Origin of the sequence: Acetobacterium sp. UBA5834 (genome assembly GCF_002435675.1) — a bacterium.
GTDB lineage: Bacteria > Bacillota > Clostridia > Eubacteriales > Eubacteriaceae > Acetobacterium > Acetobacterium wieringae.
Map to the genome: position 1 here is coordinate 1 of NZ_DJGY01000017.1, position 57,671 is coordinate 57,671.

Annotated in this window: 46 protein-coding genes and 1 pseudogene (1 of these 47 running past the window's edge); 40 read left to right on the forward strand and 7 right to left on the reverse strand. The window is 44.6% G+C overall.

What is annotated here, in order from left to right:
* Positions 1-31 precede the first annotated feature (31 nt).
* Positions 32-2,485 carry an HD domain-containing phosphohydrolase gene (locus B3F51_RS03555; RefSeq protein WP_286945513.1) on the reverse strand — a complete coding sequence of 818 codons (2,454 nt, stop codon included), beginning with the start codon at positions 2,483-2,485 and terminating at the stop codon, positions 32-34.
* Positions 2,486-2,703: 218 nt separating this feature from the next.
* Here B3F51_RS03555 and B3F51_RS03560 point away from each other — a divergent pair, with 218 nt between their 5' ends.
* The 6 genes from B3F51_RS03560 to B3F51_RS03585 all read left to right on the forward strand — a co-directional run bounded on the left by B3F51_RS03560 (position 2,704) and on the right by B3F51_RS03585 (position 7,243).
* On the forward strand, positions 2,704-3,138 hold the full coding sequence (locus tag B3F51_RS03560; RefSeq protein ID WP_070370907.1) for a Fur family transcriptional regulator: 435 nt from the start codon (positions 2,704-2,706) through the stop codon (positions 3,136-3,138).
* A complete protein-coding gene (locus B3F51_RS03565; protein WP_286945515.1) occupies positions 3,135-4,133 on the forward strand; it encodes a metal ABC transporter substrate-binding protein in 999 nt (332 codons plus the stop codon). The genes B3F51_RS03560 and B3F51_RS03565 overlap by 4 nt, the downstream gene beginning before the upstream one ends.
* Positions 4,130-4,831: a metal ABC transporter ATP-binding protein gene (locus tag B3F51_RS03570; protein WP_070370909.1), complete on the forward strand. Its 702-nt coding sequence runs from the start codon at positions 4,130-4,132 to the stop codon at positions 4,829-4,831. The genes B3F51_RS03565 and B3F51_RS03570 overlap by 4 nt, the downstream gene beginning before the upstream one ends.
* Positions 4,828-5,649 carry a metal ABC transporter permease gene (locus tag B3F51_RS03575; RefSeq protein WP_286945516.1) on the forward strand — a complete coding sequence of 274 codons (822 nt, stop codon included), beginning with the start codon at positions 4,828-4,830 and terminating at the stop codon, positions 5,647-5,649. The genes B3F51_RS03570 and B3F51_RS03575 overlap by 4 nt, the downstream gene beginning before the upstream one ends.
* A gap of 12 nt (positions 5,650-5,661) precedes the next feature.
* Positions 5,662-6,096 carry a hypothetical protein gene (locus B3F51_RS03580; protein ID WP_286945517.1) on the forward strand — a complete coding sequence of 145 codons (435 nt, stop codon included), beginning with the start codon at positions 5,662-5,664 and terminating at the stop codon, positions 6,094-6,096.
* A gap of 100 nt (positions 6,097-6,196) precedes the next feature.
* Positions 6,197-7,243 carry a DMT family transporter gene (locus B3F51_RS03585; RefSeq protein ID WP_228880391.1) on the forward strand — a complete coding sequence of 349 codons (1,047 nt, stop codon included), beginning with the start codon at positions 6,197-6,199 and terminating at the stop codon, positions 7,241-7,243.
* A gap of 103 nt (positions 7,244-7,346) precedes the next feature.
* Here B3F51_RS03585 and B3F51_RS03590 read toward each other — a convergent pair whose 3' ends face one another.
* A complete protein-coding gene (locus tag B3F51_RS03590) occupies positions 7,347-8,006 on the reverse strand; it encodes a TetR/AcrR family transcriptional regulator (protein ID WP_070370913.1) in 660 nt (219 codons plus the stop codon).
* A 319-nt stretch (positions 8,007-8,325) separates the two neighbouring features.
* Between B3F51_RS03590 and B3F51_RS03595 the strand changes: the two genes are divergently transcribed.
* The 6 genes and pseudogenes from B3F51_RS03595 to B3F51_RS03620 form a co-directional block, all read left to right on the forward strand.
* Positions 8,326-9,123 carry a methyltetrahydrofolate cobalamin methyltransferase gene (locus B3F51_RS03595; RefSeq protein ID WP_070370914.1) on the forward strand — a complete coding sequence of 266 codons (798 nt, stop codon included), beginning with the start codon at positions 8,326-8,328 and terminating at the stop codon, positions 9,121-9,123.
* A gap of 169 nt (positions 9,124-9,292) precedes the next feature.
* Positions 9,293-9,922 carry a corrinoid protein gene (locus tag B3F51_RS03600; protein ID WP_148638161.1) on the forward strand — a complete coding sequence of 210 codons (630 nt, stop codon included), beginning with the start codon at positions 9,293-9,295 and terminating at the stop codon, positions 9,920-9,922.
* A gap of 54 nt (positions 9,923-9,976) precedes the next feature.
* A complete protein-coding gene (locus B3F51_RS03605; RefSeq protein WP_070370916.1) occupies positions 9,977-10,954 on the forward strand; it encodes a uroporphyrinogen decarboxylase family protein in 978 nt (325 codons plus the stop codon).
* Between the two features lie 281 nt (positions 10,955-11,235).
* Positions 11,236-13,392 (forward strand): HelD family protein, encoded by a 2,157-nt coding sequence (locus B3F51_RS03610; RefSeq protein WP_286945519.1) that lies wholly within the window; start codon positions 11,236-11,238, stop codon positions 13,390-13,392.
* Positions 13,393-13,735: 343 nt separating this feature from the next.
* Positions 13,736-14,455, forward strand: a complete 720-nt coding sequence (locus B3F51_RS03615; RefSeq protein ID WP_286945521.1) for a hypothetical protein — start codon at positions 13,736-13,738, stop codon at positions 14,453-14,455.
* Positions 14,361-14,753 (forward strand): annotated as a pseudogene (locus tag B3F51_RS03620) (methyl-accepting chemotaxis protein); the annotation flags it as partial. The gene B3F51_RS03615 and the pseudogene B3F51_RS03620, both read left to right, overlap by 95 nt.
* Positions 14,754-14,838: 85 nt before the next feature.
* Here the strand turns inward: B3F51_RS03620 and B3F51_RS03625 are convergent.
* Positions 14,839-16,005: a Fic family protein gene (locus B3F51_RS03625; protein WP_286945522.1), complete on the reverse strand. Its 1,167-nt coding sequence runs from the start codon at positions 16,003-16,005 to the stop codon at positions 14,839-14,841.
* Between the two features lie 355 nt (positions 16,006-16,360).
* On the opposite strand from B3F51_RS03625, the gene B3F51_RS03630 reads away from it, so the two are divergent.
* The 14 genes from B3F51_RS03630 to B3F51_RS03695 all read left to right on the forward strand — a co-directional run bounded on the left by B3F51_RS03630 (position 16,361) and on the right by B3F51_RS03695 (position 34,020).
* Positions 16,361-19,213 (forward strand): cation-translocating P-type ATPase, encoded by a 2,853-nt coding sequence (locus B3F51_RS03630; protein WP_286945524.1) that lies wholly within the window; start codon positions 16,361-16,363, stop codon positions 19,211-19,213.
* The gene (locus tag B3F51_RS03635) at positions 19,214-19,864 is read left to right on the forward strand and encodes a potassium channel family protein (RefSeq protein ID WP_070370922.1); all 651 of its coding nucleotides are present in this window, start codon (positions 19,214-19,216) and stop codon (positions 19,862-19,864) included.
* 16 nt (positions 19,865-19,880) lie between these two features.
* Positions 19,881-20,549 (forward strand): potassium channel family protein, encoded by a 669-nt coding sequence (locus tag B3F51_RS03640; protein ID WP_070370923.1) that lies wholly within the window; start codon positions 19,881-19,883, stop codon positions 20,547-20,549.
* 141 nt (positions 20,550-20,690) lie between these two features.
* Positions 20,691-21,812, forward strand: coding sequence for an HD-GYP domain-containing protein (locus tag B3F51_RS03645; RefSeq protein ID WP_148638157.1), 1,122 nt, complete (start codon positions 20,691-20,693; stop codon positions 21,810-21,812).
* Between the two features lie 34 nt (positions 21,813-21,846).
* The gene (locus B3F51_RS03650) at positions 21,847-25,134 is read left to right on the forward strand and encodes a response regulator (protein WP_286945527.1); all 3,288 of its coding nucleotides are present in this window, start codon (positions 21,847-21,849) and stop codon (positions 25,132-25,134) included.
* Positions 25,135-25,678: 544 nt separating this feature from the next.
* On the forward strand, positions 25,679-26,473 hold the full coding sequence (speD, locus tag B3F51_RS03655) for an adenosylmethionine decarboxylase (protein ID WP_070370929.1): 795 nt from the start codon (positions 25,679-25,681) through the stop codon (positions 26,471-26,473).
* A gap of 55 nt (positions 26,474-26,528) precedes the next feature.
* Positions 26,529-27,959 carry an aminotransferase class I/II-fold pyridoxal phosphate-dependent enzyme gene (locus B3F51_RS03660; protein WP_349680185.1) on the forward strand — a complete coding sequence of 477 codons (1,431 nt, stop codon included), beginning with the start codon at positions 26,529-26,531 and terminating at the stop codon, positions 27,957-27,959.
* 2 nt (positions 27,960-27,961) lie between these two features.
* The gene (gene speE / locus B3F51_RS03665) at positions 27,962-28,813 is read left to right on the forward strand and encodes a polyamine aminopropyltransferase (RefSeq protein ID WP_070370930.1); all 852 of its coding nucleotides are present in this window, start codon (positions 27,962-27,964) and stop codon (positions 28,811-28,813) included.
* Positions 28,803-29,651 (forward strand): agmatinase, encoded by an 849-nt coding sequence (gene speB / locus B3F51_RS03670; RefSeq protein WP_286945531.1) that lies wholly within the window; start codon positions 28,803-28,805, stop codon positions 29,649-29,651. Before speE ends, speB begins: the two co-directional genes overlap by 11 nt.
* Positions 29,652-29,738: 87 nt before the next feature.
* Positions 29,739-30,938 (forward strand): saccharopine dehydrogenase family protein, encoded by a 1,200-nt coding sequence (locus B3F51_RS03675; protein ID WP_286945533.1) that lies wholly within the window; start codon positions 29,739-29,741, stop codon positions 30,936-30,938.
* An 11-nt stretch (positions 30,939-30,949) separates the two neighbouring features.
* Positions 30,950-32,086 carry a carboxynorspermidine decarboxylase gene (nspC, locus tag B3F51_RS03680; RefSeq protein WP_250934024.1) on the forward strand — a complete coding sequence of 379 codons (1,137 nt, stop codon included), beginning with the start codon at positions 30,950-30,952 and terminating at the stop codon, positions 32,084-32,086.
* 114 nt (positions 32,087-32,200) lie between these two features.
* Complete coding sequence (locus B3F51_RS03685; protein WP_286945535.1) at positions 32,201-32,785, forward strand: class I SAM-dependent methyltransferase; 585 nt, start codon at positions 32,201-32,203, stop codon at positions 32,783-32,785.
* Positions 32,786-32,868: 83 nt separating this feature from the next.
* The gene (locus B3F51_RS03690; protein ID WP_250934022.1) at positions 32,869-33,258 is read left to right on the forward strand and encodes a PaaI family thioesterase; all 390 of its coding nucleotides are present in this window, start codon (positions 32,869-32,871) and stop codon (positions 33,256-33,258) included.
* 51 nt (positions 33,259-33,309) lie between these two features.
* On the forward strand, positions 33,310-34,020 hold the full coding sequence (locus B3F51_RS03695; RefSeq protein ID WP_286807765.1) for a flavodoxin family protein: 711 nt from the start codon (positions 33,310-33,312) through the stop codon (positions 34,018-34,020).
* 2 nt (positions 34,021-34,022) lie between these two features.
* Here B3F51_RS03695 and B3F51_RS03700 read toward each other — a convergent pair whose 3' ends face one another.
* Complete coding sequence (locus B3F51_RS03700) at positions 34,023-35,387, reverse strand: DUF6179 domain-containing protein (RefSeq protein WP_286945536.1); 1,365 nt, start codon at positions 35,385-35,387, stop codon at positions 34,023-34,025.
* Complete coding sequence (locus B3F51_RS03705) at positions 35,377-35,877, reverse strand: DUF6323 family protein (RefSeq protein ID WP_286945538.1); 501 nt, start codon at positions 35,875-35,877, stop codon at positions 35,377-35,379. The genes B3F51_RS03700 and B3F51_RS03705 overlap by 11 nt, the downstream gene beginning before the upstream one ends.
* A 480-nt stretch (positions 35,878-36,357) precedes the next feature.
* Between B3F51_RS03705 and B3F51_RS03710 the strand changes: the two genes are divergently transcribed.
* Entirely contained in the window at positions 36,358-38,241 is a 1,884-nt protein-coding gene (locus B3F51_RS03710; RefSeq protein WP_286806478.1) for a sensor domain-containing diguanylate cyclase/phosphohydrolase, read from the forward strand.
* Between the two features lie 26 nt (positions 38,242-38,267).
* Here the strand turns inward: B3F51_RS03710 and B3F51_RS03715 are convergent, their stop codons facing one another.
* Together B3F51_RS03715 and B3F51_RS03720 are read right to left on the reverse strand one after the other, a co-directional pair.
* Positions 38,268-39,767, reverse strand: coding sequence for a bifunctional diguanylate cyclase/phosphohydrolase (locus B3F51_RS03715; RefSeq protein WP_286945540.1), 1,500 nt, complete (start codon positions 39,765-39,767; stop codon positions 38,268-38,270).
* Positions 39,739-40,914, reverse strand: coding sequence for an iron-containing alcohol dehydrogenase (locus tag B3F51_RS03720; protein WP_148638146.1), 1,176 nt, complete (start codon positions 40,912-40,914; stop codon positions 39,739-39,741). Before B3F51_RS03720 ends, B3F51_RS03715 begins: the two co-directional genes overlap by 29 nt.
* A 225-nt stretch (positions 40,915-41,139) precedes the next feature.
* Between B3F51_RS03720 and B3F51_RS03725 the strand changes: the two genes are divergently transcribed.
* The 13 genes from B3F51_RS03725 to B3F51_RS03785 form a co-directional block, all read left to right on the forward strand.
* On the forward strand, positions 41,140-42,897 hold the full coding sequence (locus B3F51_RS03725; protein WP_349680184.1) for a GGDEF domain-containing protein: 1,758 nt from the start codon (positions 41,140-41,142) through the stop codon (positions 42,895-42,897).
* Positions 42,898-43,055: 158 nt separating this feature from the next.
* Positions 43,056-44,006, forward strand: a complete 951-nt coding sequence (locus tag B3F51_RS03730) for a YbgA family protein (protein WP_286945542.1) — start codon at positions 43,056-43,058, stop codon at positions 44,004-44,006.
* Positions 44,007-44,059: 53 nt separating this feature from the next.
* The gene (locus B3F51_RS03735; protein WP_148638144.1) at positions 44,060-44,359 is read left to right on the forward strand and encodes a cupin domain-containing protein; all 300 of its coding nucleotides are present in this window, start codon (positions 44,060-44,062) and stop codon (positions 44,357-44,359) included.
* Positions 44,360-44,380: 21 nt separating this feature from the next.
* Positions 44,381-45,196, forward strand: a complete 816-nt coding sequence (locus tag B3F51_RS03740; RefSeq protein ID WP_286945545.1) for a transporter substrate-binding domain-containing protein — start codon at positions 44,381-44,383, stop codon at positions 45,194-45,196.
* Between the two features lie 8 nt (positions 45,197-45,204).
* Positions 45,205-45,990 carry an amino acid ABC transporter permease gene (locus B3F51_RS03745; protein WP_148638143.1) on the forward strand — a complete coding sequence of 262 codons (786 nt, stop codon included), beginning with the start codon at positions 45,205-45,207 and terminating at the stop codon, positions 45,988-45,990.
* The gene (locus B3F51_RS03750; protein ID WP_148638142.1) at positions 45,962-46,696 is read left to right on the forward strand and encodes an amino acid ABC transporter ATP-binding protein; all 735 of its coding nucleotides are present in this window, start codon (positions 45,962-45,964) and stop codon (positions 46,694-46,696) included. Before B3F51_RS03745 ends, B3F51_RS03750 begins: the two co-directional genes overlap by 29 nt.
* 70 nt (positions 46,697-46,766) lie before the next feature.
* Positions 46,767-47,441 (forward strand): CDGSH iron-sulfur domain-containing protein, encoded by a 675-nt coding sequence (locus B3F51_RS03755; RefSeq protein WP_250934013.1) that lies wholly within the window; start codon positions 46,767-46,769, stop codon positions 47,439-47,441.
* A gap of 156 nt (positions 47,442-47,597) precedes the next feature.
* Entirely contained in the window at positions 47,598-50,000 is a 2,403-nt protein-coding gene (locus tag B3F51_RS03760) for an HD domain-containing phosphohydrolase (RefSeq protein WP_286945551.1), read from the forward strand.
* Positions 50,001-50,336: 336 nt separating this feature from the next.
* Positions 50,337-51,599, forward strand: coding sequence for a UV DNA damage repair endonuclease UvsE (gene uvsE, locus B3F51_RS03765; RefSeq protein WP_338076090.1), 1,263 nt, complete (start codon positions 50,337-50,339; stop codon positions 51,597-51,599).
* Positions 51,600-51,670: 71 nt separating this feature from the next.
* Positions 51,671-52,672: a sensor domain-containing diguanylate cyclase gene (locus B3F51_RS03770; protein ID WP_286945553.1), complete on the forward strand. Its 1,002-nt coding sequence runs from the start codon at positions 51,671-51,673 to the stop codon at positions 52,670-52,672.
* Between the two features lie 37 nt (positions 52,673-52,709).
* Complete coding sequence (locus tag B3F51_RS03775) at positions 52,710-54,641, forward strand: HD domain-containing protein (protein WP_286945555.1); 1,932 nt, start codon at positions 52,710-52,712, stop codon at positions 54,639-54,641.
* A 48-nt stretch (positions 54,642-54,689) separates the two neighbouring features.
* On the forward strand, positions 54,690-55,523 hold the full coding sequence (locus B3F51_RS03780) for a CheR family methyltransferase (protein ID WP_286945558.1): 834 nt from the start codon (positions 54,690-54,692) through the stop codon (positions 55,521-55,523).
* Between the two features lie 113 nt (positions 55,524-55,636).
* On the forward strand, positions 55,637-57,671 hold the 5' portion of the coding sequence (locus B3F51_RS03785) for a response regulator (protein ID WP_286945559.1). 956 nt of this gene lie beyond the right edge of the window; 2,035 of the gene's 2,991 nt are visible here — the first part of the coding sequence; its start codon is at positions 55,637-55,639; its stop codon lies beyond the right edge, outside the window.

The window sequence follows — 57,671 nt, forward strand, 5'->3', positions numbered from 1 at the left end:
CTTGACAAGCGTGTACATTATAATTGGCTTTTTATGCTTTTGGCCATTCTTTCTTAAGCACTTTTTCGACAAAAGTCCGGGCCAGCTGTTCGTCAAATTGCTGACCGGCGCATTTTTTAATTTCGATGATCGCCTCTTCATCAGTCAAGGCCCGGCAATAAGGCCGCTCGGTGGTCATTGTGCAGTAGGCATCGGCAATGGCAATGATCCGACCCTGTAAGGTTATTTCATTGGCTTTCAGACCTTTGGGATAGCCCTTACCATCCCAGCGCTCATGGTGCTCCAGCACAAATTTGGCAATTTCAGCTAATTCAGTGACGGAACGGAGAATGTGGTAGCCGATTTCAGGGTGGCGCTTGATTTCAGCCCATTCGGCATCGCTGAGTTTTTCAGACTTGTTTAAAATGGCAGCGTCGATGGCAATTTCGCCAATATCATGACGCAATCCAGCCAGGCCGAGCTGATTGAGCGCTTCTGTTTCCAAGCCAAGTTCCCGGCCAATGGCCTGGCAGTAATCACAGACTAATTGGGAATGAATCACTTCCTGGTGGTTGCGTTCGTAAATGGAGTTGACAATTAATTCAATCGTGGCTTTTTTAATACTGGGACTGATGGTCAGCTTATGCTGATACATAGCATCTTCGGCTCGCTTAAAAACATCGGTCAGGTCGTCATGCGGATCGGTTTTAATGGCAAAGCCCATCGAAACAGAGAGGATGATGTTGTCAATTCGCACCTTGCTGATCGCAGCATTAAGTCGCTTGATTATATTTTCGACGCTGGTGCGGTCAGTTTTTGAAAAGAGGATCACAAACTCATCGCCGCCCACCCGTGAGGCAATTTCATCGTGGCGGCATTCACTTTTTAAGATCTGGGCAAATTCTTTTAAAATCTTGTCCCCCATTTGGTGGCCATAGGCATCATTAATCAGCTTGAGCCCGTTGACATCTGCCATAATCAGGGCAATTGGCAGGTTTCGCAGGGTATCCAGACGGAGGAGCTCTTCTTCATAAAAACGACGATTGTAGAGTCCGGTTAACTGATCATGATAGCTTAAATAAAGCACTTTTTCTTCGGCTTTTTTGCGTTTGTCAATATTGCGGCTGACTCCCACCAACTCAATATCACCACTGGCATGGTAGCGGTATTTGGTGGAAACCTCAACCCAGATCAGGCGGCCATCTTTGCAGGGCTGCTGGATTTCAATCAGGTAGGTATTGGGAGCTTTGGGGTTGGCAATAAAGGTTTGGACATTTTTTTTGAGGTTTGCCCGAACCCGCTGTAGGGAATCGGCCGTCATCGAGTCGGCCAGATTTTCGGCCATCGCTTCTTCGGGCGTGAGACCCCGCAACTGAAAAATTGAGGGGCTCATGTAGGTAAATGTGTTATGGGTAAGATTGAAAAGCCAAATAACATCAGAGGCAAATTCAGTCAGGAAACGGTATTTTTCTTCGCTTTTAATCAGGGCCAGTTCAGCTTTCTTCCGTTCAGTGATATCGTTAATAATGCTGATGATGTGAGGGGTGTTGTTCATGATGATAATTTTAGCAGAAACGGAACAGATGCGGATATCATTATTTTTTGTGCGAAAATTCAATTCATAGTCATCGACAGACTGATTGTCGGTGATGGCTTTGAGCAGCTTTTCACGATCGGCGGGCTGTTCGTAAAGATTCAGCTCCAATAAACTTTTGTTTTCAACTTCTTCCCGGGTGAAGCCAGTAAAATTTAAAAAGCCAAGATTGAAATTGACAATTTTGCCGTTGGGCAGACTGGTGATCAGGCTGGCATCAGGACTGAGGTTAAAGATTTGCTCAAACTGTTCCATGGCATTGCGAATATCGGCACTCATCCGTTCATTGTTCATGACAATAAAAGTGAAGGTCACAATGATGTTGACAATAAAGGCTCCGGAAAAAGAAAGAATTTGAAAAATCGTTGGCGTCAGGGCATTACTTATCGGAGCGGAAAACAAAGCAAAAATGGCTCTAAAACCGGAAAAAACACTCATGACAGCATACATCATAAAGAGCAGCGGAATTTGGCGGGGGAAGGGGGGCTTTCGGATATTAAAAAGGGTGGTGGCAATCAGCAGAGCAATCGTAGCAAAGGATAAATAGACAAAAAAGATGCGCAGCGAAATGCTGTTAAATACAAACTCGAAATAGATAAGCAGGACCAGACAAAATCCGAAAACAATGGATGGAAGCCATTTATTTTCCGGCAGATCTAAATAATTCACCAAGCCCAGATACTGAAAAATCAGTGCCAGTAGGAGCAAAGCGTTTCCAATCACAACCGTGACCAGGCCGTTATCGCTACTGCCCTGAAGCATCACAAAAAGAAACCCTAGGGCAAAAAAGGAGCAGCTGGCTCCAAAGTGATCAACGCCGGGATATTTGGACGACAAAAAAAAGATAAAGATTGCCTGAAAGACGCTGGAAATTACTAAAATCAGGGCAATGGTAGCCAGATCGATATTCATAGTTGCCTCTCATCGGATGAAGACGGATAACGTGTAACAACAGATGCCCGCATTTTAAAAAAGGATTATTTATGATTATTATATCCCGATTTGATAAAAAGAAACAGCGATCGTTAAAAAATACTAATATGAAAATGATTTTCAAATTGCTTTGACAGCGGTGGGATTTTGATGTAATATGAAAATGATTTTCAAATTCATTTTAAGCGGGGGAAAAAATGGGAAAACCGTCTTACTACAAAACAAAGCAACAGGATACAATCCTGAAGTATTTGATTTCCAAAAAAAATCAGCACATTACTGTCACTATGATTGCCGAATTTTTAGAAAAGCAGGGCACACCGGTGGGCGTAACAACCATTTATCGACATCTTGACAAGTTGGTGGAACAGGGCGAACTGCAAAAATATATCATCGATGGAGTAACCAGTGCCTGTTTTCAGTATATCGGCGATGAAGCCCATTGCCATGAGCATTTTCATCTGAAGTGCGAAAATTGCGGAACCCTGATTCATCTGGAATGTGGCTACATGAATGATCTCTACACCCATGTGTTGAAACACCACGCCTTTGATATTAATTCATTCAAAACAGTTTTTTATGGTTTATGTAAAGGCTGTTCAGATAAAAAAAACCATACGGAGGCATTATGATGCGAAAAAAGATTGTTGTTTTTATGGTTCTACTGGTTTTGGCAGTGGGTGTAACCGGCTGTGCCCAGAATACAGCGGCAAAAAACGCCGAGAGTGCAGGAAAGATCAGCATTGTCACGACTATTTTTCCCGTCTATGATTTTGCCAGAGCGATTGCCGGGGGTCAGGCTGAGTTGACGATGCTGGTAAAACCAGCTGCTGAAGTTCATTCCTATGATCCTTCACCGGCAGATATAATAAAAATTCAGGAAGCGGATGTATTTATCTACATTGGCGGCGAGAATGATGCCTGGGTCAGCACCATTCTGGAATCCATGGATACCAGCAATAAGAAAATTATTCGGCTGATGGATGCGGTTAAACCGGTTGAAGAGGAAACGGTGGAAGGGATGGAGGCTGAAGAAGAGGAAGTGGTCGCCAAAACGACTCAAAATAAAACCGAACCGGCTGAGGAAGAAATTGAGTATGACGAACATATCTGGACCTCGCCTAAAAATGCCATCTTAATGGTCAATGAAATCGCTGTGGCATTGGCTGAAATTGATCCCCAAAATGCTGCTGTCTATACCCAGAATGCCGCTGACTATACGGCTCAGATTCAGGCCGTGGATGATGAAATTGCCGGGATTGTGGCAGCCGCTCCCAATAAGCTGCTGGTCTTTGGTGATCGCTTTCCGTTTCGGTACTTTGTTGACGAATTCGGGCTTGACTATAAAGCCGCATTTCCGGGCTGTAGCACCGATACCGAGGCCAGTGCGGGCACTTTGGCTTATCTGATGAACACCATCAAAGAGAATAATATTAAGTATGTTTATTATATCGAACTCAGCAATCAAAATATTGCCAAAGCCATCAGCGAACAAACCGGAGCCGGGCTACTGCAACTTCATTCGGTTCATAATGTGACAAAGGACGATTTTGATGCTGGCGCAACCTATGTTTCAATTATGCAGCAAAATGTCGAAAACCTGCGAAAGGGGTTGGCCAACCAATGAAACTAATTTCCTGTGAAGGGGTCACCATCGGATATGATGGACAACGGGCCGTGAACAAGGTCAGCTTTGATCTGGAGCAGGGTGACTATCTTTGTATTGTGGGCGAAAACGGTTCAGGAAAAAGTACCCTGGTCAAAGGTCTGTTGGGACTGATTAAACCTCAGGAGGGCAGCATCACCTTTAACGGCATTGCGCCAAATGAAATCGGCTATCTACCGCAACAGACAGTGATTCAGCGGGACTTTCCAGCCAGCGTTGGCGAGGTGGTGATCTCCGGCTGCCTTAATCGGCGCGGGCTGTTGCCGTTTTATTCCCGGGCAGAAAAAGATCGGGCCGCTGATAAGATGAAGCAGCTTAATATCACTGATATTCAAAAGAAATCCTATCGGGACTTGTCGGGCGGCCAGCAGCAGCGGGTGTTGCTGGCCCGGGCCCTCTGTGCTACCGAAAAACTGCTGTTGCTGGATGAGCCGGTTTCCGGTCTGGATCCGGTGATGACCGCCGATTTGTATCAATTGGTAGCAAGGCTTAATCAAACCCAGGGGATTACGGTCTTGATGGTTTCACATGATCTGGAAAGTGCCATCAAATATGGCAACAAAATTCTGCACATGAAAACCGAAACGGCCTTCTTTGGTTCAACCGCCGATTACCTGAAAACAGAGATGTGTCAGCGGATGATGGGGGCTAAGATATGATTGAATTGCTGACTGAATTACTATCGTACACCTTTGTGGTCAGAGCCCTGATCGTTGGGGTTCTAGTCTCTCTGTGTGCCGCCCTGCTGGGTGTCAGTCTGGTCTTAAAACGCTATTCGATGATCGGAGATGGCTTGTCTCATGTCGGTTTTGGGGCCCTGGCCCTGGCGATGGCGTTAAACCTGTCGCCGCTGGAAGTGGCCATTCCGGTGGTGGCGGTGGCCGCCTTTGTGCTGTTACGGATCAGTGAAAACAGCCGGATCAAAGGCGATGCGGCGATTGCCCTGATTTCCAGCAGTTCGCTGGCCATTGGCGTGATTATCATCTCCTATACATCGGGAATGAACACCGATACCTGCAATTATATGTTTGGAAGTATCCTGGCGATGAGCAAAAGCGATGTTATTCTCAGTGTAGCGGTTTCGATTGTGGTGATCGTGTTGTATGTGTTGTTTTATAACAAAATTTTTGCCGTTACCTTCGATGAGAATTTTACCCGGGCGACCGGTACCAATGCCAGCCGCTACAACACCCTGATAGCTCTGTTAACGGCGATGACCATTGTGGTGGGGATGCGGATGATGGGAGCGCTGCTGATTTCCAGTCTGATAATTTTTCCGGCCCTGACGTCAATGCGCTTGTTTAAAACCTTTAAGCAGGTGGTAATCAGCTCGGCCATTTTATCGGTGATCTGTTTTGTGGCGGGAATTGTCCTGTCCTTTATTTTCTCTTTTCCCACCGGCGCCAGCGTGGTGGTCATTAATCTACTGATGTTTGCTATTTTTTCAGCCATTGGTCTGTTCAAGAAAAAACTTTAGGAGGTTCGGTGATTGAAAAAATATGGATGGCTATTGATGCTGATGATAGTTGCAAGCCTGTTGACCGGGTGCGCTACTGACAAGGCTACTGAAGTGGTTGAGATCAGTGAGCGGATGTTTATTACGCAATGCAACGATGTGTATATCAACACAGATGAATATATGAACAAGACCATTGTTCTGGAAGGGATGTACTACGAGTATACTGATCCGAAAACCAATCAGGTTCACACCTATGTCATTCGCAATGGTCCAGGGTGCTGCGCTAACGATGGGATAGTCGGTTTTGAGATTCTATTTGAAGGCGATAAACCGGTACCAAACGACTGGATTCGGGTGACGGGAAAAGTTGAGAAACTGGATAACAATGAACTTGAAACCATTGTTCTGCGGTTGGATCAGATTGAGATAAAAGCAGAGCGGGGGCAGGAAACCGTTTTGAATTAAGCTTATCTGAGGATTAGAAAATTAATTAGAAGTGGGTAAAATTTTTATGGTAAAATAAGGTAAACAACACTAAAACTCAGAAGCGGAGGTTTGGTCATTTATGAAGAAAAATACTGCAGTGGTGTATGCAATCTTGGCAGCGCTGCTGTTTGGGATGAATGCGCCCTTTTCCAAGCTGCTGCTCAATGAAATTGATCCTTTGTTTCTGGCAGCGCTTTTATATCTAGGGGCTGGGCTGGGAATGACCGTGTTGACTCTGCTAAATAAAACCCGACGGACGGCAACTGCAGAAGCCAGACTTACCAAAAAAGAAATGCCTTCAGTGGTGCTGATGATTTTACTGGATATCGCAGCGCCGATTTTTCTATTACTGGGAATCAATCTGACCAATTCCAGCACCGCTGCTTTGCTAGGCAATTTTGAGATTGTCGCAACCTCAGTGATAGCCATGATTTTCTTTAAAGAAGCCATTGGTAAACGGATGTGGATGGCCATTGGCTTTATTTCACTGGCCAGTATCATCCTGACGATTAGTGATGCGATGACGATTAACTTATCGATTGGGGCTGTTTTTGTAATTCTTGCGTGTATCTGTTGGGGTTTCGAGAATAACTGCACCCGGAATTTATCAATCAAAGATCCGGTTCAGGTGGTTGTCCTTAAAGGCTTTGGATCAGGGCTGGGTGCGCTGTTGATTGCCGCAATCTGGGGCGACCTGTCAGGTTCACTGATTGATATCATTCTGGCCATGGCCTTAGGCTTTGTCGCTTATGGTTTGAGTATTTTTTTCTATGTCAAAGCCCAGCGGGGACTGGGAGCATCCAGAACCAGTGCCTACTATGCGGCGGCTCCGTTTATGGGGGTTCTGATATCCTGGCTGGTACTTAAGGAACCGATCACGGTTTCGTTTTTAATGGCCCTGGCCATCATGCTTCTGGGAACCTGGCTGGCTTTGTCAGAAGATCACGAACATGCCCACACTCATCTTGAAGAGACCCATGATCACAGCCATAACCATGATGATGAACACCATCTTCATGCCGATCATCCGCCGGTTAAGGGTGAGCATTGTCATGAGCATACCCACAATAATACGGTTCACAGTCATTGCCATCTGCCGGATGTGCATCATCGGCATTTGCATTAAAGTTACCGGATAAATGTTATTAAATTGCACAAAAAACTTAGCCGTTCTGCTACTAGCAGCCATGGCTAAGTTTTTTTTATTTGCGGGAGATATAAATAACCAATTAGACAACCCGAAAATAAGGTTTAATCTCAAAAGGGATTAATTGTAAAATGTGTTTGCTTTCAGCAATGATTTCATCAATGCGGTTTTCCTCAATGTGCATTAGCACAAAATGAAGGCTGGTCAGGTAATCCAGGCATTCTTCCAGGGAGCAGTTAAACTCACCGTTGGCATAAGCTAATTTAACCGCTAAGGAGGAAGCCATGGCCGATCGGGCAATCATTGATATTTCATCGGGACAGCGTTTTAGTTTCAAGCCATAGTGGCGGTCGTGGATTTTATAAAGATGAACAGCACTTCGGGAAAAGGTATCGTCATGCTTTTCATCGGCGTGCTCCTTAACAAAGCGCATGACATTAGGGTCACATAGGTGTAGCCGATCATATAAGCGAATTTCCACTGCGGTACTCACCTGTAAATCGGTTTCTCTTTCTCGAAAATATTCCAAATAAAGTTTTAATGCCACATTGTTTTTATGCTCAATCAGAAATTTCTCAGTCACTTCCCGGGCTAAATTCGATTTTGATTTAAAATAATAAGTAATTAAGGGTTTGGTAATTTTGCAGATATCTGCAATTTGATCCAGATAGGTTGCCGTATAGCCTTGCTCATAGAAAAGTTTGGTGGCAGTCTGGAGGATGTTTTCTTTTTGATTTTTCATCGGCGTCTCTCTTTTCTTGATGCGTTTATTGTAGCCTTTAATCATGGGGAGATCAAGGCAAAACTAAGAAGTGAAGAAAAAAACTTTACCGGTAAAATAATGATTGACAATTCGTAAAAATAAGACTATACTGCAATTACTTTACCGGTTAAATTCAAACGGATCAAAAAAGAAATGGTGCAAAATAAAGCAGACAGTGAGCGTGCAGAGGGTAAGCATCATAATAGGGTTGTAAACGTTGATCACCCGGGAAATTTTAAGAACGTGTGAAATCGGTTTCGGATTACGAAAAACCAGCACGTTAAAGAAGGAGTAAAAAATGATTATTATTGGCGAAAAAATTAACGGCGCCATTCCCTCAACCGGGAAGGCAATTGCGGAAAAAGATGCTGAGTTCATCCGGAATCTGGCCATCAAGCAGGCGGAAGCCGGAGCTGATTTTATCGATGTCTGTGCTTCGGTGGATGATGACATCGAACTGGAAACGATGAAATGGTTAATCGACATCGTGCAGGATGCTGTGGATACACCGATTGCGGTGGACAGCCCCAATGTCTATACTTGCATTGAATCGATGAAATACTGCAATAAGCCAGGACTGTTCAACTCAGTATCATTAGAAGGTGACAAAGTCGATGTGGCCTTTAAGGTGTTGGCCGATACCAAGTGGGAATGCGTTGCGCTTTTAAACAGTGACAAGGGTATCCCGAAAACCGCCAAGGATCGGCTGGAAGTGTTCACCGACTTAATGGCAAAATGTAAGGAATATAACATTGACCCTTCTCGCATGCATATTGATCCCTTGATTGAAATGCTGTGTACTTCGGAAGATGGTATTACCATGGTTACTGAAGTCATCCGGGAAATTAAAAAGCAATATCCAACCATTCATGTCACCGGCGCTGTCAGCAATATTTCCTTCAATTTACCAGCCCGTCGGATTGCCAATCAGGCCTTTGCTGTTCTGGCTATGAGTGCTGGCATGGACAGCTTTATTCTCGATCCCCTGAACAAGGACATGATGGGAATGCTCTTTGCCACTGAAGCGATGATGGGCGAAGATGAATATTGCATGGAATATATTGGTGCCTTCCGGGAAGGTATTTTCGTAAAATAAAAACAGCCGTTGACTTGCTCCGGTTTACGCCAAACAATTTCGTAAACCGATAGCAAAGCAATAAGCGGTTATTTAGATAAGTTAACAAAAAATCCGGCACTCACACAGGTTCCGGGTGGTTTAAATAAAAGTAAATAAATTAAATCAAAAATCAAAGGAGAAATTGAAGATGTCAAAAATTGAAGATGTAAAAGTATTGGTCGAAACTGGTAAATCAAAAAAAGTTGCTGCAGCCGTTCAGGAAGCCCTGGATGCTGGTGATAAAGCACAGGATATTCTGGATGCGATGATCGCTTCCATGGGTGTAGTTGGCGATAAATTCTCATCCGGCGAAATCTTTGTTCCGGAAATGTTAATTGCTGCCAAAGCGATGTCTAAAGGTGTAGAAGTATTAAAACCAGTCATGGCCGGCGATGGATCCAGCTCACTGGGGACCTGCATTATGGGAACCGTTGCTGGAGACCTTCACGATATCGGCAAAAACCTGGTTGTGATGATGTTGGAAAGTGCCGGATTTGATATGGTTGATCTGGGCGTTGATGTGCCAGCAGATAAGTTTGTTGAAGCCGTAAAAGAAAATAACAACGTGGTTCTGGTTGCTTGTTCCGGTTTGTTAACAACGACCATGCCTGCTTTAAAAGAGGCAGTCCAAACCATTAAAGCAGCTTATCCGGACATGAAGGTTATCGTTGGTGGTGCGCCAGTTACTCAGGAATACGCGGATGAAATCGGTGCTGATGGTTATGCTCCAGATGCTGGCAGCTCCGCAGCTAAAGCCAAAGAACTAATTGGCGCTTAATTAAAACACACATTTATTTAGGATTTGCTGAATATAGCATATAAAGGAGAAATAATGTTAACAATCAGAGAAAATTTACTGGAAACAATGAAGGGTGGCAACCCGGATCGTTTTGTCAAGCAATACGAATTCATTGATCTGATCATGGAAGTACCACTGGGTCTGGAATTTAACTATGGTCAGACATGGAAGGATCATTGGGGGATTACCTGGCAATGGCCAGAAGGACAATTGGGAATGTTCCCAGTTCACCATGATGGCCTAGCAGTCATTCAGGATATTACCGAATGGAAAAGTGTGGTTAAAAAACCAGCAATTGCCACCTCCGACGAAGCCTGGGCGCCAGCCATTGCCCATGCCAATGCCGTTGACCGTAAAGAAAAATTTGCCACAGCATTCTTTGCACCAGGAATTTTTGAAATGACCCATCATTTAATGGGTATGGAAAATGCCCTGATGGCGCTTTACGAAGAGCCTGAAGCGATGCAGGAACTGATTGACTATCTGACTGAATATGAACTGGAATTTGCTGCCGTCATGATGGAAAAATTAAAGCCAGAAGCAATCCTCCATCATGATGACTGGGGTAGCCAGATTTCATCATTCATCTCACCAGAAATGTTTGAAGAATTCTTTGTACCATCGTACAAAAAAATCTATCAGTTCTATAAAGACAATGGGGTGGAACTGATTATCCACCACAGTGACTCTTACGCAGCTAATTTAGTGCCTTATATGATCGAAGTGGGTATTGATATCTGGCAGGGGGTCATGAACACCAATAATATTCCTGAACTGATTGAAAAATACGGCGAAAAGATCACCTTTATGGGCGGTCTTCATAGCGGTACCGTTGATTATCCCGGCTGGGAAAAAGAAGTGGTTAAAAAACAGGTGGAAGAAACCTGTAAAGCCAACGGCCATAAATATTTCATTCCCTGCCAGACATCCGGTCTGCCAATTGAAAACTTTGAAGGCGTGATTGCTTACATCGATGAATGCATCGATGAAATGAGCAAGGAAGAGTTTTAAATAAGCGTATAAAAACCCCTGGATCGTATTTAGATTGGCGATCCAGGGGTTAATTTTTTCACTCAATGTTGGCTTGGCAAAACCAACAGGCTTGCCACCATCGCTTGGGACTGTGATCGAGAAAAGTCTACGGCACTTTCTCAGTAGACAACTTTTCTTCACTTATATGATAGCATGGAACCCCAAAAACTACAAGACTGTTCTAAATAGCCCAATTATGGTAAACTACCAATCGAAGCTGCTGCATGAGCATTGCCGATTCATGAAAAAGGGGTATTGAGATGAACGAAAAACAAAATGATTGGTCTATTGAAGAAGAAAAACTGGAGGAAACCATGGCAGAGGCCAGACTTCAGTTGGATGATGCGATCAATGCGAATGATAAAAACCGGGAAATGATTCAGGCGGCAAAAAAAGAAATACGTGAAAACACCTCCCATAGTATTGGTAATCTCTGGGGCTCTGATGGCTTTGAAGCACTGGTTGAGCTAAGTCAGGCGATGAATCCGGTGACCGAACGAACGGCCATTTATGAATTTACTGAAGTCAAGATTAAAAAACTCCAAAATATTCTGGAATCACCCTATTTTGCCCGCATTGACTTTTGCTTCAGTGAGGGGGATCATACCGAGCAAATCTATATTGGCCACCATTCGCTTAAAAAAGAAAATGTCTATAAACTGCTTATTCATGATTGGCGGTCACCGGTTGCCAGCGTTTTTTACCGTTTTGCGCCGGGGAATGCCTATTATGATGCACCGGTTGGCCGGATTGAGGGCAAACTGCTGTTAAAACGACAATTTGAAATAAAGGATGGCCAACTGGAGTACTTTTTTGATGCGGATCTGCAGGTTTTTGATGATTTTCTCCGAAAACTGTTATCGCACAATACCTCGCCCAAAATGAAAACCATTGTGGAATCGATCCAGCGGGATCAGGATCTGGTTATTCGGGATATGGAAAATGACCTGTTGATTGTTCAAGGCGTGGCGGGCAGTGGTAAAACGTCGATTGCCCTGCATCGGGCGGCCTATCTGATGTATCAGGGATTGTCAGACCGGCTGGAGGGTCGGGAAATTTTGATCATTTCGCCGCATAAACTCTTTGAGCAGTACATCGCGAATGTGATTCCCGAGCTGGGTGAAGAAAATGTTCGAACGGTTATCTTTGACCAAATTCTCAAAGATCTGATCGACAGAAAATTTGAAACCAAAAATATCTTTCTGGAACGGGTCTTATCAAATGGTTCGCAGAGTGGGTTAAAAAAAGACAGCATGGCCTTTAAAGGCTCAGCCGATTTTATCACAATTCTTGATCGCTTTATCGCCGAAATCCCCGAGCGTTTTATGAACATCCGGGATATAAGCTATAAAGGTGAAACGATTTTTACCCGAACTGAAATAATCAGCCGCCTGCAAATCAATCCGGATACGCCCTTAAAAATCAAACTGGGTTATCTGGAAGAAGCCATTAATGAAAAAGTCTATCAAAAATGGCGCCGTCCCCTTAAAAGTTCGCTGCGCTGTGAAATGATGCGCTTTACCGAAATTGACACATTTTATCTGTATCAACAGCTTTATGAAAGCGAGCGCAACTTTTTTAAACTGGCTACCGGGATTAAGCTGCCGGACGGCATCAATAAAATTCTGGCGGGAACCAAACGCAATCTGGCTCATAAAAACCTGAACTATGATGATGCCTTAGCCTTGGGTTACTTAAGCTTACGGTTATTTGGGGCCAAAGAATACAGCACCATCAAACAGGTGATCATCGATGAAGGCCAGGATTATTATCCCCTTCATTATGAAATTATTAACCGCTTGTTTTTAAAATCCAAGCTCACTATTTTGGGAGATATCAACCAGACTCTGCAAAAAAGTGAAGATCTCAGCTTTTATCAGCAGATCACAAAGCGTTTAAACCGCAAGAAAAATGCCCTGGTGACAATGAACAAAAGTTATCGCTGTACCAGCGAAATTTTGCGTTTCAGCAAGAAATTTATTGATGATGAGATTCCGGTGGAGAGTTTTAACCGTAGTGGCGCAGAACCGGTGTTGCTGGGGGTGCCCAATTTTGTGGAGCTGGTTGACCGGCTTACGGAAGCGATCGATCAGTGCAAACAAGAAGGCTACCAATCAATCGGGCTGATTTTAAAAACCCAGAAAAACACCACCGTGCTTTTTGATGCCTTATCAAAAAAAATGCAAGTCAATCTGATTCGCCATGAAACGGTGGCGGAGATTGAGGAGGTCTCGATCATGCCGGTGTATCTGTCCAAAGGGCTGGAGTTTGATGCGGTGTTTATTTGTGATGTCAACCAGGCCAATTATCAGAGTGAGGCAGACCAGCGGCTGCTTTATATCAGCTGTACCCGGGCCCTGCATCGGTTGTATCTGCTGTGGGAAGGTCAACCGAGCCCCCTGCTTAAAGATCGATAAGCAAAAGAAGACTAAAGCGGTAGATGTGCGGTCATTTTGAGTTGAGCTCGAATAATTTGATAATGTTTTAGCATAAATAAAACGGCTGCTGGCGAGTTGATGAGCTCGACAGCAGCCGTTTTTTTGCTGCTAATATACCTAATCTTAAATCAGTTAATATTTACAAAAAAAATACGGTGAATACGTTTTAAAAGGTAGTTTGATCCCCACACAATTTGTTAATATGCAGATATAAATGAAATCGATAAACATTCATGAGGCCTGTGCCAGGAGTTTACAGCGTCATCATCTCGATTCAAGACAAGAATCAAACGAATGAAATCTAACTAAATGGAGGAAACAAATGGGCGATAGCTACCAGGAAAAAATTAATCGGATCAGAACAACGGTGAATCATCAGGAACCAGACAAGGTGCCAATTTTATCAATGATTGGAACCTACGCAGTACATTACGCCGGAGGAAGCATTCAGGAAATGGCGGATCATCCTGAAAAAGAAATTGAGTACTACAGCAGTATTCACAAAGATCTTTATTCAGATATCATTTTTACAGCCGGCAATGTTTTTGATGCCAAAAGTGCGAAATGCATTGGCAGTGAAAGTCATTTTATTTCGGAAGATGGGGTAACCATTCAGCACAAAGAGATCAGCCCTATGGAGGCGGATGAATATCCGGAATTGATTGCCGATCCGGAAGGCTATATTTTTAACAAAATGCTGCCCAGAAAAGCGAAAAAACTGGCCGGAACAACTGAAGAGAAATATGCCGCCATTAAATCGCTGGTCGATCACTGGAAGGTAAAAGGAATGGTTCAGGGTCAATTGACTGAAAAACTCAAAACCGAATTTCAAATGCCGATTATGGTCGGTGGTTTTGCTTATCCCCCACTTGATTATATCTTTGATTATCTACGGGGGTTTAAAGGACTTTCGTTGGATATGCGCCGTAAGCCCAACGAAGTGGTTGCAGCATGTGAAAGGCTTTGCCGTAGTGGCCGAAGAAGTGCGCACTCTGGCGGCCCGCAGTGCCGAAGCGGCGAAACAGACAACGGGGCTGATTGAAGGCTCCATCACCAACGTCCGGGAAGGCACAAAAATTGCCGACGATACCGCCAGAGCCCTCAATGAGATTGTGGACGGCATTGAAAAAGTCACGGCGATCACTGGCAATATTGCCCATGCCACCAATGAACAGGCCACCGGGATCGCCCAGATCAATACGGGCATCGATCAGGTCGCCCAGGTTGTTTCGCAGAACTCCGCCACCGCCGAGGAAAGTGCGGCAGCTAGTGAGGAATTGTCCGGTCAGGCCGAGCTGCTGAAACAGAGCATTGGGCTGTTTGAGTTGCGAAATCAGTAAGATGATGTGCGGAAAGCTTGCGAAAAAATACCTGTGGGCAGATTGGAAAAAATCATATGTGTCCCAAATGAGCCTTTAGGCTTGCTCATGGTAAACGGTAGCGGTTGCGGTTGCCATATTTTTGGCTTTTTAAGAGCCCCAGAGCGCTGAATTTCAGAACAAAACTGCGGATGGTCGCATAGGCGGCCTTCCGGAAATCTTTTTCCAGCTGTTTGGTTGAAAATTCATCTTGTCCATAGGCAGTCAGCACAAAGCGAAACAGATCGTTTTCCTTTTCCGTGATGCGGCCTTCCGACAATAATTTTTCATAGGTTTCCAGATACCGCCCTTGCACTGGTTCATTAGAGGACAGGTGGGCATAAACATTCTCAATAAAATAGTCAAAAAACGGTGTGATATCGAGTAGTCCACTGATTTTGGCATTCGCCTCGACCAGAGAAAAAGCCCGATAATACTTATTTTTACTGGCTTCAATATGGTTCGAAAAGGGAGTAAACATTGTCGCAGCATACCCGCAGCTAACGAGATACCACAACTGCATCAGTCTGGCCATTCGGCCGTTTCCATCGAAATAAGGGTGTAAATAGGCCAGATAAAAATGGATGACAATGGCTTTGAGCAGATCATTCATGGGATCGCTGTTAATAAATTTGACCAGTTCTGTCATGTATTTCGGCAGCTGCTCGGCAGAAAGGCCTTGATGTTCGATCTTATCGCCAACCAGATAGACAGCGTCATGACGATAGTAAGAGTCGGGCAGCAGTTTATCTTCATCTTCCAGATAATTGCCGATCGCCATCTGATAAAGCTGGTGAATGGACGCTTCGGTAATCCGATTGGTCGGATCGCTGATAAAATCCATGCCTCTCTTCATTCCAAAGAGTTGGCTGTCGGTTTTATTCTGGGGGGCATAGCCGTTTAAAATATGACGGATGCTTTCCCGGGAAGTTTGAATATTTTCTATCATTAGGGATGACTGAATTTCATCGATCATCGCCTGATAACTGTAAGGCTCACCTTCCGGCCGTTTCGCTAGCAGAGTTTTGGGCGTATTGAGACTGATCTGGGTGTGGCTTTCAAGATAGACCAGCGGATTTTGGTTAAAATCCGGAAGGGGAATTTTTTTATAAAAAAACGTCTTTACGATCGAAATAAATTCGGCAACCTGTTCTGGGGAATATTTGTGCTGCATTTTTTTTAAATCGGTCATGCTGCGATCCGTAAGCATTGTAGTAAAAATGGTTGCGTCCATCGGTTAGCCACCTTTCATTGATACAAATTAGTATCAATTAGTATCAATTAGTATCAGTATATGAGATCAGCACAATTTCGTCAAGGTGTTAAGATTAAAAATTTTTCTGGTTATTATTAATTACGATTGTTCATTCTGTTTTATCTTCTCATTTACTTTTTATGGCTTTCACGTCGGTAATCTCATTGCAATATATAACTGATGGGATAGAAAGTACCAAAAATATAATTAGGATAGAGCCAGCATGAAAATGCGAAAAATTGATTGGATAGCCGGAGGCATGGGTATACAAAAATAAAGACCGATTTTTCCCGAGAAAAATTGTCGAATATAATTAAAAAGAGGGTGATTGACGATGCAGCAGACTGATTACGAATCGATGGGAGCGGTTCCAGAAAAACCCATTGAGAGCTTATCCGTTGCGGATGTGTACGTTGCACTAAAAACAAGTGGGCAAGGCTTGAGCTCTGACGAAGCGGCCGCACGACTGGCCCATTATGGTGAGAACAGCATTCAAAAAAAGAAGGGCAAGCCGCTGATCTGGAAATTTCTGGCCAATTTTACGCACCTGATGGCCATTCTTTTATGGATTGGCGGCGTGGTTGCTCTGGTTGCCCAGTTGCCCCAATTGGCCATTGCGATTTGGCTGGTCAATCTGATTAATGGACTGTTCAGCTTCTGGCAGGAGTTTCAGGCAGAAAAAGCGGTGGAAGCGCTGGGTCAACTGTTGCCGACCTATGCCCGGGTAATCCGGGACGGCAAAGAAGTCAAAATTCTGGCGGAGGAGCTGGTTCCCGGGGATCTGATTATTCTGGCTGAGGGTGACCGGATTTCAGCCGACAGTCGTCTGGTGGAGGATAATGACTTTAGAGCCGATCAATCGATTCTGACCGGGGAATCGCATCCGGCCCACAAAACCAGGGATGTTGGACATCGTACCGATCTGGGGCGTGCGGAGCAGCCCAATCTAATTTTTGCCGGAACCAATGCCGCTTCAGGGGTTTGTAAGGCAGTGGTTTTTGCCACTGGAATGACTACCGAGTTCGGAAAAATTGCCGATTTGACCCAGAACATGGTTGAGGTACCCAGTCCGCTACAGATTGAAATGGGACGGATTACCCGACTGGTTTCAGCCATGGCGATCAGTATGGGGGTCATCTTTTTTGTGCTGGCAGTGTTGTTGGCCCATGTCAATGTGACCGAAAGCTTTATTTTTGCCATGGGGATGATTGTCGCCTTTATCCCCGAGGGACTGCTGCCAACCGTGACCTTATCCCTGGCCATGGGCGTCAAACGGATGGCCAAACGCAACGCCCTGATCAAGCGCCTATCGGCTGTTGAAACGCTGGGCTGCACCACAGTGATCTGCACCGATAAAACCGGAACTCTAACCCAGAATGAAATGACGGTCAGCGACTGCTGGATGGTCAATCAGCAGATTAAGGTAACCGGGGTTGGCTATGCCCCGGAAGGTGAAATGCTCTCAGGCGATGTTCCGATTTCGCTGGCCGAAAACAGCGACATGCGCACCTTATTGGTAGCGGCCAGTTTTTGTAATAATTCCCGCTTATTACCGCCATCCCCGGAAATCAATCATTGGAATATTCTGGGGGATCCCACCGAGGCGGCACTGGTGGTGGCCGCCCGGAAGGGGAAAATTGATCTGGATCAGGAACTGAAATTTAGCCCTCGGCTCCGGGAGCTACCCTTTGAATCCCAGCGCAAGCGGATGACGACGATCCACAAGGTTGCTGGAGATCGTTCAGGTCTGGAAAAGATGGCCTATATCAAGGGGGCACCCAAAGAAGTGCTGGATTTGTGCAGCCACTATCTTAACGATGGCGAAGCGGTGGCAATGGATGGGGAGATCCGCAAAAAAATCATGGTAGCCAATGACGACTATGCCCGCAAAGGACTCCGGGTCTTGGCGGTGGCAATGCGAAGGTTAACCATGGACATGGGTTTGCCGGAGCGCCTTAGTGATTATACTCCGGAGCTGATTGAAAATAATATGACTTTTTTAGGCCTGACTGTGATGGCTGATCCACCTCGGGTGGAAGTGGCAGCAGCAGTAAAAAAATGTCATCAGGCCGGGATAAAAATTATTATGATTACCGGGGATTATGGCTTGACGGCCGAAAGCATTGCCCGGCGGATTGGCATTATTCATGGCGCACAGCCCCGGATTGTCACCGGTGTTGAGTTGGATGAAATCAATGACGCCGATCTTAAAAAGGCCTTGTCCGAGGAAATTATTTTTGCCCGGGTGGCCCCAGAACAAAAACTGCGGGTTGTTTCCGCCCTTCAGGAAATGGGCAATGTGGTGGCAGTCACTGGGGATGGGGTCAATGATTCGCCAGCCCTTAAAAAAGCCGACATTGGTATTGCCATGGGGATATCCGGAACCGATGTGGCAAAGGAAGCCGCCGATATGATTCTCACCGACGACAATTTCGCCTCGATTGTCAATGCGGTGGAAGAAGGTCGGGGGGTCTATAATAATATCCGCAAATTTGCGACCTATATTTTAAACAGTAATGTACCGGAGGCGGTACCGTTTATTGTATTTTTATTCGCTAAAGGTCAGATCCCACTGCCACTGACGGTGATGCAGATTCTGGCGGTGGATCTGGGCACGGATATGATTCCGGCGATTGCTCTGGGGGTTGAACTCCCCGAGGAAGGCGTCATGCAGCGGCCACCTCGCTCCCGAAAAGAACATTTGCTCAATCGCCCCCTGTTGATCCGTGCGTTTTTATTCTATGGGATTATGGAAGGTGCCATTGCGATGTCAGCCTTTTTCTTTCTGTATTGGCAAAATGGCTGGCCGGGGGTACCAATGGCAGATTCAGGGGAGATTTACCGGATGGCCACCACCATGACCTTGGGAGCCATTGTGGTAACGCAAATCGGGATTGTCTTTAATTGCCGAACCGAACGGGCTTCGGTCTTTAAGGTGGGGCTGTTCAGTAACCATATGATTTTAATTGGGATTGTTTGTGAACTGACGGTCTTTTCGATTCTGGTCTATACCCCATTTTTGCATGCGATCTTTAATACCGCTCCAATCGGTCTGATTGAGTGGGCATATTTGTTTATGTGGGTACCGATAGTGATTCTGATTGATGAACTTCGCAAAGCATTCCTGAGATATTGGGATCGGCGCCGGTTACAGAAAAAAACAGAAGTTATGAAAGGGGAGAGCTAAATGAAAATCATTATCGTCGGCTGCGGCCGAATCGGTTCCGGTTTAGCCATGAAGTTAAGTCAAGGTGACAATGAGATCATTGTGATCGATCAGGAGCCGCTGACGTTTAAACATCTGAGCACCGGATTCAAAGGAAAAACTATCGCTGGCGTGGGGTTTGATCGGGAGGTGCTGCTTACCGCCGGGATAAAGCGGACGGACTCGCTGGCTGCTGTCACTTCCAACGACGAGGCCAATGCGCTCACCGCCCGAATCGCCAGTCAGATTTTTGGGGTTCCGCGAGTGGTTTCAGCGCTTCATGAACCCCGGAAAGCCGAAATTTATCGGCGTTTGGGACTGCAGGTCTTCGATCCGATGTCCTGGGGCGTCAATCGGGTGGCGGATCTGCTGAGCTTCGCCCCGGTTAATGTGGCGATGAGCATCGGCAATGGAGATGTGGATATAATGGAAATCGAGATCCCGGCCTTGTTGGTCGGACGTCGGGTTGGTGAGCTGACAATTCCTGGCGAAGTCAGCGTGGTTTCAATCAGTCGCGGCAATCGCTCGATTATTCCGGTGATTAGTACGGTGTTTGAAGACCGGGATCTGGTCCATCTGGCAGTGGCTACGGCATCCGGCGAACGGCTAAAATCGCTGTTGGGATTAGGATAGAAAAGAGGAGCCGATCATGAACGTAATAATCGTAGGTGGTGGAAAGGTGGGGGCTTATCTGACTTCACTGTTGCAAGGCGGCGGTCATCAGGTTAAGCTGATCGAAATCAGAACCCATCAATTGGAACGGCTGGCATGTGATCTGCCCAAAGAAGTGCTGATATCAGGAAGTGGCACCGACCCCGAGGTGCTGGAAGCCGCTGGAATCCGTTCGGCGGATGTGCTGGCAGTGGTAACCGGTGCCGATGAGATCAATCTGGTGGCGGCCACTATTGCCCGACTGGAATATCAGGTGCCAAGGATTCTGGCCCGGATCAAAAATCCCAAAAATGCCTGGCTGTTCACTCCGGAAATGGGCGTGGATGTGGCGTTGAACCAGGCTGAGTTGATGGCGACGCTGGTGGCTGAAGAAATGTCAGTGGGGGATATGATGACCTTACTTAAACTCAACCAGGGACAGTTTTCGTTGGTTGAAGAAAAGGTTCATCCGTCATCCCGGGCAGTGGGAAAGATGGTTAGGGAGCTTGGTTTGCCCACCGAATCGGTGTTGGTGGCCATTATCAGAAACGGTCAGTTGCTGATTCCTCATGGGGATACCCGGCTATTGCCTGCTGATGAGGTGTTGGCAATCATTCATGCGGCGGATCTTCAGGATCTGGCCAAAATTTTAGGACCAGACCACTAAAACGGTGACGTCCTTTTGGTAGCACATTGAGGTTGGGTGATTTATTCGGGTGTTGTATCAGGTTTTTTTGATTTATTTTGATCATTGGGGGTACAAACATACAAAAACCGATTGGTTAATGATAAATTTTGAGAGGGAAGTATGAAAAAGGATGAAATCGCAATTGTCGATGATGAACCCATCAATTTAATGATCTTAAAAAAACTACTGAGTCCCTCTTTTTTGATTCGGGCTTATAAATCTGGAGCGGAGTTGCTTGATTCGGTTAAAAAGGGAATTCAGCCAGATTTAATTCTGATGGATATCATTATGCCAGGAATGGACGGCTACGAGACCCTTTCGGAATTACGCAAAGACCCAGATAATCAGGGAATTCCGGTCATTTATATTACTGCCCTGGATAGTCTGATTGACGAAGAAAAGGGGTTTTATTTGGGTGCGGTTGATTACATCACCAAGCCCTTTCGTCCGGGGATTGTGTTAGCCAGAGTCAATGCGCATCTGGAACTCAAACATGCCAGAGATCGGCTTAAAAACCAGAATGAATGGCTGGAGGCCGAGGTTAAGCGACGGATGGTGGAAAATCAGCTGATCCAGGATACGACCTTGAATGTCTTTGCGGAATTGGTTGAAACCCGGGACAATGATACAGCCAATCATGTTATGCGAACCCAGAATTACGTTAGGATTATCGCTGAGCGTTTGCAGAAGCATAAGCGGTTTGAAAATCACTTAAATGCAGAAGTCATCGAACGGATTGTTAAGGCAGCACCCCTCCACGATATTGGCAAGATCGGGATTCCTGACGCCATTTTATTAAAGCCGGGGAAGCTTAACAATGAGGAATATGAGGTGATGAAAAATCACTGTAAAATCGGCGGCAATGCCATTCGACTGGCAATCAATAAAACCCTGTCGGGTAACCAGGCAGAAAACAAAATGGGTGAAGTAACCGCCTTATCCTTTTTGGAAGAGGCTGAAAAAATTATGAATTATCATCATGAACGATGGGATGGCAAAGGTTATCCGGAAGAATTGTATGGTGATGAAATCCCGCTGTCTGCCCGGATTATGGCTTTGGCTGATGTTTTTGATGCCCTTACCACGGTACGGCCATACAAAAAAGCCTGGCGTGTGGATGCGGTGGTTGACTATATTCTGGAACAGAAAGGGTTGCAGTTTGATCCGGATGTGGTAGAAGCTTTTGAAGCCGAAGTTGAGTCTTTTATACAGGTTATGAGCCAGGGACAGCCGAGAGAATAATAGAAGTACGGCGGAACCAGAAGGGGGGAGTCAGATGGCAGATCAAGCAAATACCGGGTTGGATCAACGAGAGAAAATTATTGATCAATTGTATCTCCATACGGAACTGATTAGGGAAATCAGCCAGATGGAGTCAGGGATCAATGGCGATATTGAAGGTTTTTCAGAAGAAATAACGGAACTTTTGGGCAATCGACTGGAAGCGGATCGGGTGTCAATCTGGCAATATAATAATGAAATGACAATGATGGAATGTCTCGATCTTTATGTAAAAAAAGAGCAAACCCACAGCAAAAAAATGACCATGAATCGAGCCGATCAACCCCTGACCTTTGAGTATCTGATTAAAAACAGATACATGATTATTGATAACAAGTCGGTTGAACCCCAGGAGAAGGATTATTGGCAGGCGTATATGAAACCCTTGGGGGGAACGACACTACTGGTTTGCAGTATTTTATGTAATGGAAAGGCGATTGGCTCCATTGGATTTATGTATGTCAATCGAAAACACGAGTGGGGAAGTGATGAAATCACATTCGGCTGTCATATCGCCGATCAAATCGGAACGGCCTTTTTAAACCGGGAGCGAATGGCGATAACCCAAGCATTGCGGAAAAATGAAGCGTTTTTAAATCGGGCTCAGCAGGTTTCAAAAACAGGTCATTGGCATTTTGATATTGAAACAAATTGTCTGACCTGGTCTGATGAAACCTATCGAATTTTTGGTGTCGAAATAGGAACACCACAAACGTTCGAATCATATATGGGGTTTGTTTATCCGGATGATCGCAAAAATATTATTGAGAACTGGACGAAAAAATCGGTGGAGGGTCAACCATTTACTGTGCTTCATCGGATTGTTGCTGGTGATCAAATTCGTTGGGTGGAAGAACGATCGGAATTTGAGCATGATCAGCAGGGAAATCCGGTTGCCAGTTGGGGTACCGTTGCAGATGTGACTGAAAAGATGAACTACCTAAAAGAACTTGAGAATTACCAAAAGCATCTTGAGGAAATGGTTATTTCCAGAACCACTGATTTGGAAAAAGCAAAGCTCGATGCAGAAGCCGCTAACCAGGCCAAAAGCGCATTCTTGTCCAATATGAGCCATGAAATTCGAACCCCCATGAATGCGATCATTGGTCTTTCCCATCTGATCCGACGGGATCCACTGACCATGCGCCAGGAGGAACAGCTTGATAAGCTGACAGAAGCGGCGAATCACTTGCTTCATATCATAAATGATGTGCTGGATCTTTCGAAAATAGAAGCCGGAAAGATGCAGCTGGACGCCCATGATTTTGAACCCACCCGGGAAATTGACCGGGTTTGTAATCTTTTAGCGGATGAAGCGGCAAAAAAAAATCTGAATATACTGGTGGATGTGGATCATATTCCGACGGTTTTACAAGGCGATTCAGTTCGTTTTGGCCAAATACTACTTAATTTAATGAGCAATGCCGTGAAGTTTACCGAAAAAGGAAGCATCAAAATTGTGGCTCGAATCATTAATCAGGATCACAAACAAATTCGCTTGCGCTTTGAGGTTTGTGATACCGGAATCGGGATGTCAAAAAATCAGATCAATAAACTTTTTCAGGATTTTGTCCAGGCAGATGAATCGATGACCCGTCTCTATGGGGGAACTGGCCTGGGACTGGCAATCAGTTCCCGGTTGGTGAACTTTTTAGGTGGTGACATTGGGGTTCATAGTGAACTGGGGTTGGGAAGCCGGTTTTGGTTTGAGTTGCCATTTGAAAAATCAACGGCACTTCCTAAAAATAGAATCAATATCGCGTCTTCAGAAACAATGCGGGTTCTGGTAATTGATGATATGCAGGAGGCCCGGGAGTTGGTGATTAGTATGCTTGCTGATTTTGGAATTCAGTGTGATGCGGTTAATTCGGGAAATGAAGGGCTGGCAGCGGTGAAGAAAGCTGACCAGATGACGGTGCCCTATCGTCTGGTATTGATGGATTTGAAAATGCCGGAGATGGATGGGATTGACACGGCGCTGATGCTGCAATCACTGGAACTGAAGACCCGCCCAGAGGTCTATCTGATCACCGGATATGGCAACCAGATTTCTGCTGAAGAAGCTCGGCGGGCCGGAATCAGCCGGATTCTTGTCAAACCAATGACACCCTCAACGCTCAATGACGCATTAATGGAATTGCTGGATGACAATCTGGATGCTCAAATACCTTCATCCCTCAATGATCTGGAGACGCGTTTAAAGCACTATCAACCCGCACATATCCTGATTGTTGAAGACAACCAGATTAATCAGGAAATTGTCAGGCAGCTTTTTGAGCCCTTTAACTTCAAAATCGAACTGGCTGAAAATGGCCAGGAGGCAATTGATCGGATTACTCAGAAAAAGTTTGATTTAATCCTGATGGATGTTCAGATGCCGGTTATGGATGGTTTGTCGGCAACAACAAAGATCAGAAGTTTGCCGGGTTGGGAAGCGATTCCCATTTTGGCGATGACCGCCAATGCCTTTGAAGAAGACCGGAAAAAATGCATCAAAGCAGGGATGAATGATCACCTGGTCAAACCAGTGGAACCGGAGATTTTATACAAGAGTCTGATCAAGTGGTTACCAGTTCGAAGCGTTCAATCGGAGCATAAAGATAAACCCCGAAGTCATACGGAAAAAGACCTGGTCAGGCAAGCAATTGTGTCGCCGGATATACAAAATCAGTTAAAAATTCTGCGGCAGGTAGATGGATTGAATGTGGAAACCGGATTGCGAATTCTTGGCGGTGATGCCTCCGTTTATTTGCGACTGATCCAACAGTTTGCGCAGAAGTGTCAGGCCGATACCGATTATATTGTAAGTCAGAATGCCGCCGAAAACTACCCGAGTATTTTGCAGACGGTTCACTCAATCAAGGGGGTGGCCGGAAATCTGGGCGCCATCAAAATTCAGGAGCTGGCCGCTGATCTGGAGCAGGCAGTCCGGATTGGATCAGGAAAAGCGCAGTTCGAAAAACAAATTGATAACTTTGTTAATGCGTTAAGCAGTTTTGTCGAGGCTCTGCCAAAAGCAGGTTATGCGCCTGAAAGGATTAAAGAAGGTGTTGATAATAGGGATCAGGTCGATGGGATTCTGAGCCAGTTGGCGGTTTTGCTTGAAAATAACGATACAGAGGCCTATGACTTATTTGAAGAACACAAAGACCAACTGATTCTTACTCTGGGAAATGCTGGCTTTGAACTGGAACGACAGATTCATGAATTTGATTATCGGGAAGCCCTGGAAACATTGCGATCGTCTTCGGCAGTACTTCAGGAATTTTTTAAAAGCCTTTAAAGTGACTAAGGATTATGTTGGAAACCGGTTAAATTTACAAATATTTCTTGATTTTCATAACCTTTTATAGTACAATTCGAAACGAATGATAGAAATAGATTGATGTCTATTTAGTGCGTTCATAAGCAGGATTTATGGATGCAGCAAAGAATTCTTTTGACCATTTCTTGATCGGTTTAACCCGGGAAAAGAAATTGAATGCCATACGGACAGCTAGGTCAAATGCCGATTGGCAACTTTCGTTGCCTTATTGATTGAGCAGCAGCTCAAATTTTATAAGTTGGTTACTTAAAACCGTGTGCAGTTTTGCACATCACACTTGTGAAACAATCAATAAGAGTAGTAAAAGTAAGTTCTTGCTATATAGACTCTAATTTCTACGTTTGGGATCATGGATAGACGGTGCACGTATGCTGCCCGTGTCAATAGCGAATCAGTAGAAATAAACTCAAGTGGATGAACAGCAGATGCTGAAGGATCACTTGAGTTTTTTGTTTTTTAGAAGTAGAGCACAATCACGATAAAATTGGAAACGGGGTGGATTATGGATAATAAATTAAAGTTGAATGGCTTTAACAATCTAACAAAATCGTTAAGTTTTAACATTTATGATGTATGCTATGCCAAGAGTGAACGGGAGCAGCGGGACTATATTGCCTATATTGATGAGCAGTATAACTCGGATCGCTTAACCAACATCTTATATCATGTCACCGAGATGATCGGCGCCCGGGTACTCAATGTGTCCAAGCAGGATTACGATCCTCAGGGGGCCAGTGTCACCTTTTTAATTGCCGAAGAAACATTTTTGCGGGAATACCGGGAAGAAAATATTGAAAAGAATAACTTTCAGGGGGATACGGTGGTGGCTCATCTGGACAAAAGTCATGTGACGGTTCATACTTATCCCGAATATCATCCGGATACTTCCATTGCCACCTTTCGGGTCGACATCGATGTGGCCACCTGCGGCGAAATTACGCCGCTGAGCACCCTGGATTTTCTGATTGGCAGCTTTGACTCGGACATTATAACCATGGATTATCGGGTTCGGGGCTTTACCCGGGATGTCAGTGGCAAAAAACTGTTTATGGATCATAAAATCACCTCGATTCAGGATTATATCGATGACAAAACCCTCAAGGAATATGATGCCATTGATATTAATGTTTATCAATCCAATCTTTTTCATACCAAGATGTTGTTAAAAGAAATTACCCTCCAGAATTATCTGTTCAATACCGATGCCTATGAGCTGCCGCCCCGCACCCGGCTGCAGATCACTGAAAACCTGCGCCGCGAAATGATCGAAATCTTCAGCGGCAGTAATGTCTATTAATGACGTGTATTAATTTGGGAAGGAAAAAAACGTGCCAAAATTAAATCAACAACGAATGCCGATTATGGCGGCACTCAATGAGTTTAAGCGGAATCGGTTGGTGCCCTTTGATGTACCCGGCCATAAACGGGGCAAGGGGAATCCGGAATTAACGGAATTTTTAGGGGAACGATGTATGACCCTGGATGTCAATTCGATGAAGCCGCTGGATAATCTCTGCCATCCAGTTTCGGTGATCAAAGAAGCCGAGGAACTGGCAGCCGATGCCTTTGGCGCTAAGCAAGCCTTTTTTATGGTCAACGGAACGACTTCGGCGGTTCAAACCATGGTATTGTCAGCCTGTAAAAAAGGGGAGAAGATTATCCTGCCCCGCAATGTCCACCGTAGTGTCATTAACGCCATGATCCTGGGCGGTGCCATTCCGGTTTATGTCAATCCTGAAACCAACCATGAAATCGGTATTTCCTTGGGGATGACGCTGTCTGCCGTCACCAAAGCGATTCGGGAAAACCCCGATGCTAAAGCGATTTTAGTCAATAATCCCACTTATTACGGGGTCTGTTCCAACCTGAAAGCGATCGTTGAATTGGCGCACGCTGCGGGGATGCTGGTGCTGGCCGATGAGGCCCATGGCACTCATTTCTATTTTGGCGAAAACATGCCGATCAGTGGGATGGCAGCGGGAGCGGATATGGCCTCAGTCAGTATGCATAAATCCGGCGGCTCGCTGACGCAAAGCTCTTTTTTATTGGTGGGGGCCGGGATGAACCCCGGCTATGTCCGCCAGATTATCAATCTGACCCAGACCACCAGCGGCTCTTATCTGCTACTTTCCAGTCTCGATATTTCCCGCAAAAATCTGGCGGTTAACGGGAAGGAGATCTTTAAAAAAGTGACTGAAATGGCTCAATACGCCCGGGATGAAATCAATCAGATCGGGGACTATTACGCTTATTCCAAAGAACTGATCAACGGCGATACGATTTACGATTTCGATGCCACCAAGCTGTCGATTAATACCTTAAACGTCGGGTTGGCGGGGATTGAAGTTTACAATATTCTCCGGGACGAATACGACATTCAGGTGGAATTTGGGGATGTAGGCAATATTCTGGCCTATATTTCAGTGGGCGACAGCCAACGCAATCTGGAACGGCTGGTCTCGGCGCTGGCCGAAATCCGCCGGATTTATAAAAAAGACAAGGCCGGGATGCTGCAATATGAATACATTAATCCGGCGGTGGCAGTGGCCCCACAAAAAGCCTTTTATGCCGATAAGGAAGCTTTGCCGCTGGAAAAAAGCGGCGGCCGGATTTGCAGCGAATTTGTGATGTGCTATCCGCCGGGGATTCCAATTCTGGCTCCCGGTGAAATGATTACCAAAGAAATTCTTGATTCGATTGAATACGTCAAGGACAAAGGCTGTTTTTTAACTGGCCCCGAAGACATGGAAATCAAAAAACTTAACGTGCTGAAGGAGGATTAAAGATGGAATTATGGTTTTCCGAAAAACATACACCTAGCGTCAAATTTTCCATTCAGGTGGATCGTCAGCTTTACTGCGGACAAAGCGAATTTCAGCGGATCGACATCTTTGATTCCAAAGAATTTGGCCGCTTTTTGACCCTGGATGGTTACATGATGTTAACCGAAAAAGACGAGTTTATCTACCATGAGATGATGGTCCATATTCCTATGGCCGTTCATCCAGCAGCCAAAAAAGTGTTGATTATCGGCGGCGGTGATGGCGGTGCCATCCGCGAGCTGGTGCGCTATCCGCTGGTTGAACAGATTGACCTGGTCGAAATTGATGAGCTGGTGGTGGAAGTCTGTAAAAAGCATCTGCCTCAAACGGCCTGCTGCTTTGCCGATGAGCGGGTCACCGTCCACTATCAGGATGGTCTGAAATTTATTCGCCGTTGCGAAAATGAATACGATCTGATCATTGTTGATTCCACTGACCCCTTTGGCCCCGGCGAGGGCCTGTTTACCAAAGAGTTCTATGGCAATTGCTATAAGGCCTTAAAAGAAGACGGAATCATGGTCAATCAGCATGAAAGTGCCTTTTATCTGGACGATGCCGTGGCCATGCAGCGGGCCCATAAGCGGATTGTCGAGTCCTTCCCGATCAGCCGGGTCTATCAGGCCCATATTCCCACCTATCCTTCGGGACACTGGCTGTTCGGCTTTGCCTCCAAGAAATACCATCCGCTTGAGGATTTAAAGGCGGTGAAGTGGAATGCCATGGGTTTTAAAACCCGCTACTACAATACCCAATTGCATGTTGGCGCCTTTGCGTTGCCAAACTATGTGGAGGAGCTGTTAAAAGATGTTGAATAAAAATATTGAGACCTTTTTAGGCTGTGATAACGAATATGGGGAATCGGACATCGTCGTCTTTGGCGCACCCTTTGATTCCACCACCTCCTTTCGTCCCGGCACCCGCTTTGCCAGCCGCACCATGCGGGGGGAATCCTACGGACTGGAAACCTACAGCCCCTATCAGGATAAGGACCTGGAAGATTATTCCATTTTTGACGGCGGTGATCTGGAACTTTGTTTTGGCGATACCGAAAAAGCCCTGGCAGCGATTGAAAGCTATACCACCCGGGTATTAAGAGATAATAAGCGGCCGGTGATGATCGGCGGCGAGCATCTGGTGACCCTGGGGGCGGTCCGGGCGGTGGCCCGGAAATATCCGGAACTCAAGGTGATCCATTTTGACGCCCATGCCGATTTACGGGATGACTATCTGGGGGCCCCCTTGTCCCATGCCACGGTGCTGCACCGGGTTTGGGATATCATTGGCGATGGCCGAATCTATCAATTCGGAATCCGCTCCGGCGAACGCAGTGAGTTCCAGTGGGGCAAAGATCACGTTACAACCCAGAAATTTAATTTTAAGGGCCTGGCTGAAGTGGTCGAAAAACTCCACGGCCAGCCGGTCTATTTCACCCTCGATCTGGATGTACTAGACCCATCCGTCTTTCCGGGTACCGGTACTCCGGAACCCGGTGGTGTCAGCTTTATGGAGCTACTTGAAGCGATCCGGAAAGTCAGCCAGCTGAATCTGGTCGGCTGTGACATCAACGAACTTTCGCCAGTCTATGACCAGAGCGGCGCTTCCACCGCTGTCGCCTGCAAGGTGCTGCGGGAACTCTTATTGGCGATGGCATAATAGAGTTAGAAATTTTAAAAATAGAGTCGGTACGGTAGTTGAGAGATAACCTAAAGTATTAGAGAAAATATTAAGGAGGAACAAATTATGGGAAAAGCATTAATTATCGGTTGCGGCGGTGTTGCCAGTGTGGCCATTCATAAATGCTGTCAAAACAGCGACGTGTTTACCGAAATCTGCATTGCCAGCCGAACCAAAAGCAAGTGCGATGCCTTAAAAGAGAAACTGGATGGCGGAGCCACCAAAATCACCACCGCCCAGGTTGACGCCGACAATGTTGATGAGCTGATTGCGCTGATTGAAAAGGAAAAGCCGGATGTGGTTTTGAACCTGGCCCTGCCGTATCAGGATCTGACCATTATGGATGCCTGTCTGGCCACGAAAACCCATTATGTTGATACGGCCAATTATGAGCCGGAAGATACTGCTAAATTTGAATACAAATGGCAGTGGGAATATCGGGAACGGTTTGAAAAAGCCGGGATTACCGCCCTGCTGGGCAGTGGCTTTGACCCCGGTGTGACCGGTGTTTTTTCAGCCTATGCGCTGAAGCACCAGTTTGATGAGATCAATTATATCGATATTCTCGATGCCAACGCCGGTGATCACGGCTATCCCTTTGCCACCAACTTCAATCCCGAAATCAATATTCGTGAAGTTACCGCTAACGGTAGCTACTGGGAAGACGGACAGTGGATTGAAACCGAGCCGATGGAAATCAAGCGGGTTTATAATTTCCCGGAAATTGGCCCTAAAGATATGTATCTGCTCCACCACGAAGAATTGGAGTCGCTGGGTCAAAATATCAAGGGGATCAAACGGATTCGCTTCTTTATGACCTTTGGACAAAGCTATCTGACCCACCTGAAATGTCTGGAAAATGTCGGCATGACTTCGATTGAACCGATCGAATATGAGGGCAAGATGATTGTCCCGCTGCAGTTTTTAGCTGCTGTCTTACCAGATCCGTCAACCCTCGGCCCCCGCACCAAAGGAAAAACCAATATCGGTTGCATCTTCCAGGGCAAAAAAGACGGCCAGGATAAAACCTACTACCTCTACAACGTCTGTGATCACGAAGAATGCTACAAAGAAGTCGGTTCCCAGGCGATCTCCTATACCACCGGGGTACCGGCGATGATCGGCGCGATGCTGGTAATGACTGGCCAGTGGCAAAAACCGGGGGTTTACAATATCGAAGAGTTCGATCCCGACCCTTTTATGGATGCCCTGAACAAATGGGGACTGCCCTGGCAGGAAAGTTTTGAACCGGAGCTGGTTGATTAAGTATGGCACAAATGGAATTAACGGACGCTTTCAAGGAACTGCCGACGCCCTGTTATCTGGTTGATGAAAGCCTGCTGATTAAAAACTTAAAAATTCTGGATCGGGTCCAGCAAGCCACCGGGTGTCGGATTCTGCTGGCTCAAAAGGCGTTTTCGATGTTTTCGCTCTACCCCCTGATCGGCCGCTATCTGGCCGGCACCACGGCCAGCGGACTCTTTGAAGCACGGCTGGGCCATCAGGAAATGGGCGGAGAAACCCACGTCTTTGCCACCGCCTATCGTGACGATGAGTTTGACGAAATCGTCGGACTCTGCGACCATATCGTTTTTAACTCCTTTAATCAGTGGCAGAAATACAAGGATCAGGCCTTAAGGGCCGGCCGGGAGTGTGGGATTCGGATCAATCCGGAGTGGTCTACCCAGGATCACGCCATTTATGATCCCTGTTCACCCGGGTCCCGGATGGGGGTCACCCGGGCTCAGTTTAAACCGGAATTGCTGGAAGGTATCAGCGGTTTGCATTTTCACACCCTCTGTGAGCAGAATGCCGACGCTTTGGAGGAAACCCTGAAAGCGGTGGAAGAAAAATTCGGCGAATTTTTACCAGAAATGAAATGGCTCAACTTTGGCGGTGGCCATCACATTACCCGGGCTGATTATGACATTGAAAAACTGATTGCCTGTATCAGGCGGATTCAGGAGAGATACGGGCTGAAGGTCTATCTAGAGCCCGGGGAAGCGGTGGCGCTGAACACCGGCTTTCTGGTGGCGACGGTGCTGGATCTCGTCGAGAATGGCATTCACAACGCCATCCTTGACACCTCTGCGGCTTGTCATATGCCGGATGTGCTGGAAATGCCCTATCGACCCAACATTATCGGGGCCGCCCAACCAGATCAAAAACCATTTACCTATCGGCTGGGCGGACCGACCTGTCTGGCTGGGGATATTATCGGCGATTACAGCTTTGATAAGCCACTTGAAATTGGTGATCGCCTGATCTTCTGTGATATGGCCATTTATTCGATGGTTAAAAACAATACCTTTAACGGCATGAATCTCCCAGCAATCGCTATTTTTACCAGAGAAAAAACCATTCAGATGGTCAAACAATTTGGCTATACTGATTTTAAAAACCGCTTGTCATAAAGAGCAGGCGGTTTTTTTATGGGAAATTTAGTTACTATACCCGGGCATCTTTATGGTATAATGGCTCAAATTAGAATTATTTTATCGAGATGAATGTATGAACAGGAGAAAGAGATGGTACATAAATTTAACCCCGACAATAAAACGAAACTGGATAATGAGTGGCGCCGGGAAAACCTGCCGCCAGTTGAAACCCTAGAAAAATTAGGATTAAAAGCAAGCGACAGTGTGGCGGATATTGGTTGTGGGATTGGTTATTTTACCATTCCGGCCGCTAAGATGATTGCTGATAACATTGCCTATGCCCTGGATACCTCCCCGGAAATGCTGGCAGAGGTTGTTCAGCGTAGCGAGGCAGCGGGTTTGAACAATATAAAAACCGTAAAATCCGAAGAACTGGATCTGCTGATTCCTGATGAAGCGGTCTCTTTTGCACTACTGGTCAATGTGATCCACGAAATTGTTGATAAGAATCAGTTTCTGGAAGAAATTAGCCGGATTTTAAAACCTGGTGGTAAGCTGGCGATTATTGATTGGGAAAAAGCCCAAACCGTAATGGGACCACCGATTGATCACCGCATTGACAAAGATGACGTCATTGCGATGCTGGAAGAAATTGGCTTTTATTGCCAGAAAACCCAGTCTTTCACTGAAAATTTCTATGGCCTGGTGCTGGTGAAGAACAGTGAAGAACAGTGAAGACCAGGTAATTGTAAAATGAACACAATACTCACGGCAGTTATGTAATTACCTAACAGTTAAGACATCAGAAAGGAAAAAAGATGGATAAAGAGAAAATTGTGATCATCGAAAACGACCAGTTTGCCAAACTGGTCGGGCTGGAACTGGTCAAAGTGGAACTGGGCTATGCCGAAGTCAGAATGGCGATTCAGGAAAAGCACCTTAATGGGGTTGGGATTGTCCAGGGCGGTGCCATCTTTACCCTGGCTGATTTTGCCTTTGCGGCGGCAGCCAATGCTAGCGGAAAAGTAACCGTCGGCATTAATGCCAATATTAACTATTTCAAACCGGCCAAAGGGAAAACACTGCTGGCTAAAGCCAGCCAAACATCTTCTGGCCGAAGTCTTTGCAACTATACAGTGGATATTTTTGATGAAGACAATGCGGTGCTGGTTGCCAAATTCACGGCTACCGGCTTTAGCAAAAACTAATACCCGGTTCGAAAATTTGAAGCTAAGCTAAGTTCAGGAAAGGAAAAGAAGATGAAAATAACCGTAATCAATGGCACCATGCGTCATGGCAGCACCTGGAATTGTAAAGAGTTGCTGGTTCAGAATATTTCAAAACAGGTAGTTACTGAGATAACGGAGTTTTATCTGCCCAAAGACATGTCCAATTTTTGCAGCGGTTGTTTTTCCTGCTTCTTAAAGGGGGAAGACACCTGCCCCCACGCCGATCAGATCCGGCCCATTGTTACCGCTTTGGAAGAGGCCGATCTGGTGATTCTGACCTCTTCGGTTTATGGATTGGATGTTAGCGGTCAGTTAAAAGCTTTACTGGATCATCTCTGCTTTATGTGGCTCAGCCACCGACCCAATCCGAAGATGTTTAATAAGGTGGGTATCAGTTTTGCCACCACGGCCGGTGCGGGTCTTTCCCACACCACCAAAACGATGCAGAACAGTCTGAAATTCTGGGGGGTAAAAAAACGGTTTGCCAGTAAGCAGGCAGTGGCCGCCATGAATTGGCGTGAGATATCCGACAAAAAGCGTAGTCAAATTGAAAAAGACATGGCCCAGTTGGCCCAAAAAGCCACCGCAGCGGTGGCTAATATCGAACACAGCGCTGCGCCCCTGTTTCGAAAAATCATGTTTGTGATGATGAAAGATATGATGAAAAAGAACGACTGGAATCCCACCGATCGCAACCACTGGGAAGCCCAGGGCTGGTTAAGTGGGACGAAGCCCTTTTAAATTTAGACGACCTCAATGGTGGTGGTCATACTGAGAATTTTAGCCAACCGCTCCCGGGGCAGTGTCCTAAGATAGGCATCCAGATTTTGCTGCATCCGGATTTCGGAAGCGGAAAAATCAATGGCGTCAATGGCCGGATGGAGGGGATGACGTTTGGTCAGCACCGCCAGCTCAATGTCCTCCAGCAGATCAAAGATCATGGCTGCTTCGGTGGGCTCCAGTTCGCCGGCGATGAGCAGGTCTTCCATATCGGCCAGGGTTTTAATCTGTTCTTTAATGATGGCCAGCTTGTCGTCGAAAAAACGGCAGGACAAAAACTCCATAATCATTTCCCGATAAGCCTTGTCATCCATTTTAATGCCCATATTGTAATGGACAATGGACTTGATATTAGGATTATACCGGGGCACAAAAACCTTATTAAGAGAGTGGGTGGCCAGACCCTGAAAAACAGTGGGGGTGATTTTCGGGAGGCTGGTTAGCAGGTACTTTTTCAGAGACCGATTGGTTAGTTTCAGATCGGTAATAAGTTCCCGGGCCGCTGTTTCCAACTGCGTTTGGAGCTCAGCCTGACTGTGATTTTTTAATTTTTTATCCAGCGCATTGAGATCGGCCGGGCTGAAATCCAGCCGGTCTGGGGGCGCAGTCAATAACTGACAACCCAGGGCATTTTGCAAAACCTGGGCACAGATATTATCGAGGAGATATTTGTAGGACGGATCATAACCGCTCATCACTTCATGGATAGTATCGGCATCAAAATAGGAACAAAATAGATTTTCATAATAGAGGCTTTCCAGATACTTGATGACGAACTCAACCCCGGCCAGATCCGTAACTGGATGGATCAGTTGATAGTCGATGTCACTGGGGATTTCATGGGCATGAAAATTGATTTCATAGCTTTCAAAAAAGGGCTTAAAACCCTGGTCAATGGTGAGATTGTAGGCTTGATTTGCGGTTTTTAGCTTGCTTTTGCAAACCCGGTTATAAAAATAATGGGCCACATTTATTTTTCGCTTCAGTACCGCTAAACCATATTCATAGAGTTTTTCAAGCGGTTCATTTTGGATATGAAAGATGGTGGTGTCTAGATCGGGCAGTGATTTAAGGTAGATGCCGATGGTAAAGAGGTTGGAAGCCATAATGCCCTGAGCGATTTCAACCCGGATCGAGCTGCTTTGGCCCCGGGTAAACCGCTCAGTACTGTCGGCCAGCAGTTTAAGACACTCCAGTTGAATACGTTCGGATTCTTTAGAACTTAGGACACCCTTGACATAGGCCTCCTGGAGCAGTGACTGAAAATAAAATTCGCCACTGAGCTTGTCGCCATCGATCATAGACTGTTTTTTGATCTTATTCTTCATCTTCATCCTCATCTTCCATCAATTTTTCACTATCATAAAGATCGTTATAATCAGGATCAAGTCCCAGCCGGACATTTTTAGCCATTCGTTCCAGTTCCCGATATTTAAGTTGATCCAGAGAACCCTGACAGACCCCATCATAGTATTTTTTCATATAGCCAATCAGATCATCATCGCTCATTAAATCCAGGGTTTCATTCTTGAAATAATAAAAGATTTCAACCAGCTCATTTATGATTTCTGCATAGCGATATTGGGCGATATAGGGGCTGTCGGCAAAGGTCAGAATGACTTTTTCAATAATTCCGCCGCCAAATTCGACCCGGCCAACATTCTTCAGCGAATAGGAGCGGGTTTCAACCAGTTCCAGCGCCTGCTCTTCAGACAAGACCAGTGAATAGTCGGCCGTAATTTTATTACATAGCAACACTTCCGAAACGGCCTGTTTTTCAATCAGAAAATTATCAAACAGCATCAGTTCAAACGACATATGGTTACCTCCCGGGCTTACAAAAAAATAAATTAACTGTTGACAAAGGTGTCGAAATATGATAAGATAAGTTCATAAAATAATAAAATGGGTTATTTTGTTCATTCATTAGATGATACCACGAATGATTGGATAAATCAATAATTATTAATACAAAACAGGTGCTGTTAAAGAAACGGCAGCTGTTTTTTGTCTTTAGTTGTCTGAGGTAGATAAACTAGCGTTTAGGTAACTTGATTTTTATTAATTCTATTGACGATCATTGCCTAAAAATGGCATACTAGAACTAATTGGATTGCGTCAAAAATCGAAAATAATTAAGAAAAACCATTTCTTTAAACAGATCATAATGTAAAACTGATATAATATTTAATTATCGTAAAATATTCTGCGCAAAAGCATACCTTTTCATAAAATTAGAGATAACAGGAAGAGATCGCCAAGGTTAAACGTTAACCTGCTGATTGAAGAAGGAAAAATATGAATATAACAGTATTGAATATTGCAGTTATCCTGATTATTCTTTTTTTATTTGGTCTGGGGCTGTATTTTATTCTTAAAAGAGGCAGAAAAAGAAAAAAAGAACGGGAGATACGTCGGTTTAATGAGCTGGTTCAGACCTTCATCGAGTCTGAGGAGATTCCGGTATCCCTAAAAGATGATCAATTAAACTATATTTTTATCAACCTGGCCATGGAAGATTTTTATGGGATCAACTCCGAAGATATTATTGGTCAGGGTGATTTCGAAATCCTGGAAGAAAAGATGGCGATCAAAGAGCGAGAAACCGATAAAAAGGTTTTAGCGACCAAAACCTTTGTGACCGATGAGATGTTATGGAAGGGTAAGATTTTTAAAACCACCAAATTTCCAGTGGATCTGCTAAACGGCAAGTTTGGGGTTGGGGCCTATATCCGCTCGGCGTCGGAGAAGAATCGGGAAAAATACCTAAAAACATTGATGTCAATCAGTGATGGGGTTATGATTGTTGATCCCCTGGGTAAGATTGAGATGCTTAATAACACGGCGGAGGAAATGACCGGCTGGCCGGTCAGAGAAGCGCTGGGGAAACACTATTCTCTGGTTTTCGTCCTGGAGGACGAAAAACAGGCGGATCTCGTGCCGGATCATATTGCAGAAGCCTTTCGAGATAACGCCATGAAAGAATTCGACACCCATGTGCTGCTGGTTTCCCGGGATGGAAGAAAATATCACCTGGAAGACAGTGTTGCCCCCATCAGTGACGAAGAGGGCCATATTGACGGAGCCATTGTTATCTTTAGAGATGTTACCGAAAAGAAAGAAAAAAGAGCGGCCATTGAGTATAACAGTTTTCATGATGCCCTCACCGGTTTATATAATCGACGCTTTTTTGAAGAAGAACTGATTCGCCTCAATACCGAAAGAAATCTGCCCCTGTCAGTTATTATTGGTGATGTGGACGGGTTAAAACTAACGAATGATATTTTTGGCCATGATGCTGGCGATGAATTGATCAAAAAGGTTTCGGAAATATTTAAAAAGGTCTGTCGGGCCGATGATATTATTGCCCGCTGGGGCGGAGACGAATTTGCCATTTTGCTGCCGCAAACCGAAAAAAAAGATGCCCAAAGGCTTTCGGATCGAATTAAAGATAATTTCAGCAAAGAAAAAATTAAGTCGATCCAGGGAAATGTGTCCCTGGGTGTTGCGACAAAATATGAGCCGGAAGAAAATATTGAAGTCATTATTGCCAGCGCTGAAGACAACATGTATATGAAAAAAACCATAAATCGGGGGAAAAAGAAGGAAGATACTTTTAATAATATTCTCGATAAGCTGTATGGTGAATTGCCAGCCGAAGCTGAGCATGCCCGGAGAACCAGTGAGATTTGCAAAAAAATTGCCCGCAAAATGAATTTGTCTGAAGCTGAGATTAACAAGGTGTCAAAGGCTGCGTATCTTCATGATATTGGAAAAGTGGCCTTGGATAAAGAGATCGCCAGAAAAAATGAATATGTGATTGATGACACCTATAAAGAGATGAAAATGCATCCGGTGGTTGGCTTTCGGATTCTCAATGCCTTTGATCATACCGTCGATTTGGCCAATATTGTTTTGGGACATCATGAACGTTGGGATGGAAGCGGCTATCCCCAAGGACTCATGGGTAAAGAAATACCCAAGCTGGCCCGGATTATTGCAGTTGGTGAACGATTTGACGATATGACAGCAGATACCGACTATCGTCCAGCGATCAGCATTGATGATGCACTGGAAGAAATGAAACGGAATGTGGGGACCCATTACGATCCGGATGTTGTTGCGGCCCTGGAAAAAGTGATTCGTGATGAGCAAACCTATACAACTAAAATAACCCGGTAAGGGCACAAAAAGGCCTCAGTAATAAATTATTGCTGAGGTCTTAAATGTTGTTCAATAACTTTGCAGAAAATTTTTACCATACCGGGATCAAATTGGGAACCGGCACAGGAAACAATTTCATTGATGGCGGTTTCGGGGGAAAGTGCGCCCCGGTAGGGGCGGTCATTGGTCATGGCATCGTAGGAATCGACAATCGATAGAACCCGACATTCAATCGGAATGTCTTCGCCAGCGAGGCCCAGGGGATAGCCGGTGCCATCCCATTTTTCCTGATGTTTCAAAATCAGATGGGAAATATCTTTCAATTCCGAGGATTCATTGGCAATCCGCTCGCCGATGGCGCAATGGGTTTTCATCACCTTCCATTCGTCGGGGGTTAAAGCACTGGGCTTCTTGAGGATGCTGTCGGGAATACCGACCTTGCCGATATCATGGAATTTGGTCAGCAATTGAATTCGATCCATAACATTCTGGGGTAAACGCAGAGCCTGTCCGATGAGGGTGGCCAGGGTATCCATGCGACTGGTATGGCCTTCGGTGACGTAATCTTTAGCTTCCAGGGCTTTCATTAAGGTTTTAACCAGATTGTTACGGGTGCTGGATTCTTTTAGCAGTTTGTTCTGATACATATTATTGTCGGCTTCCTGAAAGAGAAAGTTGGTGTTGACCAAGCCACAAGGGTGATAGGAGTAACCATAGGAAAGCGATATTTTAAAGGTTGCATCCGGCAGTTCATTTAAGCATTTTAAATGGGCATTCATTTTTTCCAGGGCTGATTCGATGGTATCCGACGGCTGATTTTTGACAATTACCCCGAATTCATCACCACCAATTCGGGAAACAATTCCCAATGCTTGAAAACACCGGCCAATAACCTGACTGGCCGAGACAATCACCTGGTCTCCCAGTAAATGTCCCAGCGTGTCATTGACAAATTTGAGGCCATCAATATCCAGTAATAAAATGGTTAAATTCTTGATCTCCCGGTTGTTGAGCTGTTCCAATTCAGCCTCAAAAAAGCGGCGGTTGGCGATATGGGTCAGGGTATCTTTATCCACCAGATCCCGGAGTTTCTTTTCCATGATGACCCGTTCGGTCATATCCCGGATCATAATCAGAACTTCATCAAAGCTGGAAATCTGAACCCGGACTTCAAAATAATGAAGGGAATCTTTAAAGGTCATCGAAAAATAATAATCCGATAAAACCCGGGTTCGCATAACCAGGTCAATCACCTGCTTTAAATCGGCCATCAGAATCGGATTGCGCATGATTTCCAGAAGGGCATACGATCCGGTATTCAACGAAGGATTAAGGGGTGTAATCTGTCCTTCGCCATTGCTGATCAGCAGAATATCGGGGATGGTGGCGATTAAAGCTCGGGTTCGGCTGTTGATTCGTTCCAGATCCAGCAGTTTTGTTTGGAGTTCAGAGTAGTAATTTTTTTTAAAAGAGTTTTCGCCCAGGCCGATTATCGTTTCCCGGGTGATCTCTTTTTTATTTTTGTGATTCCAATACTCGTCCATAAATAGTTCTCACCTCTTCTTTTGTCAAGACTCTGGGATTGGTCACCATGCAGGGATCATTGAGAGCGTTTTCCACCAGATAGTCAAGGGTGCTTTCTTTGAGATTCGGCACCATAATACTGGCAGGAATATTCAGGTTTTTCCGCATCGAAGCGATCCGGGTCGTGATCATTTCAAGCAGTAAATAATCACTGACATTATCCACCAGCAAACCGAGTTGTCTGGCGATATCCCGATAGCGGTCAGGTACGGTTTCAAAATTAATGCGGATAATGTGCTCAAGCAGAATGCTGTTACATTCGCCATGGGGTAAATCCAGCAGACCGCCCATGGAATGGGACATGGCATGGACAGCACCGAGACTGGCATTGGAAAAGGCCAATCCGGCCTGGAGGGAACCCAGCATCAGCTGAAACATCGTTTCAATGCTTCGTGCGGGTGTGACGGATTGTTCGACGGCTTGATTAATCAGACCGATGGATTCCAGGGCATGAACGTCGGTCAGGGCTGAATGGGTATTGGATACATAGGCTTCGATGGCATGGGTCAGGGCATCCATGGCAGTACAGGCGGTTAAATAGGGATCCATGGACATCAGCGGAACCGGATCGATCAGGGCCAGATCGGGAACCACCTTTTTACTGATGATCGCCCGTTTAATATTGGCAGCAGTATCCTTGATAATGGCAAACTGGGAAACATCGGCAGAGGATCCGGCGGTGGTGGGAATACAGATCAGCGGTGGCCCGGGCATCTGCACTTCATCAACCCCTTCGTAATCAAGGACATTGCCACCGTTGGTAGCCACAATACTGATGCATTTCGCACAGTCGATGGCGCTACCGCCCCCAATGGCAATGATCAGGTCGCACCCCAGCGACAAAAAAAGCTCTGCACCGATCATCGCTTCGATATCCTTGGGATTAGGGGTGGTTTCATCGAAAATACACAGTTTTTCAACATGGGGACGGATCTGATCGACGGTTTCGTGAAACCAGTCAAAGTCATGAATATTTTTATCGGTGACAATCAGCGGTTTTTTGGCATTAAAATGAGATATGTAACGACCAATCAACAAGCGGGCATCGACACCAATGATTATTTCCGGGATCACAAATTTTCTTAGTTCCAATAGAGTTTCAGCCATAACAATAACCTCTCATTCTCGTGTGAAAATCTGTTATTTAAGTATAACAGTTGATATTCTTTCTGTAAACATTTCGAAGATGTAAAATATTATAATTAAAAAAAGCTTTATCTAGAATAGGTACCCGTATCCGATGAAAATTAACGTAAATTTAACCGGATGATAATATTAATAACCAGCTCTCATGGTTATAATTTGTGACATCAACAATGGGGAGGAATGTGTTTGGATATCAATCAGAATAAAGAAGAAGAGCGGTTGAGAGGAGAGCTCTTGGAAATACTCTATCAGAAGAAAATCAGCACCGTTTTTCAGCCCATTGTGTCATTGCAAGACGGAACCGTCCATGGTTACGAGGCGCTGAGTCGGGGGCCGGTTGCTTCGTTGCTTCATAATCCGGATATGCTGTTCAAATGTGCCCAGAAATTCAATAAGCTTTGGGAGCTGGAATTTTTGTGTCGGTCAAAAGCCTTTGAAGCGGCCTTTAAAATCGAAAGTGAGTTCAAACTTTTTTTAAATGTGAACCCTAATATTATGCAGGATGTCCAATTCAGAAAAGGATTTACCCGGGAGTATCTGGAAAAATTTGATATTGATCCCAAGCGTATTATTTTCGAGATTACCGAAAGCGAGGCCATTAATCACCTGGCGGATTTTATTAAAACCATTGACAATTATAAAGAGCAGGATTATCGGATTGCCATCGATGATGCCGGGGCCGGATACTCGGGATTGAATTTGATCTCGGATATTCATCCCAATTATATTAAGCTGGATATGAAACTGATCCGGGATATCGACAAAGACATGACAAAACAATCTCTGGTAAGATGTCTGAATGAGTTTTCAGAATATACTGAAACGGCACTGATTGCCGAGGGGATCGAGACGAAGGAAGAACTGCTGACACTCATCGAAATTGGGGTTTCGTATGGACAAGGTTATTTTATTCAAAAGCCCAATGGAATTCTAAATTCAATCTCAAAGGATGTGCTTGAAATTGTTATGAAAGAGAATGCCAGGAAAAGAAAATTATTGGATCATCGGGTTCTCGATGACCGGATTGAGAGCATTTGTAAGCAAGAGAAAACCATAACGCCGGATATCCTTGTTTCACAGGTCCATGAAATGTTTAAAGAAAATGAAACCCGCGCCGGCTTTTGTGTGGTTGAAGATCAGATGCCGATCGGGGTGATTACCCGAAATGCCCTTTATAAACGGATTAGCGGTCAATACGGCTACATTCTTTATGCCAATAAACCGGTTCGCAATATCATGGATACCGATTTTATGGACGTGGATTGCCTGGCCACCATTGATGTTGTCGGGAAAAATGCGATGCAGCGGGATTTTGATAAAATTTATGATTTTATTGTGGTAACCCGGGATAATCAGTTTCAGGGCATTGTGACGGTTAAAGACCTGATGGAAAAACTGATCGAAATTGAGTTTGTCTATGCGAAACACCTGAATCCGCTGACTGAACTTCCGGGAAACCTGATGATTGAACAACAGCTGGAAAAGGCCCTTAAATCCAAGGACAAAAAAACGATTCTATATTTTGATCTGGATAATTTTAAGGCCTATAACGATCTGTATGGCTTTGAAAATGGCGATCGGGTATTGAAGGAGTTTGCCGAGATCTTAAAAACCCGGATTCCAAGCGAGTATTTTATTGGTCATATTGGTGGGGATGACTTTATTGCCATTGTCCCCAAAAAGAAAACCGAGCAGCTGTGTATCAGTATCATGCATGCCTTTAACGAGGCCGTGATTAAATATTACAGTAAGGAAGACATTGACAAAGGCTATATCACCTCCAAAGATCGCAAGGATGTGGAGGAGAATTTCCCCTTTTTGTCAGTTTCAATTGCCGGTGTGGCCAGCGATCACAGCAAAACGATTTTTGAACTGGCCGAAACAGCCGCAAAAATTAAAAAGAAATGCAAGAAAAAACCGGGTAGTAATTACCTGTTGAGTTAAACCGGGCAGTCCAAAAACAGATGCGCAGAGCGTGTCTGTTTTTTTTCGGCAACAGGACTGAGAGCTTTGATGATTGAAGCTTTTGGCAAATGGGTAAATAGGGGTTGAGATAAAGAAACGAGGTGACCAAAATGGAAAAGGAATAAAGACCCCAGGTTGTGGTCAGTAAATGCATGGGCTTTGATGCCTGCCGATATAATGGACAAACACTGCCGGATAAGTTTGTCGAAAAACTAAAAGACTATGTGGACTATCATCCGGTTTGCGCCGAGGTGGAAATTGGCCTGGGGGTGCCCCGCAACCCGGTTCGCCTGGTGATGGAAAACGAGCAGCTTGTTTTGTATCAACCAGCCTCGGATACCGAATATACCGGAGAAATGATTGCCTTTAGTGATGCTTTTTTTGACAGCCTGAAGGCCGTGGACGGTTTCATTTTAAAAGGGCGTTCACCATCCTGCGGTACCAAAGACGTCAAAGTTTATCTGGGTAAAGCTAAGACCACGGGTTCGATTAAAGGTCAGGGCATTTTTGCGGGTCAGGTATTTAAACGCTATCCTTATCTGGCCATCGAAGAAGAGGGCCGGTTAACTAATTTTAGAATTAGAGAGCATTTTCTGGCTAAACTCTATACGCTGTGCCGTTATCGCCAGGTGGAAAAAGCCAAAACAATGGCGGCGCTGGTTAAATTTCAGGCCCAAAACAAATATTTGCTGATGGCTTATAGTCAGAAAGAGCAGAAAGAATTGGGCCGAATTGTTGCCAATCATGATAAGCTACCACTCGAACAGGTCTTTAGTAGCTATAAAGCCCATCTTGGCATTGCTTTTTTGAGAATTCCCCGGTATAGTAATTATATTAATGTGATGCTGCATATTTTTGGTTATTTTTCAGAATACCTTTCCAGTGGCGAAAAAAACTTTGTATTGGATAGTTTTGAAAAATATAAGAGCGGGAAAATTCCCCTCAGTGTACCGATCAATGTCCTTAAGTCTTATGTCATTAAATATAACGATCCCTATCTTCTGGAGCAGACCATCTGGGCCCCGTTTCCGGAAGAACTGATGGATATCAGTGATTCGGGAAAAATGGAAGATCTGATCAGGAAATAAAGGGAATTGTTTTCCAGCTCAATTTTATGATATGATTGGATAATGAGGTAATAATGAATATTTATGAAATGCCCGGATTTCCCATGGAAAACGAAGTGACATCGGTTCTGGCGCAGAACGATGTGGTCCGGATTGAACGGATTGTCAGTACCGGCCAAACGTCTGACTGGTACGATCAGGCGGAAACCGAATATGTGATTTTATTGGAGGGACGGGCTCAACTGGTATTTGAAGGCAACAAGACAGTCGTCCTGGTAAAAGGGGACACCCTGTTAATCCCGCCCCACCAGAAGCATCGGGTCGCCTACACCTCAGCCGATCCGCCCTGTATCTGGTTATGCGTGTTTTATTAGGTTTGCAAAGAAGGAGCATAAATGATGAAGAAACTAGGCTTAATGATAATGGTACTTGCTATTGCCGGATCACTGCTGATGGGATGCAGCACCGCCAGCAAAGGAACGGAAAGTAAAAAAAAAACGTTGACCGTTGGGATGGAATTGGCTTACCCACCCTTTGAAACAAAGGATGAGCAGGGCAATCCCAGCGGGATCAGTGTTGATTTGGCCTATGCACTGGGTGAATATCTGGGCCGGCCGGTTCAGATTGAAAATACCAATTGGGATGGACTGATTCCATCACTGCAGACGGGCAAGGTAGATGTGGTTATTTCGTCAATGACCATCACCGATGAACGAAAAGACGTGGTGGATTTTTCGGTGCCTTATGCCAAGTCCTATCTGGCGCTGCTGGTTAATAAAAATGCCAATATCAATCAGGCCGAAGATTTGAATCAGCCAGGCAAAGTTGTGGATGTTAAAAAAGGAACCACCGGAAATATTTATGCTACAAAGAATCTAACCAATGCCACAGTTAATGCGCTTTCATCTGAAACTGCCTGTGTCACTGAAGTAACCCAGGGAAAAGCGGATGCCTTTATTTATGATCAGCTGACTATTTACCGCCAAAATAAAGCCAATCCGGATACCACCAAAGCCATTCTGATTCCCTTTCAGGACAGTGAAAGCTGGGGAATTGCGGTGAATAAGGGGAATGAAGAACTTTTGATACAAATAGACAGTTTTATTGAAGAATTCAAAGCTCAGGGGGGCTTTGTAGAATTGACCGATAAATACCTGAAGGAAGAAAAACAAACCTTTGATGCACTTGGCTTTCCATGGTTTTTTGATTAAGGTGATCGATGAAACAGACAGTTAATAAAGAACCTTCATTAGCAAATAAGGTGGTCAGTGCTATTTTTGTGGCCGTCGTTTTGATTGGATTTCTCTGGTTTTCAGTGAATTCGATTGGACTGGAACTGGATTTTTCTACGCTTTACCAATATCGGCAGCGACTTTGGGAAGGTTTTTTGATGACGGTAATTATTTCGATAGCCAGCTTGTTTGTCAGTCTGGTTATTGGTTCACTCACTGCCATGGGACAAAATTCGAGAATCCTGATTATCAGTTATTTTTGCCGGGCCTATGTTCAGATTATTCGGGGAACGCCATTACTGGTGCAGATTTATTTTTTTTACTATATCATTGGCACTGCCTGGGGTGTGGACAACCGCTATGTGGCCGGCGTGGTGATCTTATCGATTTTTGAAGGCGCTTATATTTCCGAAATCATCCGCGGGGGCCTGGCAAGTATTGACCGTCAACAATATGAGGTGGCCAGGTCGATTGGGCTGACACCGGTAAAAACCCTTCAGCTGGTTACTGTTCCGATATTAATGGCGCGGATTCTTCCCGCCCTGGCGGGTCAGTTTGCCTCGATTATCAAGGATTCTTCATTATTGTCGGTGATCGCGGTCATCGAACTCACCCAAACAGTTCAGGAGATTTCGGCAGATAATTTTAGAATGTTTGAAAACTACCTTTTTGTCGGGGCCTTATACTTTATTCTGACCTTCGGTGTTTCGCTGTTTTCCGGGGTGTTGGAAAGGAGGTATAACCATGAATATCGAGTTAATCAATATCTGTAAAACCTTTCAGGATGAACTGGTCTTACAGGATGTATGTGGTTCCTTTGATATTCATTCCATTGCTGTGATCGGACCATCCGGGGGTGGTAAATCGACCTTGCTCAGGATCATCGGGGGGCTTTTGGCGCCCGATTCCGGCAGCTTGAAAATCGATGGAGAGATCATCGGGTTCAGCAATAAATATCTGCAAAGCTATCGTCGCAATATCGGGTTCGTTTTTCAGTCCAAAGGGTTGTTTGAACATCTTACTGCGCTTGAAAACATCATATTACCGTTGGTACACACATTTGGGATGGGTAAATCTCAGGCGCTGGAGATCAGCAGTAAACTTTTTGAGCGGTTTGGCTTGACTGATGAAAAGAGTAAGTATCCCTTTCAACTTTCGGGCGGTCAGCAACAGCGAATTGCCATTGCCAGAGCGGTGGCGGTTAAGCCTAAACTGTTGCTGCTGGATGAGCCAACCTCAGCCCTGGATCCTGAATATACAGCAGAGGTATTGAATATGCTGGGAGAATTGCAAAATGAGGGGCTTAAAACGATTATCGTCACCCACGAAATGGGTTTTGCAAAAAATGCCTGTGAGAAAGTTGTTTTTTTAGCAAATAAACAAATCATTGAAAGCGGCAACAGTTCCCGGATATTCAAAAATCCGCAAACCGAGGAACTGCAAAATTTTTTAAATAAAATTCTTGAATGGAAGGTTTGATCAAGGTGCTGCGACCTTTTAAGAAACCGTAAATTTGATTTAAGCACGGAGGTTGATCGTGGAGAATGGAATGACTGGAAAAATTAAAATTTTAAAAGACGGGCCTTATGTGGTTACCGGAAATATAAAACTGTCAGAGAAAATAATTACGTCCCAGGGAAAAGGCTATGTTTATCGGGAAGGTCGGGAGTTGCCGCAGGCGAAGACCTATACCCTTTGCCGTTGCGGAAAGTCAAAGAATCCGCCTTTTTGTGATGGCGCCCATTCAAAATGTGATTTTCATGGTGATGAAACCGCATCAAAAGCCGATTTTGTCGATCGGGCTGAAGTCCTTACCGGGGCTGATCTGGATATGCTCGATGACCACCGCTGTGCATTTGCCAGATTCTGTCACCGCAATGATGGTACCGCATGGGAGCTGATCAGGCAGTCCGATAATCCCACCCTCAAAAATGAAGCCATTAAAGCCGCCAGCGAGTGTCCGGCCGGGCGGTTAGTGGCAGTAGAAAAAAGTGGCGCATTCATTGAACCGGAATATGAACCCGAAATTGTGATTCTTCAGGATCCGGAGCGGGGGGCCAGTTGTGGTATTTTTGTTAAGGGGGGGATTCCCCTTCAATCGGCAGATGGCAGCCTATATGAAAAGCGCAATCGGCTGGTATTGTGTCGCTGTGGCGAATCGGTCAATAAGCCCTTTTGTGATGCGACCCACATTCATATAAAATATCTGGATGACCAGGTGTAAAACTTGGTATATTTTATGTAAAAAATGATACCAGACAAAGGTTCGTTTAACCTTTGTCTGGTATTATACAGGTTCAGTCAAGATTGATAATGCTGCTTTTTATCAGCTGATTGGTAACAGCAGAATTTTCGGACGCGTTCTGGAATGAGGAAGTGGATGGATTTACAAAAGGTATTCTTAAATTTAATCGTATATGCATTACCGATCATTGCGGCCGGCTATAGTGTTGTGGGAATAAAACTCTTAAAGCAAAAAGTCGAGGGCCAGTTTAATTATTTTTCGGCCCTGATGTTTTCTTCGGCAATTTATGCATTGGGGTACTTTCTGTCGCTCAACTCGCAAAACATTGAAATGATGATCCTGGCCCGGGATCTTGCGAATCTGGGCGTGATATTTATTCCAACGTTTGGAATCTTATTTGTTTCCCAATTTGCAAAAGTCAAAATTTCCCAGCCAATTAAATATTTGCTGATAACCCTCTCAGGGATACTCTGGATACTATATATCACCAATCCGATTCATCATCTGGCGTTTAACTGGGTGGAATTGATCAAAGTTAATGGTTTTTCGGTTGCCAGTACCTCCAAAAACATTGGCTATTATCTGATTCTTGCCTACTACATTGTTTTTCTGCTGTTTTTAATAGTCACATTGATCAAAGCATATCAAAAAACGAATTCCCCAAGTTTGAAAAAAAGTTATCGTTTCATCCTTGTGTCAATACAGGTGTCATGGCTTGCGGTACTGGTGATCCTGATGGGGGGTGATAAATATGTCGATCCGACGCCAGTGGTGATTTTGTACATTTCAGCCATGATTGGTTTAAACGAAGTAAAAAATGATTTATTTGAATTGGAAATCAATCGTTGGAAACAAACCTTCTGGAATATCGGCGAGGTCGCCTTTCTGATCAATGGTGATGCGGAGATTATTTGTATGAATCCCGCTGCCAGGCTTTTTTTTGCGGGAAACAAGGAAAGTGTTTCTGAAATACTGAGAATTCTAAATCGGGGGGATCATAAACGCACGCCGGTAAAGGTCAGAACGGATGAAACCATCCGCTGGTTTTATGTAAATAAAAATGATTTCGATCTTAAGCGAAAGCTGGTCAGCTATATGCTGGTGGATTTTAGCGATCGTCATCAGGCAGAAATAGCTTTAAAAGAAAGTGAAGAAAAACACCGGCTACTGATCACCCAAATGGCCCAGGGACTGGCGGTGCACGAAGTTATTTTTGATCAGACCGGCAATCCTGTGGATTTTAGATATCTGGATGCCAATGAAAGCTATGAAAAGCTGGTTGGTATGAAACGGAAGGAGATTATCGGCAAGACTGCCCTGGAAGTGGCACCGGCTATGGATAAGCAGTGGATCTTAAAATACGGTCAGGTAGCCATGACCGGTCAGCCAGTGCGGTTTGAGTTTTATGACCAGTTTGTGGGTAAATATTTTGAAGTTGTTGCCTATTCACCCCGATTCAAGCAATTTGCGGTGATTATTACAGATGTTACGGAGCGCAAACAGGCTGAACAGGAAATCCGATATTTGAGTTACCATGATTATCTCACGGGTCTCCATAACCGGCGGTTTTATGAAGAGGAACTGGAGCGGCTGGATGTTCCGGATAATCTGCCTATTACGATGATCATGGCCGATGTCAACGGTCTTAAACTGATAAACGACTCCTTTGGTCATGCGATGGGAGACGAGTTGTTAAAAAAATCCGCCCGATTGATTACAGAAGCAGTTCCAAAGAACAGTATTGTTGCCAGACTGGGGGGCGATGAATTTATTGTGATTTTACCACAGACGGATATTTTTCAGGCAGTTGAGGTGATCAATGACCTGAAAGCAAAGACCTTAAATGAAAAAATCGACGCCTTTGATATTTCGATCTCATTTGGTTGCGAAATAAAGGAAAGCGAAAACCAGGACATTCAGGAGATATATAAGCGGGCTGAAGATGACATGTATCGGCATAAGCTCTATGAAAGTGCCAGCATCAAAAATAAAACCATCGAACTGATTATGAATACTCTTTATGAAAAGAGTTGTCGGGAAATGCTTCATTCCCGGAGAGTCAGCGAGATCTGTAAAGCCATTGCGATCGAGATGAACCTGAGTAAGGATGCGGTTAACCAAATTGGGGCGGCTGGGCTGATGCACGATATTGGCAAAATGGGGATTGATGAAAAAATCCTCAACAAGGTCGGCCATTTGAATTTCGAGGAGTGGCAGGAAATGCAGCGGCATCCTGAAATTGGTTATCGGATTTTGAGTTCTTCCAGTGAATTTTCCGAAATGGCAAGGTATGTCTATGAACATCATGAACGCTGGGATGGGAAAGGCTACCCCAAAAAATTGAAGCAGGAAGAAATATCCATGCAGGCAAGAATTATTGGGGTGGCGGATGCCTATGATGCCATGACCTGTGATCGCTCCTATCGTAGCGGATTGAGTCAGGCCGATGCCATTCATGAACTAAAAAAGCATGCCGGTACGCAGTTTGATCCGGAAGTGACACGGATCTTTATTGAAAAAGTGCTGACTAAAAAATGATAATTTGTTGGCAAATCACGGATACCGAATTAGAAAAAGAACGGCAGGTAAAAGTTACCTGTCTACAAAAAAGCAAAAAGAGCCTGAAATCTGGCTCTTTTTTAGGTCGAAAATAAATGAAATATCATTGATTTAACGACCATTTCACTTCAGTTTCGCAATCATTTCTGATATAATGAACGAAATCATTGGGGATATCGGATCGAACGGGTTTATTTATGCGACATAAGTGGCTGTTGGATGGAGATTTTTGATAATGGTTATTTTTTAGGCTTTAATAATCACTTTGAAAGTAAAAAGCGATTAAAGTAGTGGGAACGGATAGGAAAGAAGGTTATGATGAGGATAGGATATGCATGTTTAACGGTGGGTGTGCTTAATACGGAATTGAAAACGTGCTTGCTGAAAAATGCGTCCGAAGAAAAATTGACTGAATTGATTAAACACAATTTGAACGCCCTGGAAAAGATGATTGACTATAATATCGAAAATCAGATTGAGTTGTTTCGCATCAGCTCATCACTGATTCCGTTTGGATCAAATCCAGTCAACCGGATTGTCTGGTGGGAAGTTTTTGAAAAACAGTTTAAAAAAATCAGCAAGAAAATTGCCAAAAGTGGCATGCGCGTTTCCATGCACCCGGGACAGTATACTGTGTTAAACTCGGCGGACGAAAATATTGTGGCGAATGCCATTGCCGATTTGGACTATCATGCCTGTGTCATGGATAGCCTGGGACTGGGTCCGGAAAATAAGATTATCCTCCACGTCGGGGGAATATATAATGATAAAAAACAGGCAATTAAACGCTTTCTAAAAAATTACCAGCGGTTGAGTGAAACGGTTAAAAAACGATTGGTAATTGAAAACGACGATAAATCATACACCATCAGTGATGTTTTAATCATTGGAAAAGCCCTGGACATTCCGGTGATTTTTGACAACCTGCATCACCAGGTGAATCCGTGTGATGAAAAGCAGCCGGATACATATTGGATTGATATTTGCAAAACTACCTGGAAAAGTCAGGATGGTAAGCAAAAAATCCATTACTCCCAGCAGCATCCCGATAAAAAACCGGGTTCGCATTCCAAGACCATCGGAATAAACGAATTTATGGCCTTTCATCAGGAGCTGGATGGCAGAGATCTGGATATCATGCTGGAAGTGAAAGACAAGAATTTATCGGCGATGAAGTGCATTAATTGCATAACCACAAAGAAAGAAATTAATCGCTTGGAACATGAGTGGAGTAAATATAAATATGCAGTATTGGAAAGATCTCCCCTTGATTATCTGGAGATTCGAAAACTGCTGAACAATAAGGACAGCTATCCCTGCATGGAGTTTTATAATCTGATTGAAGCATCTTTTCAAAAAGAAACCACTATGGGCAACTCAATTAATGTGGCGCAACATATCTGGGGGTATTTCAGAACGATTGCCTTGCCCAGTGAGAAGAAGTATTTTCTAAAACTACTGGATCAATACGAAAAAGGGGAAGCCTCCATTAAAAAGGTGAAGAAAAATCTGTGGAAAATGACGGTTAAGTATGAGCAAACCTACCTGTTGGATTCGTATTACTATGTTATTATCTGAATAAAATGAATGGGAACAGATTGGCAAAAAAACGTTTCGATGATGAGTCAGAAAGTTGTGAAGGGAAGATCATGTTAAATGCTGAAATCAGAGAATTGATTAAATACCTGAAAAGCATCGTTGCGGAGGAAAAACCGGACAATGATGTTTTAGAAAAATACGGAAATGATCCGGATTTTATTGAGCTCAATGAGATGATCGGGGGTATTCGCAGTGCCTGTAAAAAGCATTTTGAGATGATTTTTGACTTATTTCCTGACCCAACCATTATCACCACCATGGAAGATGGAAAATTAGTGTCCTATAACCGGGCCTTCCATAAATTGATAACAACCAGAGGGAAAAATATCATGACTGGTGTGACGAATATTCATGATTTATACTTTGAATTGGATAAACGGGATCAGCTAATTGAAGAATTGAAGCGAACCGGTGTCAGTGAGAACATGGAAATCATGGTAAATGATGTCAATGGTGAAATGTTTGTCGGACTGGTATCAGCCCAGGCCATCAGCATTGAGGGTGAAGCGCACATCTTGAGTGTCATCAGGGACATTACTGCAATCAAAAGACTGGAAGAGGAAATCAAAAAGCTGTCGATTAAGGACAAACTGACCCAGGTGTTTAATCGTCAAAAACTCGATGAATTTTTGCAATTTGAATTGGAACGCTCCGAGCGGACAAAGGCACCTTTTTCGGTTATGCTGGTTGATGTGGACTCGCTTCGTACGATCAATGAGACTTACGGGCATCAGGTTGGGGATGAGATGCTGGTGGCAGTGGCCGCGATGCTTATGGACAACGTTCGGGTGACGGATATTGTGGGACGCTGGAGCGGAGAGGAATTTTTAGTGATCCTTCCCGATACCGATGAAAAAGGTGCCATTACACTGGCAGAAAAAACCCGGACAATTCTTGAAAATACTCGTTTCAATACCGTTGGGAAGCTTACCGCCAGTTTTGGGGTTTCCGCCTATCGCAAAGACTTACTGCCGGCAACCTTGATTTCGCGAGCCCATACAGCCCGAAACCGGGCGAAAGAGAAGGGGCAAAACCGGGTGGAATATCAGTAGTGATCAATAATATAAAAAATCATGGACGAGGTGACCTGTGGAAACAAGACAATTAAAGATTTTAGTGATTGATGACAACCCGGATAATGTGATTGTCTTAAAAGCCATGATTCGTGATGTGTTTTCAGATGCTACTGTTTTGATGGCTTTTACTGGGCGAACGGGGTTTGAAATGGCGGTGTCGGAAGACCCGGATATTATTCTCATGGATATTATCATGCCGGAGATGGATGGTTTTGAGGTGTGTCGTCAATTAAAAGCCAGCCCCGATCTGGCCGATATTCCGGTGGTCTTTGTGACCGCTGCCCGAGGCGATCGGGAACATCGGATTTTGGCGCTGGAATGCGGCGGTGAAGGTTTTATATCAAAGCCGATTGATGAACAGGAACTGCTTTCTCAGCTTCGGGCAATGGCAAAAATCCGCTGGGCCAATCTTCAAAAACGCAATGAAAAAGAGCGACTTAACAACCGGGTCAGAAAGCAGAATGTGGCCCTAAAGGCCGCCCATGCTCGAACCCTCAAACTGCTGAAATCGCTGGAAAAAGAAAATGAAGCCCGGAAAAAAAGTGAGAAAGCGCTGGTCGAAGCGCAAAAACTGGCGCATCTGGGAAGTTATGAGTTTGATTTCAAAAATGACAAAATCAGCTGTTCGGAAGAAGTGCTGAATATCTTTGGGATTGCTTCCATTGATGAAGTGGATACCAAAGAGCAATTTCTCCGGTTTGCCCAGCCAGAAGAGATTCCTGTTATTCTTGAAAATATCAATAAGGTAATGGTCGAAAAATCAACAGCTGATTTTATTTTCCGGATCTTTCGTCAGGATGGTGAAGAGCGAATTATCAATATGCGGATGATTCCCCAGTTTGACGAAGAGAAAAACCATATTGGAAATTTTGGAACCGTTCAGGATATTACCCGAATTAGAAAAACGGAGGAAGAAATCAGGTATTTGAGTTACCATGATTATCTGACCGGTTTGTTCAACCGACGCTTTTATGAAGAAGTCCTGATAAAACTGGATACGGAAAATAATTACCCATTAACCCTGGTTATGGCCGATGTCAATGGCTTAAAAATGATCAATGATTCCTTTGGCCATGCAGTAGGGGATGAATTGCTCCAGAAAGCTTCCAATGTTATCAAAAGCGGTTGTCGTGAGAACGATGTAATTGCCCGACTGGGTGGTGACGAATTTGTTATTATTCTAACTCGAACGGATGCTGAAACAGCGGCTCTGATTATCAAAAGACTGGAAGTATTGGCAGCCCGGGAAAAAATTCGCGGATTGAAACTTTCCATTGCTTTTGGTAGTCGCACGAAAACCAGAAAAGAAGAGAATATCCAGCAGATATTAAAAAATGCTGAAGATGATATGTATCGTCATAAGCTCTACGAAAGTGCCAGCATGCGCAGTAAAACCATCGAATTGATTATGAACACCCTTTATGAAAAAAGCAATCGGGAAATGATGCATTCAAGCCGGGTTGGTCACATTTGTGAAAAAATTGGTTTGCGAATGAAGCTGGATCAGGATGAAATCAATCAGATCCGGACAGCAGGACTGATCCATGATATCGGAAAAATGGGAATTGATGAAAAAATCCTGAATAAAACTGGCGCTCTGAGCGATGAAGAGTGGCAGGAAATTAAGCGACATCCTGAAATTGGTTATCGGATTCTCAGCTCGGCAAATGAGTTTTCGGAAATGGCCAATTGTATCCTGGAACATCATGAACGCTGGGATGGGCATGGATATCCAAAAGGTTTAAAGGGGGAAGAAATCTCGCTGCAGGGAAGAATTGTGGCGGTGGCCGATTCCTTTGATGCCATGACCAGTGATCGGGCCTATCGCAAAGCACTGGCTTATGATGAGGCCATTACGGAAATCAAACGCTGTGCCGGAACCCATTTTGATCCCCTGGTGGCCAAAATGCTGGTTGAAGTTGTGCATTCGGAAATGATTCGTTAGCGACACCTGCTGATTTGGACATCAGGTAGGATACTAGGGGGGATACGGATGGGAACACAGGCAAATAAAACCATTTTTGAGCTGATTCGGATTATGAAAGAGATTTATAAAAAAGATCTGACGATTTATGATGATGCTTTTCTGATTAAATCACTGGAGCGGCGGATGGCAGGCATTAAGCTTAGTGCTGCGGAATACCCCTTGTATTTACAGCAAAATCGCTTGGAAGCCGATTTATTAATGGCATCTTTTCAGATCACTTACAGCCAGTTCTTTAGAAACGCATTGACCTTTGCGGTGCTCGAAAAGCTGATTTTGCCGCAACTCTTCAGTCATAAACCGGAAAACGGGGAAATCAGAGTATGGTCGGCAGGTTGTTCCACTGGCCAGGAAGCTTATTCGATCGGAATTTTGTTAGAAGAAGGGATCAAGTCTGTGTCAAAGCCGAGGCGATTTCGAATTTTTGCCACCGATCTTTCATCGGAAGCCTTAAGCGTCGCCAGAACGGGCCTTTATGATGGTGATGACATTGCAAATATTCGTATGAAACAGCTGAAAAATTATTTCGAAAAACAGGGTGATGCTTACGCCATTGGATCGGAACTAAAAGAAAAAATCGATTTTTCGGAGTATGATTTATTGGATTCCCATTCGAGCAATCCTCCAGATAGCATTTTTGGTGATTTTGACATCATATTTTGTTGTAATCTGCTTTTTTATTATAGCACTGATGTGAGACGGTCAATAATCAGAAAACTAAAACGCTCTCTGGCCAAAGGCGGTTATTTGGTCACGGGCGAGGCTGAATCCATCTTTATGGCAAAAGATCAGGATTTAAAGATGCTGTCTTCCAGTGTGCCTATTTTTCAGATCAGTCGGTAATGGGATGAACAGAATATAATACCAAAACTCTTTTGCACAAAAGAAAGACTAACTACCATTGTGCGGTGTTGTCAAAATTGTTGCACCTCATAGTCATGGTTCCGGGAGAAAAGATGAACATTAAAAATTTAAAAGTAAAGACTCAGCTTGCGATTGGTTTTGTGATTATCATATTTTTTGTTATTTTATTGGGGATTTTGGTTTATATGCAAACCAATACCATTGTAAATCAGGCCGAAACCATGTATGACCACCCCTTTAAGGTTACCCGGGCAATTGATCGGCTGGATGCGGACATTTTGAGTATGCGGGTGGGCGTTAGAGATCTGCTCTTGGCCAATACCCAGGAAGAACGTAATAGCGCCATTGAAGCGATGCAGCAATATGATGCTGATATCCAGATCCAATTTGATATTTTGCGGGAGCTTTATCTAGGGCCCAAACAGGATGTGGATGCGGCCTATAATGCGTACATCAACTGGGAAACGGCCCGGGCCGATATCGTGGCAAATGCTCTGGCCGGAGACCTGGAAACCGCCCGAAAAAGTCTGCTGCCGGGTGAAAAGGTGGGAGTCTATCGGGAGACCTTAACTGAAAAAATGGCAGTGGTAGAAAATTTCGCCAGTAATAAAGCCGATGAACTCTATCAGGGCACAACGGACTTATATAGCCGAATAAAACTGCAATTAGCCATGATTGTATTAATCATTATGGTGTTATCCGTATTGATAAGCGTTCTTTTACTTCGAAATATTCAGGAACCGTTAAATGAGCTCACCCGAACAACGGATGAATTTCAAAACGGAAATCACAATGCCCGAAGTGTTTATGCTTACACGAATGAATTTGGGATCCTATCGGCTTCTTTTAATACGCTGGCTGATGACATTCAAAAAAACCTGGAGCTGAATGAACGAACAGCCAATTTTATTAAAATTATGCTAGCTGAAGAAGATGCCCAAATTTTCTTTAGAAAGACCCTCAATACCCTGTCCCGCTATACCGATTCCCAGGTGGCGGCGGTTTATCTGAGAAACGCCGATACGAATCAATTTGAGCATTTTGAATCAATCGGATTGGATGAAATAGGCCGGGTGGCGTTTGCCGGAGACACCCTGGAAGGAGAATTCGGAGCATCGCTTGCCAGTGGTCATTACACCCATATCAAGGATATCCCGGAGGATTCTCGATTTGTCTTTTATACGGTCAGTGGGAAGTTTATGCCCCGGGAAATTATCACCATTCCGATTATTTTTGGCGGTGAGGTTATTGCTGTGGTGTCCCTGGCCGCCATCGGAAAATACAATCAAAAAGCCATTGATTTTATCGAAAAGACCATTAGCACCATGAGTGCCCGAATTGAAGGGATTTTAGCCTATCGTACCATCAAAGCCTTTTCCCAGAAGTTGGAACATCAGAATCGGGAGCTGGATGCGCAGAAGAATGAAATGGAAGAACAGTCGGTGGAACTCATTCATCAGAACATCGAGTTGGAAATGCAGAAAAAAGAACTCAATGAGGCGAACCAACTTAAAACGAACTTTTTATCCAATATGAGTCATGAATTGCGGACACCGCTTAACTCGGTCATTGCCCTATCCGGAATTTTAAACCGGCGCCTTAAAAATGAGATTCCCGAAGAAGAATACAGCTATCTTGAAGTCATCGAACGGAATGGTAAAAATCTGTTGGCACTGATAAATGATATTCTGGACATTTCCCGGATCGAGGCGGGTCGTGAAGAGGTTGAAATCACCACCTTTAATATTAACCAATTGATCGATGAGGTGGTGGAAATGCTGGCACCTCAGGCCCGTGAGAAAAATGTGATCTGTCGTAACGGATCGGGCAACACGGCCGTTTATATTAACAGTGACAGCGATAAGTGCCGTCATATTCTGGAAAACCTGGCTGGCAATGCGGTTAAATTCACCGAGCAGGGTCAGGTCGAGTTATTCATTGGTCAAGATGACGAAAACATAGAGATTCGGGTTACTGACACCGGCATCGGAATTGATGAAAACTATCTGCCCTATATTTTTGATGAGTTCAGACAGGGAGATGGTAGTACTTCCCGTAAGTTTGGGGGCACCGGGCTGGGGTTGGCCATTGCACAAAAATATGCCCACCTGTTAGGGGGAACCGTTC

What these genes read in the sequence shown, in the direction of transcription:
- B3F51_RS03555 (WP_286945513.1), bottom strand. Translation starts at nt 2,485, where the DNA reads ATGAATATCGATCTGGCTACCATTGCCCTGATTTTAGTAATTTCCAGC.
- B3F51_RS03560 (WP_070370907.1), top strand. Translation starts at nt 2,704, where the DNA reads ATGGGAAAACCGTCTTACTACAAAACAAAGCAACAGGATACAATCCTG.
- B3F51_RS03565 (WP_286945515.1), top strand. Translation starts at nt 3,135, where the DNA reads ATGATGCGAAAAAAGATTGTTGTTTTTATGGTTCTACTGGTTTTGGCA.
- B3F51_RS03570 (WP_070370909.1), top strand. Translation starts at nt 4,130, where the DNA reads ATGAAACTAATTTCCTGTGAAGGGGTCACCATCGGATATGATGGACAA.
- B3F51_RS03575 (WP_286945516.1), top strand. Translation starts at nt 4,828, where the DNA reads ATGATTGAATTGCTGACTGAATTACTATCGTACACCTTTGTGGTCAGA.
- B3F51_RS03585 (WP_228880391.1), top strand. Translation starts at nt 6,197, where the DNA reads ATGAAGAAAAATACTGCAGTGGTGTATGCAATCTTGGCAGCGCTGCTG.
- B3F51_RS03590 (WP_070370913.1), bottom strand. Translation starts at nt 8,006, where the DNA reads ATGAAAAATCAAAAAGAAAACATCCTCCAGACTGCCACCAAACTTTTC.
- B3F51_RS03595 (WP_070370914.1), top strand. Translation starts at nt 8,326, where the DNA reads ATGATTATTATTGGCGAAAAAATTAACGGCGCCATTCCCTCAACCGGG.
- B3F51_RS03600 (WP_148638161.1), top strand. Translation starts at nt 9,293, where the DNA reads ATGTCAAAAATTGAAGATGTAAAAGTATTGGTCGAAACTGGTAAATCA.
- B3F51_RS03605 (WP_070370916.1), top strand. Translation starts at nt 9,977, where the DNA reads ATGTTAACAATCAGAGAAAATTTACTGGAAACAATGAAGGGTGGCAAC.
- B3F51_RS03610 (WP_286945519.1), top strand. Translation starts at nt 11,236, where the DNA reads ATGAACGAAAAACAAAATGATTGGTCTATTGAAGAAGAAAAACTGGAG.
- B3F51_RS03615 (WP_286945521.1), top strand. Translation starts at nt 13,736, where the DNA reads ATGGGCGATAGCTACCAGGAAAAAATTAATCGGATCAGAACAACGGTG.
- B3F51_RS03625 (WP_286945522.1), bottom strand. Translation starts at nt 16,005, where the DNA reads ATGGACGCAACCATTTTTACTACAATGCTTACGGATCGCAGCATGACC.
- B3F51_RS03630 (WP_286945524.1), top strand. Translation starts at nt 16,361, where the DNA reads ATGCAGCAGACTGATTACGAATCGATGGGAGCGGTTCCAGAAAAACCC.
- B3F51_RS03635 (WP_070370922.1), top strand. Translation starts at nt 19,214, where the DNA reads ATGAAAATCATTATCGTCGGCTGCGGCCGAATCGGTTCCGGTTTAGCC.
- B3F51_RS03640 (WP_070370923.1), top strand. Translation starts at nt 19,881, where the DNA reads ATGAACGTAATAATCGTAGGTGGTGGAAAGGTGGGGGCTTATCTGACT.
- B3F51_RS03645 (WP_148638157.1), top strand. Translation starts at nt 20,691, where the DNA reads ATGAAAAAGGATGAAATCGCAATTGTCGATGATGAACCCATCAATTTA.
- B3F51_RS03650 (WP_286945527.1), top strand. Translation starts at nt 21,847, where the DNA reads ATGGCAGATCAAGCAAATACCGGGTTGGATCAACGAGAGAAAATTATT.
- speD (WP_070370929.1), top strand. Translation starts at nt 25,679, where the DNA reads ATGGATAATAAATTAAAGTTGAATGGCTTTAACAATCTAACAAAATCG.
- B3F51_RS03660 (WP_349680185.1), top strand. Translation starts at nt 26,529, where the DNA reads ATGCCGATTATGGCGGCACTCAATGAGTTTAAGCGGAATCGGTTGGTG.
- speE (WP_070370930.1), top strand. Translation starts at nt 27,962, where the DNA reads ATGGAATTATGGTTTTCCGAAAAACATACACCTAGCGTCAAATTTTCC.
- speB (WP_286945531.1), top strand. Translation starts at nt 28,803, where the DNA reads ATGTTGAATAAAAATATTGAGACCTTTTTAGGCTGTGATAACGAATAT.
- B3F51_RS03675 (WP_286945533.1), top strand. Translation starts at nt 29,739, where the DNA reads ATGGGAAAAGCATTAATTATCGGTTGCGGCGGTGTTGCCAGTGTGGCC.
- nspC (WP_250934024.1), top strand. Translation starts at nt 30,950, where the DNA reads ATGGAATTAACGGACGCTTTCAAGGAACTGCCGACGCCCTGTTATCTG.
- B3F51_RS03685 (WP_286945535.1), top strand. Translation starts at nt 32,201, where the DNA reads ATGGTACATAAATTTAACCCCGACAATAAAACGAAACTGGATAATGAG.
- B3F51_RS03690 (WP_250934022.1), top strand. Translation starts at nt 32,869, where the DNA reads ATGGATAAAGAGAAAATTGTGATCATCGAAAACGACCAGTTTGCCAAA.
- B3F51_RS03695 (WP_286807765.1), top strand. Translation starts at nt 33,310, where the DNA reads ATGAAAATAACCGTAATCAATGGCACCATGCGTCATGGCAGCACCTGG.
- B3F51_RS03700 (WP_286945536.1), bottom strand. Translation starts at nt 35,387, where the DNA reads ATGAAGAATAAGATCAAAAAACAGTCTATGATCGATGGCGACAAGCTC.
- B3F51_RS03705 (WP_286945538.1), bottom strand. Translation starts at nt 35,877, where the DNA reads ATGTCGTTTGAACTGATGCTGTTTGATAATTTTCTGATTGAAAAACAG.
- B3F51_RS03710 (WP_286806478.1), top strand. Translation starts at nt 36,358, where the DNA reads ATGAATATAACAGTATTGAATATTGCAGTTATCCTGATTATTCTTTTT.
- B3F51_RS03715 (WP_286945540.1), bottom strand. Translation starts at nt 39,767, where the DNA reads ATGGACGAGTATTGGAATCACAAAAATAAAAAAGAGATCACCCGGGAA.
- B3F51_RS03720 (WP_148638146.1), bottom strand. Translation starts at nt 40,914, where the DNA reads ATGGCTGAAACTCTATTGGAACTAAGAAAATTTGTGATCCCGGAAATA.
- B3F51_RS03735 (WP_148638144.1), top strand. Translation starts at nt 44,060, where the DNA reads ATGAATATTTATGAAATGCCCGGATTTCCCATGGAAAACGAAGTGACA.
- B3F51_RS03740 (WP_286945545.1), top strand. Translation starts at nt 44,381, where the DNA reads ATGATGAAGAAACTAGGCTTAATGATAATGGTACTTGCTATTGCCGGA.
- B3F51_RS03745 (WP_148638143.1), top strand. Translation starts at nt 45,205, where the DNA reads ATGAAACAGACAGTTAATAAAGAACCTTCATTAGCAAATAAGGTGGTC.
- B3F51_RS03750 (WP_148638142.1), top strand. Translation starts at nt 45,962, where the DNA reads ATGAATATCGAGTTAATCAATATCTGTAAAACCTTTCAGGATGAACTG.
- B3F51_RS03755 (WP_250934013.1), top strand. Translation starts at nt 46,767, where the DNA reads ATGACTGGAAAAATTAAAATTTTAAAAGACGGGCCTTATGTGGTTACC.
- B3F51_RS03760 (WP_286945551.1), top strand. Translation starts at nt 47,598, where the DNA reads ATGGATTTACAAAAGGTATTCTTAAATTTAATCGTATATGCATTACCG.
- uvsE (WP_338076090.1), top strand. Translation starts at nt 50,337, where the DNA reads ATGATGAGGATAGGATATGCATGTTTAACGGTGGGTGTGCTTAATACG.
- B3F51_RS03770 (WP_286945553.1), top strand. Translation starts at nt 51,671, where the DNA reads ATGTTAAATGCTGAAATCAGAGAATTGATTAAATACCTGAAAAGCATC.
- B3F51_RS03780 (WP_286945558.1), top strand. Translation starts at nt 54,690, where the DNA reads ATGGGAACACAGGCAAATAAAACCATTTTTGAGCTGATTCGGATTATG.